The organism is Chitinophaga solisilvae, from assembly GCF_009928525.1.
GTDB classification, from domain to species: domain Bacteria; phylum Bacteroidota; class Bacteroidia; order Chitinophagales; family Chitinophagaceae; genus Chitinophaga; species Chitinophaga solisilvae.
Genome location: NZ_JAABOK010000001.1, coordinates 230,686 through 288,356 on the forward strand (window position 1 = coordinate 230,686; position 57,671 = coordinate 288,356).

General features: G+C 48.3%; 37 protein-coding genes and 2 tRNA genes (2 of these 39 only partly in view). 22 read left to right on the forward strand and 17 right to left on the reverse strand.

The window, feature by feature from the left end:
* Both GWG06_RS00740 and GWG06_RS00745 read right to left on the reverse strand, forming a co-directional pair.
* Positions 1–589 carry the 5' end (the start) of a SusC/RagA family TonB-linked outer membrane protein gene (locus GWG06_RS00740; RefSeq protein ID WP_160710818.1) on the reverse strand. 2,462 nt of this gene lie to the left of the window's left edge, so only the first 589 of its 3,051 coding nucleotides appear in the window; the start codon lies at positions 587–589; its stop codon lies beyond the left edge, outside the window.
* A 490-nt stretch (positions 590–1,079) separates the two neighbouring features.
* Positions 1,080–1,832 (reverse strand): XRE family transcriptional regulator, encoded by a 753-nt coding sequence (locus tag GWG06_RS00745; protein ID WP_160710819.1) that lies wholly within the window; start codon positions 1,830–1,832, stop codon positions 1,080–1,082.
* Between the two features lie 187 nt (positions 1,833–2,019).
* Here GWG06_RS00745 and GWG06_RS00750 point away from each other — a divergent pair, with 187 nt between their 5' ends.
* The 9 genes from GWG06_RS00750 (at position 2,020) to GWG06_RS00790 (ending at position 29,194) form a co-directional block, all read left to right on the forward strand.
* Positions 2,020–3,081 (forward strand): sensor histidine kinase, encoded by a 1,062-nt coding sequence (locus tag GWG06_RS00750; RefSeq protein WP_160710820.1) that lies wholly within the window; start codon positions 2,020–2,022, stop codon positions 3,079–3,081.
* Positions 3,068–3,790: a LytR/AlgR family response regulator transcription factor gene (locus tag GWG06_RS00755; RefSeq protein WP_127033862.1), complete on the forward strand. Its 723-nt coding sequence runs from the start codon at positions 3,068–3,070 to the stop codon at positions 3,788–3,790. Before GWG06_RS00750 ends, GWG06_RS00755 begins: the two co-directional genes overlap by 14 nt.
* 164 nt (positions 3,791–3,954) lie before the next feature.
* Positions 3,955–7,146, forward strand: coding sequence for a SusC/RagA family TonB-linked outer membrane protein (locus tag GWG06_RS00760; protein WP_160710821.1), 3,192 nt, complete (start codon positions 3,955–3,957; stop codon positions 7,144–7,146).
* 25 nt (positions 7,147–7,171) lie between these two features.
* Complete coding sequence (locus tag GWG06_RS00765; RefSeq protein ID WP_160710822.1) at positions 7,172–8,617, forward strand: SusD/RagB family nutrient-binding outer membrane lipoprotein; 1,446 nt, start codon at positions 7,172–7,174, stop codon at positions 8,615–8,617.
* A gap of 35 nt (positions 8,618–8,652) precedes the next feature.
* Entirely contained in the window at positions 8,653–9,288 is a 636-nt protein-coding gene (locus GWG06_RS00770) for an immunoglobulin-like domain-containing protein (RefSeq protein ID WP_160710823.1), read from the forward strand.
* Between the two features lie 663 nt (positions 9,289–9,951).
* On the forward strand, positions 9,952–19,296 hold the full coding sequence (locus GWG06_RS00775; RefSeq protein ID WP_160710824.1) for a Tc toxin subunit A-related protein: 9,345 nt from the start codon (positions 9,952–9,954) through the stop codon (positions 19,294–19,296).
* Between the two features lie 42 nt (positions 19,297–19,338).
* Positions 19,339–21,036, forward strand: coding sequence for a Hint domain-containing protein (locus GWG06_RS00780; protein WP_160710825.1), 1,698 nt, complete (start codon positions 19,339–19,341; stop codon positions 21,034–21,036).
* Positions 21,037–21,099: 63 nt separating this feature from the next.
* On the forward strand, positions 21,100–21,624 hold the full coding sequence (locus GWG06_RS00785) for a hypothetical protein (RefSeq protein ID WP_160710826.1): 525 nt from the start codon (positions 21,100–21,102) through the stop codon (positions 21,622–21,624).
* 37 nt (positions 21,625–21,661) lie between these two features.
* Complete coding sequence (locus GWG06_RS00790; protein ID WP_160710827.1) at positions 21,662–29,194, forward strand: SpvB/TcaC N-terminal domain-containing protein; 7,533 nt, start codon at positions 21,662–21,664, stop codon at positions 29,192–29,194.
* 166 nt (positions 29,195–29,360) lie between these two features.
* On the opposite strand, the gene GWG06_RS00795 is transcribed toward GWG06_RS00790, so the two are convergent.
* Genes GWG06_RS00795 through GWG06_RS00805 form a run of 3 tightly spaced genes read right to left on the reverse strand, consistent with a single transcriptional unit; the run spans position 29,361 to position 32,671 of the window.
* On the reverse strand, positions 29,361–30,629 hold the full coding sequence (locus GWG06_RS00795) for a serine hydrolase domain-containing protein (protein WP_160710828.1): 1,269 nt from the start codon (positions 30,627–30,629) through the stop codon (positions 29,361–29,363).
* A gap of 24 nt (positions 30,630–30,653) precedes the next feature.
* Positions 30,654–31,445 (reverse strand): SDR family NAD(P)-dependent oxidoreductase, encoded by a 792-nt coding sequence (locus GWG06_RS00800; protein WP_160710829.1) that lies wholly within the window; start codon positions 31,443–31,445, stop codon positions 30,654–30,656.
* 29 nt (positions 31,446–31,474) lie between these two features.
* Entirely contained in the window at positions 31,475–32,671 is a 1,197-nt protein-coding gene (locus GWG06_RS00805; protein ID WP_202182915.1) for an MFS transporter, read from the reverse strand.
* Between the two features lie 106 nt (positions 32,672–32,777).
* Between GWG06_RS00805 and GWG06_RS00810 the strand changes: the two genes are divergently transcribed.
* A complete protein-coding gene (locus GWG06_RS00810) occupies positions 32,778–33,665 on the forward strand; it encodes a LysR family transcriptional regulator (protein WP_127033892.1) in 888 nt (295 codons plus the stop codon).
* A gap of 67 nt (positions 33,666–33,732) precedes the next feature.
* Here the strand turns inward: GWG06_RS00810 and GWG06_RS00815 are convergent, their stop codons facing one another.
* Both GWG06_RS00815 and GWG06_RS00820 read right to left on the reverse strand, forming a co-directional pair.
* Positions 33,733–34,779 carry a baeRF3 domain-containing protein gene (locus GWG06_RS00815; RefSeq protein WP_160710830.1) on the reverse strand — a complete coding sequence of 349 codons (1,047 nt, stop codon included), beginning with the start codon at positions 34,777–34,779 and terminating at the stop codon, positions 33,733–33,735.
* A 94-nt stretch (positions 34,780–34,873) separates the two neighbouring features.
* A complete protein-coding gene (locus GWG06_RS00820) occupies positions 34,874–35,500 on the reverse strand; it encodes a TetR/AcrR family transcriptional regulator (protein ID WP_160710831.1) in 627 nt (208 codons plus the stop codon).
* Between the two features lie 184 nt (positions 35,501–35,684).
* Between GWG06_RS00820 and GWG06_RS00825 the strand changes: the two genes are divergently transcribed.
* From GWG06_RS00825 to GWG06_RS00835, 3 genes are all read left to right on the forward strand, one after another.
* On the forward strand, positions 35,685–36,089 hold the full coding sequence (locus tag GWG06_RS00825; protein WP_127033900.1) for a carbohydrate-binding protein: 405 nt from the start codon (positions 35,685–35,687) through the stop codon (positions 36,087–36,089).
* Between the two features lie 98 nt (positions 36,090–36,187).
* Positions 36,188–36,271: transfer RNA gene (locus GWG06_RS00830), tRNA-Leu, on the forward strand.
* 559 nt (positions 36,272–36,830) lie between these two features.
* On the forward strand, positions 36,831–38,087 hold the full coding sequence (locus tag GWG06_RS00835) for a cytochrome P450 (protein ID WP_160710832.1): 1,257 nt from the start codon (positions 36,831–36,833) through the stop codon (positions 38,085–38,087).
* Positions 38,088–38,506: 419 nt separating this feature from the next.
* On the opposite strand, the gene GWG06_RS00840 is transcribed toward GWG06_RS00835, so the two are convergent.
* On the reverse strand, positions 38,507–39,103 hold the full coding sequence (locus tag GWG06_RS00840; RefSeq protein WP_160710833.1) for a TetR/AcrR family transcriptional regulator: 597 nt from the start codon (positions 39,101–39,103) through the stop codon (positions 38,507–38,509).
* 104 nt (positions 39,104–39,207) lie between these two features.
* Between GWG06_RS00840 and GWG06_RS00845 the strand changes: the two genes are divergently transcribed.
* Positions 39,208–40,044, forward strand: coding sequence for an alpha/beta fold hydrolase (locus GWG06_RS00845; protein ID WP_160710834.1), 837 nt, complete (start codon positions 39,208–39,210; stop codon positions 40,042–40,044).
* 84 nt (positions 40,045–40,128) lie between these two features.
* Here the strand turns inward: GWG06_RS00845 and GWG06_RS00850 are convergent, their stop codons facing one another.
* The 3 genes from GWG06_RS00850 to GWG06_RS00860 form a co-directional block, all read right to left on the reverse strand.
* Positions 40,129–40,599: a hypothetical protein gene (locus tag GWG06_RS00850; RefSeq protein WP_235938067.1), complete on the reverse strand. Its 471-nt coding sequence runs from the start codon at positions 40,597–40,599 to the stop codon at positions 40,129–40,131.
* A 124-nt stretch (positions 40,600–40,723) separates the two neighbouring features.
* Positions 40,724–41,044 (reverse strand): hypothetical protein, encoded by a 321-nt coding sequence (locus tag GWG06_RS00855; RefSeq protein WP_160710836.1) that lies wholly within the window; start codon positions 41,042–41,044, stop codon positions 40,724–40,726.
* Between the two features lie 12 nt (positions 41,045–41,056).
* Complete coding sequence (locus GWG06_RS00860; RefSeq protein ID WP_160710837.1) at positions 41,057–41,785, reverse strand: hypothetical protein; 729 nt, start codon at positions 41,783–41,785, stop codon at positions 41,057–41,059.
* Between the two features lie 432 nt (positions 41,786–42,217).
* On the opposite strand from GWG06_RS00860, the gene GWG06_RS00865 reads away from it, so the two are divergent.
* The 6 genes from GWG06_RS00865 (at position 42,218) to GWG06_RS30780 (ending at position 46,410) form a co-directional block, all read left to right on the forward strand.
* A complete protein-coding gene (locus GWG06_RS00865; RefSeq protein WP_160710838.1) occupies positions 42,218–43,393 on the forward strand; it encodes a Kelch repeat-containing protein in 1,176 nt (391 codons plus the stop codon).
* A gap of 115 nt (positions 43,394–43,508) precedes the next feature.
* Positions 43,509–43,592, forward strand: a tRNA-Leu gene (locus GWG06_RS00870).
* 299 nt (positions 43,593–43,891) lie between these two features.
* Positions 43,892–44,257: a DUF1016 N-terminal domain-containing protein gene (locus tag GWG06_RS30775; protein WP_160710839.1), complete on the forward strand. Its 366-nt coding sequence runs from the start codon at positions 43,892–43,894 to the stop codon at positions 44,255–44,257.
* Positions 44,258–44,447: 190 nt separating this feature from the next.
* Positions 44,448–45,257, forward strand: coding sequence for a hypothetical protein (locus tag GWG06_RS00880; RefSeq protein ID WP_160710840.1), 810 nt, complete (start codon positions 44,448–44,450; stop codon positions 45,255–45,257).
* 42 nt (positions 45,258–45,299) lie between these two features.
* Positions 45,300–46,133 (forward strand): hypothetical protein, encoded by an 834-nt coding sequence (locus GWG06_RS00885; protein ID WP_235938069.1) that lies wholly within the window; start codon positions 45,300–45,302, stop codon positions 46,131–46,133.
* A gap of 127 nt (positions 46,134–46,260) precedes the next feature.
* A complete protein-coding gene (locus GWG06_RS30780; RefSeq protein WP_202182916.1) occupies positions 46,261–46,410 on the forward strand; it encodes a class I lanthipeptide in 150 nt (49 codons plus the stop codon).
* 75 nt (positions 46,411–46,485) lie between these two features.
* On the opposite strand, the gene GWG06_RS00890 is transcribed toward GWG06_RS30780, so the two are convergent.
* Together GWG06_RS00890 and GWG06_RS00895 are read right to left on the reverse strand one after the other, a co-directional pair.
* Positions 46,486–48,285 (reverse strand): cytochrome c peroxidase, encoded by a 1,800-nt coding sequence (locus GWG06_RS00890; RefSeq protein WP_160710842.1) that lies wholly within the window; start codon positions 48,283–48,285, stop codon positions 46,486–46,488.
* Positions 48,286–48,360: 75 nt separating this feature from the next.
* Positions 48,361–49,836, reverse strand: coding sequence for an alkaline phosphatase PhoX (locus tag GWG06_RS00895; protein ID WP_160710843.1), 1,476 nt, complete (start codon positions 49,834–49,836; stop codon positions 48,361–48,363).
* A 167-nt stretch (positions 49,837–50,003) separates the two neighbouring features.
* Between GWG06_RS00895 and GWG06_RS00900 the strand changes: the two genes are divergently transcribed.
* Positions 50,004–51,092, forward strand: coding sequence for an acyltransferase family protein (locus GWG06_RS00900; protein ID WP_160710844.1), 1,089 nt, complete (start codon positions 50,004–50,006; stop codon positions 51,090–51,092).
* 19 nt (positions 51,093–51,111) lie between these two features.
* On the opposite strand, the gene GWG06_RS00905 is transcribed toward GWG06_RS00900, so the two are convergent.
* From GWG06_RS00905 to GWG06_RS00915, 3 genes are all read right to left on the reverse strand, one after another.
* Positions 51,112–51,969 carry an AraC family transcriptional regulator gene (locus tag GWG06_RS00905; protein WP_160710845.1) on the reverse strand — a complete coding sequence of 286 codons (858 nt, stop codon included), beginning with the start codon at positions 51,967–51,969 and terminating at the stop codon, positions 51,112–51,114.
* A 117-nt stretch (positions 51,970–52,086) separates the two neighbouring features.
* Positions 52,087–52,575 (reverse strand): DUF4822 domain-containing protein, encoded by a 489-nt coding sequence (locus GWG06_RS00910; protein ID WP_127033930.1) that lies wholly within the window; start codon positions 52,573–52,575, stop codon positions 52,087–52,089.
* 109 nt (positions 52,576–52,684) lie between these two features.
* Positions 52,685–53,902 (reverse strand): amidohydrolase, encoded by a 1,218-nt coding sequence (locus GWG06_RS00915; protein WP_160710846.1) that lies wholly within the window; start codon positions 53,900–53,902, stop codon positions 52,685–52,687.
* A 196-nt stretch (positions 53,903–54,098) separates the two neighbouring features.
* Here GWG06_RS00915 and GWG06_RS00920 point away from each other — a divergent pair, with 196 nt between their 5' ends.
* Positions 54,099–55,433, forward strand: coding sequence for an amidohydrolase (locus tag GWG06_RS00920; RefSeq protein WP_160710847.1), 1,335 nt, complete (start codon positions 54,099–54,101; stop codon positions 55,431–55,433).
* Between the two features lie 137 nt (positions 55,434–55,570).
* On the opposite strand, the gene GWG06_RS00925 is transcribed toward GWG06_RS00920, so the two are convergent.
* On the reverse strand, positions 55,571–57,671 hold the 3' portion of the coding sequence (locus GWG06_RS00925; protein ID WP_160710848.1) for a hypothetical protein. Its footprint extends 1,271 nt past the window's final position; 2,101 of the gene's 3,372 nt are visible here — the last part of the coding sequence; its start codon lies beyond the right edge, outside the window; its stop codon occupies positions 55,571–55,573.

Consider the following 57,671-nt stretch of genomic DNA (forward strand, 5'->3'; position numbering starts at 1 on the left):
GCTGCATACCGAATGCTTCGTTGCCCGGTTCACCGGAGCCCTGGAAGATGCGCGCGCCGGCAAGGCGGCCGTTGATCAGTCCCAGGATGTGGTTGGACGTGGTTTTGCTGAGTTCCGGGGTACGCAGTTCTCCGGATGATTGTACCTGCAGTTGCCGGGGCTGCACATCATTCAGCAGGTGATAACTGTTCTCTGCGGCATGCGGATTTTCCTGCAGCACTACTTTCCAGGGAGTGAACTGCTCCACTGTTTTTTCCAGCGGCAGGTAGTTGTGCAGGGAGAATACAAGGGTGGCGCCACGTTCCGCGCGGATGCGGAATTTTCCTTCCGTGTCGGTCACAGTGGCGGCATCGCCGGATTTAATGCGGATGGCGACGTCTGTTAACGGTTTCCCATATACGTCAATCACCTCTCCGGTGATGGTTTCGGTCTGCTGCCAGGTATGCAGACGTGCTACAGCGGCATGATGCCCGGTGCGGTGTGTTTCCGGCATTCTGTGTACAGCAGGCCGCGCATGAGCGCTGATACTGCCCGGCAGCAGGCCGGTACATGGTAACAGTAGCAGGAATCTGACGTGAAAATTTCTCATCAAAACGCAGTTTTGTCAGTGATTATTGGTTGTTTCTTATTACGTGCAGCGCATACGGATAGCCGTCTCCGAAGCGCCTGTCCGGAAAATACAGTCATGGGAAGTCCACTCCGGATAAGCATCCGGATTACTTCAGGGTGGTAATAACGATGTGTTGCTAAACGTCAGGGACCATGCTATCTGCTACATTTCATTCGGCAGAGATCTATTTTGGTTGCTACATTATTCTTTCATTTAACCGTGGATCTGTTTCTTCGTTTTCATCAGGCTGATAAAATGCAAACGATTGCATTCTGGTTTGAAATAAATAAATATTTCCGGGATTATCAAATTTTGTCAGCAGAATTAGTAGTTATTAATCAGGAAGATTCATTTACTGCGTAATTCAAAAATTTCCGCATTCCTGCTGCACGTTTGTATACACGCGTGCAAGCGGCTGCCTCACCGCACAGGATGACGGGCGGATGAACAGCAGGAACCTATCATGAGATTATATGGCAGCAGGTTCGGGCATTACCTTGCTGAGGTAGCTGATGAAAGTCCAGATTTCCAGCACATCATTTACCGGCACTTCAAAAGGGGTGTAGTCAGGGTTCAGGGAACGCAGCAGGAACGTGCCTTTCTCTTTGATGCAGTTGGTGGCCAGTTTGAAAACAATATCTTCTTCCGTACCGCCGAGCACCAGGATACAGGCGGTATCCGGCTTCAGGCGGGACCAGTCTTCCACGTACTGTGCAACAATATGGCTGCCATCGGGGATGGGTTCCATGGAATCACCGCTGATGGGGAACATGCGGATGGTTTTGCCGCGGGGAAGTTCAGGCAGGGTAAAGCGGGGCAGCCCGGCAATAAATGCAGGATCCGCAAACCCATTCCTGTAGCCGGCTCTGGCCTTTGCCGGCACATATTCCATATTTTCTTCGTTGTGACTGTCTACCGTAATCGGCAATATACGTATATGCCTTCCCGTAAGATCCACCGTGTTGCCGGCTTCCAGTGCCAGCAACTGTTCTTCGCTGGCCTGCTGCAGATCTGCTTTGATAAATGTTTCGAGATCTATCCGGAAAAAAGATGAAATCAGTACCAGGTCATCCAGCCGGGGATTCCTGGTCTTGCCGCTTTCCTGTGCCGTAATCTTGTTCCTGTTAACGCCCAGCAATGCTGCCAGCTGCTGCTGCGATATCTTTTTACGTGAACGTAATATTCTCAGGTTACCTGCCCAGTAAGTCGGCTGCTTCGTCATCTTCTTTAATATTTACGAAAAATTATATGTATATTGAATGGCAGCAAATTTATAACATTTGCCGGAAAGCCGTATCCTAAAAAGTTTCCCGGCCACTGATATACGAAAACAGGTTGTCTGTACATCACAACCTGTTATTGATAAAATTTACTGCAGGTTGCTCCTTTTTTTACGATTTTTGATCTGCATGCGTAGAGCACTGTTGCATATATTATTTTGGTTCGTTTACCTGCTGCAGGACGCCCTGCTGGAATTCGTATGGATAGGCCCCGCGCTGGGCGATCTTACGGACGAACAACGCCTGTTCGTGGCTATCAAAACAGCCTTCATCACCCTGACACCCAAACTGCTGTTCACTTATTTTATACTCCTGGTCACTATTCCGCAAACGCTGAAGGAAGAAAAGAAAACGATCAGGATTGTGGCGGAAACATTCGTGGTATTGCTGGCGTCTATTATCCTCTACCGCCTGATCTTCAATTATTACCTGAACCCCGTCATATACAAGGGGATGCTGAAACAAAAGCCCCTGTGGGATCTCAGCAGAGGGCTGCTGGCACTGATGGACCTGGGCTTTGTATCGGGTATCGCCGGCATGCTCAAGCTGCTGCGCACGCAGGTGAGCGCCAAAGAGCGGGAAAAAAATCTCATGAAAGAAAAACTGGAAACAGAACTCAAGTTTCTGCGTAACCAGATCAACCCGCACTTTTTATTCAATACCCTCAACAATATTTATGCGCTGGCCCGGAAGAAGTCAGACAAAACCCCGGAGATCGTCATGAAGCTCTCCAAGCTGCTGCGCTTTATGCTGTACGAATCCCGCAAGGACCAGATACCGGTGGCCGCAGAAATTAAAATGCTGGATGACTGCCTGGAACTGGAAAGGATCCGGTATAATGAAAGACTGACGATCACCTTTCATAAAGAGATAGACAACGACATGCAGCTGATAGCGCCGCTGCTGCTGCTGCCGTTTGTGGAGAACGCCTTCAAGCACGGTGTCAGCGAAACGCGGTTCGAATCCTTCATTCACATCGCTATCCGCCTGCAGGCCTCCATCCTGACCTTTACCATCTCCAATACCAAGGATAACGACGGCTCCCATGAAGTAACGGACAACATCGGACTCAGTAATGTCAGGCGGCAGCTGGAGCTGATGTACAAAGACTACCAGCTGAAAGTAGAGAACAGCGACCATATTTTTAATGTTCACCTCACGATTAATCTCAGCAGTCATGCAAAAATATAACTGCATCATTGTAGAAGATGAACCGCTTGCGGCAGAAGTGCTGCAGGACTATATCATACAGGTTCCCTTCCTGAATTTTAAAGGCACCTGCAGCGATGCCATCTATGCCATGGAACTGTTGCAGCAGCAACCGGTAGATCTCATATTCCTGGATATTCATCTGCCCAAACTCAAAGGGCTGCCTTTCATCAAAGCGCTGAAACATCCGCCGCAGATCATCATCACCACGGCGTATCAGGAATATGCGCTGCAGGGATATGAGTATAACGTTGTCGACTATCTGCTAAAGCCCATAGAGTTCAGCCGCTTCCTGATGGCAGTGAATAAACTGAAACAGCAGCCTGCCGCCGCTGCGCCGGAACAACAGGCGCCGGCTCCCAGAGCGGGAGAGCGCCCCCATCTGTTCTTCAACGTGAGCAAACGTAAAGTGAAAGTCTACCTGGATGAAATCCTCTACATCGAAAGCCTGAAAGAATATATCAACATCTTCACAAAAGATAAAACCATTCTCACCAAATTTCCTCTGGGAGAAATAGAAGAAATGCTCGCGCGCAACAACTTCCTGCGCATACACCGGTCGTTCATCATCTCAAAAGATAAGATCGACGCCTTTACCGCAACTGATGTGGAGATCAACAACAAATCCATCCCTATCGGGCGCAGTTATAAGGAACTGGTAATGAGCGTGCTTACTCCGCCATCCTGGTAGAATAACCTGTTATTGTATATCAGGAACAGGAATCACCGTACCAATGCCCGGCGGCCGCCCGAAAATGTTGTGTGTGTACACGAACCGGCTGCCCGTTGAATAGCCCGCCATATGCGGCCGTATGCATGTACTTTCATTGTATCAGTATTCCAAAATCTACCGCAATGAGACATGTTTACGCTTCAGTATTCCTGTTGCTGATTTGTTTATTCCCCATAGCAGCAGCTGCACAGCAGGCAGTAACCGGAACGGTTATAGCCGGCGATACCCGGCAGCCGGTACCGGGAGCCACTATCAGAATCAGGAACACATCATCCGGCACACAAACAAATGCACAGGGACGCTTTACCCTCAAAGCCCCGTCCGGCGTCACGCTGGAAGTCACCTCAGTAGGCTTCGCCCCGAAACTGTTCGTTGTTGGCAATGCCCCTGAGTACAATATTGAACTATCGCCTTCAGCCACCGCATTAACAGAAATTATTGTTACGAGCCAGGGCATCAGAAAGGAAAAAAGGAGTCTGGGCTACGCAGTGGCTACTATCACCAGCTCTGAAATCGGCGACAACGCCAGTCCGATCAATGCCTTACAGGGTAAGGTAGCCGGGTTGAGCATTACCTCCGGTAATGCCCCCGGCGCATCTTCCCGTATCGTGCTGCGCGGCCCCACATCTTTCTCCGGCAATAACCAGCCGGTGTTTATCATCGATGGCGTGCCCGTGAGTAATGATAACATGCGTAACGCCGATTTTCTGAATGACCAGGTCGACTACGGCAACCGCGGCAATGACCTCAACCCCGCCGAAATAGAATCAGTGACGGTGCTGAAAGGCCCCGCTGCTGCTGCCTTATACGGTAGCATTGCTTCCAACGGCGCCATCCTGATTACCACCAAAAAAGGAAAAAGGAACAGCCGCGCACAGATTAACTTCACCACCTCCTACGCGTTGTCAGGTATCCTCCGGCTGCCCACCTTCCAGAATAAGTTCGGGCAGGGAAATATGGATGGCATCCCCGATGACCGCCGTGAAAACTTTAGCTGGGGTGAGCCTTTCGACGGAAAGGAAAGACCTTACGGACAAATCATCGACGGTAAGCAGCAGCTGAAAAAGTATGAAGCCATTCCCAACAATGTCCGAGATTTCTTTGAACACGGACAGATCTGGAATAATAACCTGTCTGTTTCCGGCGGCAATGAAAGTTCTACGTACTACCTGTCACTCGCCGCACTCAATAACAAAAAGGAAATTCCGGGCACCCATTTCAACAAGTATAATATCCGCCTGAGCGGAACTTCTGAGTTCTCGCCGAAGTTCTCCAGCAGCGCCACTATCGGCTACTCCAATATAGCCGGTAACCTGCCGCTGGCCGGACAAACCAATTCAGTATACAGTTCTGTTTTCCAGCAACCGAGAGATATTTCTATCGTTGACTTTAAAGATCTGAGCAATCCTTTCAACGGAACATTTATTGCTGCCGACGGAACGCCCACCTATGGCTATTATGGCGCTTACTCCAAAAATCCTTACTTCCTGCTGGCTAATTACAGCAATACCAATGCGGTAGACCGCCTCACCGGTAATTTCGCGCTGACGTATAAGCCACTGGAAGGACTGGAAATAACAGAGCGGGTAGGTGCGGATATTTATTCCGACCGCAGATATGAGAAAGGAGCGAAGTATGACTTTAAACCGGCCGACCCTTTTTACGAAGGTAACCCCTGGAAGGATAACGGCAGGTACCAGGAAGATCTTATCAACTACTATCAGTTCAACCATGACCTGATGGTCAGCTATTCGCGGCAGCTTAACAGGAACCTTAACCTGAAAGTGATGCTGGGTAATAACGTGCGTATGGAGAAAAGAACACGTACCATTACCACCACCAACCCTTCGGGAGGCCTTGTCATACCCGGCTTCTACAGCTTCACCAACTCCAACGGACCGCTGTTGGGTACCAACACTGTTTTCAACAAAAGATTATATGGTTTCTACGGTTCCGCAGATGTGGAGTACCGGAACATGCTGTTCCTGGGCATCACCGGAAGAAATGATGTTTCTTCCACGTTACCGTCAGACAACAATGCTTATTTCTACCCCAGCATTAACGGCGCCTTTGTGTTCAGCGAGTTGTTTAAGGATAAGGCGCTGTCTGATGTGCTCAGCTTTGGTAAAATCAGGGCCGGCTTTGCCAAGGTAGGCGCGGATGCAGACCCTTATCTGCTCAGCACCAGCTACGGTGTTACAGATATTGCTACCGATTTCGGGCAGCTGACTTTCCCGTTATCCAGCGATGGCGTACTGGTACCGGGTTTCACCCGCAATGACCAGATCGGCAATGCGCGGATAAAACCGGAATTCACCCAGTCCCTCGAAATCGGAACAGAGCTTTCCTTCTTCCGGGACCGCCTGGGGCTGGACTTCTCCTGGTATAATACCAAATCCACCAACCAGATAGTAAGAGTGCCGACAGCGCCTTCCACCGGGTACACCAGCACCATTATCAATACCGGCGAGATGAGGAACAATGGTATTGAAATAGGGTTGAAATCCATTCCCGTAAACACCGGATACGGGCTGAAGGTAGAGGTCTTCGGCACTTTTAACAAAGTAAGCAGCAAGGTAGTAAGCATTGCACCTGGATTGCAGCAGATCTCCATCGGGCGCGGACTTACTACCATGGGACAGGTGGCCGCCGTAGGCATGCCCTATGGAACCTTCTACGGGCAGGGGTTTGCGACTGATCCGGCCAGTGGAAAAATTATAGTGGACAAAATTACGGGCCTGCCGCTGAACAATGTTACCAATTATTACGACACCTATCTGCCCGATTATGCCGCTTCGCTGGGCACCAATGTGTCATACCGGAATTTCAGCCTGCGGGTATTGTTTGACACCAAACAGGGCGGTATTTTTTACTCCCAGACCAAGAGCACCATTTCTTTTGGCGGTTACACAGAAGAAACGACCTATAACGACCGGAAGGATTATGTATGGCCTAACTCAGTGTATGATGACGGCAACGGCAAGTTTGTAGAAAATACCAGCGTCAAATTTCATCCGTATAAATACTGGACATCTGTAGCGCCGCAGGCAGCTTTCCTGATAGATGCCAGCTATATCAAGCTGCGCGAGGCTTCCCTGCAGTACACCGTGCCGTCGCAACTGGTAAAGCGTATAGGCTTCACCGGTTTATCCGCCACGTTGTACGGGAACAACCTGTTCCTCTGGACGCCGGCCTCCAATCAGTTTGCCGATCCGGAAATCAATTCACAGGGAGCCGGAAACGTACAGGGGTATGAGTTCTTATCCAATTTATCCCTCCGCAATTACGGTATTAAGATTCAGGCCACTTTATGATTCCTCATTTTAATTTTTTCTGCAGATGAAAAAGACATTTATACTGTCGCTGTTGACAACATGCCTGACAATATTCCCGGGATGTAAAAAATTCCTGGACATCAACAAAGATCCCAACAATGCGGAAGACGTACCGGTAGCATACCTGCTGCCATCCGCACAAGCTGCCATATCTTTTTCAGTTGGAAACACACTGGGCCTGATGGGTGGTATATGGAGCCAGTACTGGACCCAGAGTCCAAGCGCATCCCAGTACCGCCCGCTGGACCAGTACTCGCCGGATCCCGGCGCTTTTGGCAACGTCTGGGAAACGCTTACTTCCGATGCGCTGGAAGACCTGCAGCAGGTGATTGATAAAAGTACCGTGCAGAAGAAGTCGCAGTACACCGCCATTGCACTCATCCTGAAAGTGTATACGTTCCAGTTAGTCACCGACCTGTGGGGAGACGTACCCTTCACAGAAGCGCTGAAAGGGGAGGAGAATATATCTCCGGTGTATGACCGGCAATCCGATATCTACAATCACCTGGTGAAGACGCTGGACGATGCCATGGCGCTGATTAATCCGGATGACCCCAATGCACCCGGCGGCGATGACCTGATTTACGGCGGCGATATGGAAAGGTGGGCGCATTTCGCCAATACCCTGAAACTGAAGATAGGGCTGCGGCTCGCAAAGAAGGATCCGGTGCGCGCGGCGGCGGTGGTGCGTACCCTGGCAGGGAAAATATTTTTACAGGAAGATGAAACCGCCATGCAGCGTTTCAACGCTACAGGCGGGCAGCAGAACCCTTTGTACGGCGCCATATCAGCAGGGCTGGGAGGTGTTTCCAACCTGGTGGCCAGCGCCACTACCGTGGACTTTTTCAACAGGTATAATGACCCCCGGATAGCGGCATTTTACGCACCGGTACCTTCCGGCAGCTATGCCGCCATTCCGCAGGGGAGCTATGAAACTTATATCTCCAACGATCCGTTATCCAAGCCGTCTGCCAGAACAGGTGCGAATGTAGACCTGTCTGCCTCCGCGCTGGCGCCGGTGAAATGGATGACCAGCTATGAGTCCAGTTTCCTGCAGGCCGAAGCCGTAGTAAGAGGCTGGCTGCCGGGAGATGCAGCTGCATTATACCTGGATGGCATACAACAGAGCTTTGACGCCTACGCTACCGGCGGTTTCGATGATTATGCAGCGCAGCCGGAGATTGCCTTTCCTGCGGGTGGCAGCGTAGAAACAAAAATAGCTGCCATCATTACCCAGAAGTGGGCAGCGATGTGTGGTAATCAGAATATAGAAGCCTGGACGGAGTGGAGACGCACCGGTTACCCGTCTTTCTTCATTGAATCAAAGGCGTCTATCATAGGGGCGGGGAGATTTCCGCAAACCTTCCTGTATCCTAATTCGGAGCTGACCCGCAACCCGAATGCGCCGCGGCAGCATCTCATTTATGAAAAGGTCTGGTGGGCGCAATAACGAATCAGTATAACTAACTAAAATGCATATACGCTATGAAGCAGTGGTATATATTTTTTATGGCCGTCGTATGCCTGGCCTGTAAGAAAACAGATAACGTGGTGACGCAGGTGGTAACGCCGGTGTATCCCCGTATCACCCTGAACGGGGAAAAACTCATCTCCACAGGTGTTGGAGGTACCTACAATGACCCCGGCGCAGTGGCTTTTGACAGCCTCACGAATACCACCACCGCTTTAACGCCGGTGGCCAATAACGTAGATCTCAGCAGGGCCGGATTCTATTTCGTGACTTTCCAGGCAAAGAACCTCTATGGTTACCGTAGTACGCTGACCCGTATGGTACTGGCTACCACCGTACCTGCAGAAGATGACATCAGCGGAACCTATAAACGTACTACCAACAGCAGCACCCTGCATGTGGTAAAAATAGGAAGAGGCGTATACCGGCTCGATAATGTAGCCGGCTCCAATGATCCCTCCCTGTCATTCCCCTACCTGATAGGCTTCACTGATGCCGCCTCTTTCCAGGGCCCTTCCCAGGATACACCGTTTGGCGCCTTCTCTTTAAAAGACACAAAAATTGTAAGAGATGGTAATACAGTTACCATACAATGGGTGATTAACGGAGCAGGGTTTCCGGCAAGCGTACGGCAGTTCAGGAGAATCTAGAATCTAGAATTACGAATTACGAATTGCGAATTACGAATGTAGAAGCGAAGATTAAAACGAAGATTAAAGGTGATGTTAATAGTTATCACCTTTAATCTTCATTTTAATCTTCGCTTCTACATTCGTAATTCGCAATTCGTAATTCGTAATTCAATTTATTTTATAACCCCAATGCATATACGTAAATAATCTTCGTATATCCGCTACCGGAGCTGTTTTTGATGAAAACGGGAAAAATCCCGGTCCGGGTTTTCCGGGAATTGAATATTTTGCGTGAGCAATGGCGGTATTAGCCGCTGTTGCTAAATGGTAAAATTTTTTAAGGTCAAAAAAAAATATTTTTTTGATCAGAAGTGCATAATTTCATTGTAGCACATTATCCTCAGATGTATGCCCCTTTGAAACATGCCCTTGGCGACACTAGCAACTTTTTTGACAATTAAGGCAACGAACCATTAGGCAGGAGACACAAAAAGGTAATCTAAACTCAAAATAACATTCCGGTAATTCCTTTAACTAACATTCCATTTTTTCGCCATTCACAACGTTAATTGCTATTTACTGGCCTGGTAAGGATTTGCGGGTAACTGTCCATCCGCAGGATATCCTGTCCGGAACATAATGCTATCTGTTTAACATTCTTTAACCCTGTAACTAAAGACTATGAAAGGTAAAGCTGCTGCTATTCCTATTGGCAGTTCCGTGGACGCTTATGTCCGGAACAACCCCGGTTTCGATCTACTTACATTTGATTTCTTTGCCGAGCATAATGAAGCTGTGCTGACGGAGATGCGTAACGGAACCCTGCAGGAAGCAGGTGTTCAGCAGCTCATGACGTTGCAGAGAGTACTGCGCATCTATAACGACCGGGATGTAGCAGATAAACTGCTGGCACTCGGTTTTGATGCTGCTCATCACATCACTGCCATGCCCCGCCACCGTTTTCTGCGTCTGCACGCAGATGACCTGAACACGGCGGATAACCCGGAAGTGGCGGCCAGCGTGTATGATAATGCCAGCGCTGTCAGCGCCAGGGTACAGCATGTTTTTGCAAACCTCCACAGCATGGTGGCCTCGCCGCATTACAACAATGCGCTCTTCAATAACGTCTCAAAGGAACTGCAGGAATATACCCGCAATATCCCCAGCTACCAGGACCTTTTCGGTACCCTCGACTTCTGCTCCTGCGAGCATTGTAAGTCCGTACTCAGTCCGGCGGCGTACTTCCTCGACATCATGCGCATTACGGACGACTACATCACGGATCCTAACAGCGGCACCATCAAAGCCGGTATGAAACTATCCGACCGCCGTCCGGACCTCTTCAGCATGTTGCTCACCTGTGCCAATACCAATGACCCCATACCATTCCTGCAGCTTGTCAACGCAGTGCTGCAGGCCCGGCTGGAGCATGACCTGGTAGTGAATACCGGCCATGCAAGAGCGGGTACTGATACCAGCATCACACTGGCTACGGAGGCTTCAGGCGTGAATAATGTCTATGCCGGGATGTATGTGAGCATCCGCAGCGGCGCCGGCGCCGGACAGGCAGCCATGATTACCGCCTACGACGGCGCTTCCAGAGTGGCCACGGTGGGCAGCAAATGGAAAATAATACCAGATACTACTTCGGTATATGTAGTAGCCCAGGACGTATATCAGGTACTGGCTACCGTACCTTATCCGTTTAACCTGCCATTCCAGCTGCCATTGCAGGAAACGCGGCTTTACCTGCAGCAGCTGAATACTTCCTTGTCCGACATCTATACAACCTTACTGCATCCCTACGCCTATGGAGGCGTTACAGCAGCAGCTGCCACCACTATTACACTGGCAGGCAACGCTGCTGCTGAGAACAACGCCTACCAGTTCATGTCCATTGAAATTATCAGTGGAAAAGGCAAGGGACAGATCAGGCGGATTACCGCCTATGACGGCGCCACCCGCGTAGCTACCGTGGCCACCGCCTGGGATACCGTGCCGGACAATACTGCTTCGTATTATATCACCAGCGAAATTGATATCGCAACGGAAACGCTGGGCCTCTCCGTAGAACAGTATAACCTGCTGCTGCTGCCGGCTACTATCGACGGGCCTTCGTTGTCTCCTGACTTCGGATATAACAACTTAACCACCGATGAACTGCTGAAGAAGCTGTCGCCCCTGCGTAGTTTCCTTTACCGCACGGGCCTGGACAGGCAGGCATTTCTCTCCCTGCTCTTCCAGGACCTGAGTCCGCAGGAACTGGCCGCCGGCGTTGCAGAAACCTTCTTCATCAACAACACCGGTGAAGGGCTGCCCTATATGCGTATCACTACCGTGGATGACGGTGCGGGAAATGTATTTGAAAAAATCGATCATCTCTCTATCAAAAGGCTGGATCGCCTGAACCGCTTTATCCGCCTGCAGCAATGCACCGGATGGAGCTACGCAGATATGGACTGGCTGATGAAAACTTTTGTGCAGACAGAAATTACGCCGGTCTTTATTGAAAAACTGGCGGTTACCTGGAGCCTGCACAAGCGTACGCAAATGTCGCCGCTGGAGCTGAGCAGCTTCTGGTGGAATATGAAAACTATCGGCAGAAAATCTGATACCCTGCCCAGGGATTTTTTTGACACGGTGTTCAATAACCCGGCCCTGCTCAAAGGCAAGGATCCGTATAATGCCACCTCTTATGTCCCTTTCAACCCCAATGTTGACCAGTCCTGGGAAATCGGCAGCTATGCCGGCGTCAATACGGATATCCGCAGCCGCCTCAAAGCCGCGCTGAACCTGGGAGACAATGACCTTACCGAGCTGGCTGTTTATGTGTATTACCTGGTTACGCCATCCCCGGCAGCTCCTTACAAGCTCCCGCTTACGCTGACCAACCTGACCTGGCTGTACCGGCTTTCAAAACTGGCGGCTGTCAATAAACTTACCATAAACGACCTGTTACTATTCCTCTCCCTTATCTACTATCCGCAGGTACAGGATTACAAAACGCCTCCTGCCGGCTCGCTCACCGGCAGCCTGGACCTGCTGGTGAGATTCCAGCAGGAATATGACTGGCTGAAATCCACCCGCTTCACCATTCCGCAGCTGCAGTTTATTCTCACCGGACATACACAGCCTAAGTTCGACATAGGCTATAATGTAAACACCCTGTTCTCCTTTGTCACCAAACTGGCTGTACTCACAGAAGGCGCGCGTATCAATAAGGACTCATTTGTCTTTAATGACGTAGACCAGCAGGAATCCGGCTATATTTTTGACAGGCTGCTGGCCCGGCAGTTCATCAACAGCGCCGGTATTACCCTTGCGAAAGCTATCAGCTATGATGAGGCCTCCGCTACGTTGCCGGTATCGCAGAACGCTTTTGTCAATGAAGAGATTTCTCCGGAAGAATCCCTGCAGATATTTAACCAGCTGGCAGCGCAGCAACCGCCATTGCTGACGAATGTGGTAACCAGAAATGAGCTGAAGTATGCACAGCTGAGCAGCAGCTTCACTGCGTATACCAGCCTCAGTTTTTTGTTTGACTCCAAAGGAGCCGGACAGAAAAATATGATTACCGCCTACGATGGCGCTACCGTTACCGCTACAGTAGGCACCGCATGGGGAGTCATACCGGATGCTACTTCCTGGTATGAAATTGTTGCGGATGTTGCCCGCAATACCGCCGTTGCCGCCACAGAAGACACGATCACACTGGCTGCCGGCGGTGTTGCCAAAAACAGCGCCTACAACGGTATGACCATCACCATTACCGGTGGTAAAGGCACAGACCAGGTACGCACCATCACCGACTATACAGGCAGCAGCCATGTGGCCGTAGTGAACCGGGACTGGGAAGTGATTCCTGACAATACTTCCACCTATGCGATCACCTATACCGTGGCCGAAGGGCTTGCCCAGAGCGCTACCGGTACCACCATTGTGCTGGCGGCCGACAGCTCGCCGGTGAATGATGCCTATGATAACATGGAAATCAGGATCACCGCCTATCCGAAAGCCGCTGTAAGACGCAGTCAGGTCAAATCGGTGCTGATGCAGTATTTCAACAATATCTCACACATACAGGAAATATTCTCTACTGCTTTTTCTTTCCAGAACAGGAGCGCACTGGAAGAATTATCTTCCTTCCTGCACACCACGCCGCAGCTGCTATCGCTGATGCTGCCGTTCTCCGCTTCTGTCATCGATCTCGGAGATTACCTGGAAGCACTGCTGTCGCCCATCCCGCCGGATTCGCAAACGATCTTCCTGCCATTCCTCTTTGAAGATTCATTTGTAACCGACGGACTGATAGATGTAACAGCATCCAAAGCGGTGTACGATCAGTTGCTGGCGCATGATCCGTCTTACCTGATAGCAGTACCGGTAGTACCCGGAGAAAAGCCACGGGCACAGGTGACAAAGGCATTTACACCGGCCACCTCACTGGATTTTCTGTTTAAGGGAGATGATCAGGCTGTCATCAAACGGGCGAGGGTACGGAACATCCTGCTGCTGAGCCAGCGTGCAGGAAGGGTCAACACCCTGACCTATTCCTCTTCCAGGGCCATCATGCTGGTGACTACCCTGAACCTCACGCTGGCAGAGGCGGAAGCCGTATTTAACCAGCCGCGGGAGATACCCGACCTGAACAGCCTGCAACTGAAAAATGTACAGGCAATAGATGCATTCCGGAAACTGGACCTGATACTGAATGATACCGCCGGACTGGTAAAATACTTCATGATACCGCCAGACGGTGATTGCAATGGCCTGAAAATTACTACCCTGGCAGATCTTACCGGATGGGACCCCGCTCAGCTCTGTGAACTGATACACCTGTTCTGGCCACTGCCTGTTTCCGGTGATACCGATACCTCTTACAATTCAGTGGCAGGAGTGCTCCGCCTGATGCGGGCCTTCGACCTGAGTAACCGCACCGGTATCAACATCAACAACCTGCTGGCCCTGAACCAGCTGCAGGGATTGCCGCTCACCGATGCTGCCGGCAAAATGATCAATACTAACTGGGTCACCTATACGCAGGCCGCAGCGGCCACCCGCGAAAGCCTGAACGCCAGCGTAGGCGATGAAGCATTCGCCACGCTTATTGTAACCCTTAATAAAACTACCGACACACAGAAACGCAACGCCCTGGTGGGATATACCATCTGGATGCTGCAGGAAACAGGCTTCGACTTCATCAGGGAACCATCGGATCTCTACCAGTTCCTGCTGATAGATGTGGAAATGAGCGCCTGCGATTCCGTTTCCCGTATTGCGCAGGGTATATCTTCCGTACAGCTGTACATGCAGCGCTGCCGTATGATGCTGGAAGACGGTGTTACCGATATGTCCAACATACCGGAAGTGTGGTGGGAATGGATGATGGCTTACCGCGTATGGGAAGCCAACAGAAAAATCTTCCTCTACCCGGAAAATTATATCGTGCCGGCATTACGCAGAAGCCAGACCACGCCGTTCCGTACCTTCTCTGAATCATTGCAGCAGACTAACATCAACGATACTACGGTTACGCAATCGTTCCTGCAATACTTTGAAGAGTTCTCCCTGCTGGCCAACCTGAACTACTGCGATTCCTACAACTGCATCATCAATAAAGGAAGCCAGACGCCACCGGAAAAACAGACCTTCTTCTTTGCGCGTACCAATACCGATCCCTATATTTTCTACTATCGTATCTACTATCCTGAATCCAACAAATGGGAGCAGTGGGAAGAAATCAATCTGACCATTAATGCTTTCCATATCACACCGGTGTTTGCCTACAACAGGCTCTTCATCACCTGGATAGAAAGAGATCAGCGGTCTTACCAGAAAATCAAGGACGGCAGCGCACAGGACGAACATGTGGCTACCCGTTCAGAGCTTTGCTATGCTTATTATGACCAGTCCAAAACATGGATACAGGCGCAGGGTATTAACCGGGTGATTGTGCAGGACTACTTCCCGTCAGACTACAATGCAGGCACCTACATCAATCCCAATGACCTGAACCCGGATGATCCTTACTGGCAGAAGCCCTATGCGCTGAGAGTACCGGCGAAAACCATCCCCGGATCGCCTGCCGTGAACCTGCCGGAAAGAGTACTGATTATCCAGGGGGCTTTATACCGCATTCCTGAATTCAATGTAGATGTTCCGGCTCCTCCGGTAGGACAACGTGAAAATCAGGACAGGTACAGCTTTGAGTCTGCTATCTATGAAACGGCGTACCGCGCGAATGCGATCGTCAACAATAGAAATACCCGGCAGGGACGTATCTTCCTGAACAATTCCGCTGTACTGTTTCCAACGCTGGAAAACACGAATCCGCAACTCATCCTCATCAACTGGGATGATGTCAGCGAAGATCCGCGCCCGTACCGGCCTTCCATCGACTTTACCCAGCGGACGCTGAATGTAGTGGAAAGTGATAACGTGATTTACGATAACTACTTCGCAGATTACATCGGCCGTCCGAAACAGGGGCTGCTGGGCCAGGCGGTTGTTATGCCGGCCATAGATGAAGACCTGTTGCAGGATGCCACTCCGCTCAAACTGTTGTATAATATCAATACAACGCAGGGACAGATATTCCCGGTAAAAAATCAGCCGGGCTGGTTCATCTTTGATAATGAAAATGTGCAGTTCCTCCTGAAAGTCGCGGATGAAAGAGTGAAAACCATCTCGGATACACTGGTAGAACAGAATGCACCTATCTCCGGGCTGCCCAATGAAATAGACCTCTGGAACAAAGCCTATACAGAAAGCAACATTGCTTTCGCAGACCTGAAATTTGAATTGTACCGTTTATCAACCGATACTATTCAGCGGCTGAGTCAATCGTTATTCCTGGGAGGTATCGACAATCTGCTCACCCTGCAGAATCAGCTGCTGCCGGAAGTGCCGGTGTCTGACTTCTACAGCGGTGGCACCACGCCGTCGCCCAACCTGGTGATACCGGATCCTGCCACCATCAACCGGCTTGATTTCAACGGCGCATACGGGCAGTACTTCTGGGAAGTATTCTATTTCGCGCCGTTCCTGGTGGCAGATTCACTGAGCACCAACCAGCGTTTTGAAGAAGCGATGAACTGGTATCAGTATGTGTTTAATCCGACCCAGCAGCCGGAACCCGGCAACCAGAATCCGGCAGAAAGATACTGGCGTTTCCTGCCTTTCCGCAACATGACTATTCCTACGTTGATTGAGACACTGACGAATCCTGCTGCCATCAAGGCGTACAACGATCAGCCGTTTGATCCCGATGCGATAGCCGCCTTACGGCCGGTAGCCTATGCGAAGGCGATTGTGATGAAGTATATTGATAACCTGCTGAAATGGGGCGACTTCCTTTTCGCGCAGGATACGCGCGAGTCTATTACGCAGGCAACCAATCTGTATGTGATGGCTGCAGATCTGCTGGGAGAAAGGCCCGTTAATATCAATCCGTGCCCGACACCCAAGCCGGCTTCCTTCAATGACATCAAGGCCGCATATAATAATGTAACCATTGCGACCGGCGCGCTCGCAGGGGCGGACAGGATGACGGCGAAGCTGGCCTCCACCGCATCGAAAGAGAAGGATGCATACACCGGTATGTATATTGAAATCACAGCAGGAGCCAGTCAGGGTGAATCCAGGTATATCACTGCCTACGACGGAGTAACGCAGACGGCTACACTGAGTAAGGCATGGGCAACAGTGCCTGCCACCGGCACAGCATACCGCATCTACCAGGATGGTATTCCGCAGTTTTTTATCCGGCTGGAAAATTCCGCCTTCACAGCAGTACCGGTAACCGCCAATACTACCTTCAGCAGTATTGCATTCAATGATATACCTGCGTATTTCTGCGTACCTGAGAATACAGAGCTGACCGCGTACTGGGATAAGGTGGAAGACAGGCTGTTCAAGATCAGACACTGCCAGAATATCCAGGGCATTGAACGTCCGCTGGCATTGTTTGAACCGCCGATTGATCCGCGGGAACTGATCCGCGCAGCGGCCGCCGGCGGCGCATTAACGCTGAGCAGTCAGCTGGAGCCACAGGTACCTTTCTACCGTTTCGTTTACATGTTACAGCAGGCGAAAGAGATTACCGGTATGCTGATACAGTTTGGCGGCAGCCTCCTGGCAGCACTGGAAAAGAAAGATGCCGAAAGTATGGCGCTGCTGCATAATTCGCAGGAGAAACAAATCCTGAAGATGACCACCTTCAACAAGCAGCAGCAGATCAATGAGCTGCTGGCCAACAAGGCATCGCTGACAGCCAATCAGCAGGCGGCTGCCTACAGGGAACAGTATTATGCTGATCTCATTAAAGTGGGATTGTCTGCCGGAGAACTGATTAACATCGGCGCCATGACCACCTCCATGTTACTGAATGTGGCAGCATCCATCGTGAAAACCATGTCGTCCATCAGCTATGCCGTTCCGAATGTAGGCTCCCCGTTTGCCATGACCTATGGCGGCCAACAGATAGGCGCTTCTACAGAAGCAGCATCCGCTGTCATAGAAGTAGGCTCGGTTATCTCTTCCTTTGTGGCGCAGATGAGTGCTACCATGGCAGGATACGAGCGCAGGAGCCAGGAATGGGGGCTGCAGGAACAGCTGGCCACCTACGACGGCACACAGATCAAATACCAGCTGCTGGCCAATGAAATTGCCACGAAGATTGCAGAACAGGACCTGAAGATTCACCTGGAATCTATCCGGCAGAATGAAGAAACAGAAGCCTTCCTGCAGGATAAATTTACCAGCAGGGAATTATATCAGTGGATGATAACACGGTTGTCTACCGTTTACTTCCAGACCTACAACCTGGCGCTGGACATGGCCCGCGCAGCACAACGCGCCTATCAGTATGAGCTGAACAGCAACCTCACCTTCGTGAACTTCGGTTACTGGGACAGCCTGCAGAAAGGGCTGCTGGCAGGAGAGGGCCTGATGCTGGCGCTGGATCAGATGGGTAAATCCTATGTGGACAACAACAGCCGTGCCTTTGAAATTGAAAAGACCATTTCCCTGATGCAGCTGGACCCCAAAGCCCTGCTCGATTTCATCAGCACGGGAGAATGTATGTTCAACTTCCCGGAGAAAATGTTCGACGATGATTATCCCGGTCAGTATGCCCGTAAGATAAAAACCATCAGCATCTCTATTCCTGCAGTAGTAGGGCCGTACCAGAATATCAAGGCTACGCTTACGCAGTTATCCAACCAGATCGTCATCTCCGATAACATCGGTGCAGTGAACTTCCTGCTGGGAGGCGAGAGCGATATGCCGGATACTTCGGTGCTGCGTTCCAACTGGTGGGTGAACCAGCAGGTGGCGTTATCCAGCGGTGTAAATGACAGCGGCCTCTTTGAACTGAACTTCAATGATGAACGTTACCTGCCATTTGAAGGTACCGGTGCGGTTTCTTCCTGGCGGCTGTCTATGCCCAAGGCCGCGAATCATTTCCATTATGCCGGCATCTCCGATGTCATCATACAGCTGAAATACACCGCGCGCAACGGCAGCGGACCATTCCGCGAAGCGGTGCTGAACCTGCCGGCGATGCAGCGGACCGGCGGCAGCAGCCTTATCAGCCTGGCACAGGCTTACCCCGCGGCCTGGCACACCTTCATGAACGTGCATCCGGATGATAAAACACAGACCATGTACTTCCATGTCCGGGATATTATCCCGCCGCATATCAGCAATGCCGTGCTGACAGGATTTTATTTCCAGCTGCAGGTACCTGCCGGAACCATTACCACCGCCGGCGCTCCGTATATCACGCTGAACCTGACAGACAATGTATCCGTGCCTTTCAACCTGAACGCACAGCATAACACCATGTATAATTTCGACTGGAAGATACCTGTAGACAATATGCTGGAACAGGCGCAGTCTATCGCATTCAACCTGGCCGGCACACCGGCAGGTCTTAAAACAACGGACACGCCTGCGTATCTCAACCCCGCCGTCATCTCCGGCGCTATTCTGATCCTGTTTTATGAAGGCGAGATACGTTGGTAGTTTATAATCCTTTTATTCTTTAACCGCTAAAAACTTAAAATTATGTCTTGGTACGAGACCTGTAAGACCGAAGTGGCACGCATGAATCCGCCGGGTACGATGTGCGACTACAACCGTTGTCTGAGAATTCAGCGACAAATTGATAACACCTGTCATGGCAGAAAATGGACGCCGGGACAACCCTACATTCTTGATAACCCCGATGGTTCCGTATGTTATTGCTGCTGTTCCTGCTTCCAGGAGAATACGCCCATCGCCGTATCCATGAATGAATTCAGGCTGATTCAGGATTTCAGAAAAGGGGATCCTGTATTCGCTGCCAACTCCAAACTGGAATGGTCGCCTACCACGGTAGATTTCTGCACAAATGTGGAAGGCACCCAGTCAGAATCATTTATGGTGAATGTGAAATGGGGTTCCAATCCGGATCAGCAGATCACGGTAACAGAAGATCACCTGTTCCTGATTCCCGGACCCAGTGGTAATGTGCTGGTGCCTGCCGGAGCCTTGAATACAAATGATAAGCTGATACAGGCCAACGGCGAGCATGTGAAGGTAACCCGCGTGGTGTCCGGTATGCAGCGCGGTGGTGTATATACCATCTCCACTACAGCCCCTTTCAATTCCATGGATGGCCACCTGCTGAATTCAAACGGTGTTATATCCGCAGACTTCGCCCTGCAGGCCGGCTATATAGGCGGACAGCTGGACAGCGGCCTGCTGGTAGCAGATCTGGACCAGCGGCATCACGTAAGCAGTGCAGAATACCAGGAGCTGTATCATACGGAAGAAACCAGGGAATTCCTTGCTGATCCGGATGTGTGGCCTGCCGGCTTCACCGTGAACCTTCGCCAGAACCTGTACGTTATACCTCCTGATGCACGCAGCTTTATGACAGACGATCAGGCAAGGGATATCCTGAGTAACCCTGAAGCGCCCAAACGTCCGTTCTCCAACAATTACGCCGTGGCAATGGCAGAATATCTCTGGACACTGTTCGGCGCCTTCTATGGCGAGATCAACTATGTGATGGACTGGAATAACGAAGTGCCCAACGCATATGCCTTCGATTCGTACGGGCAGAAATATATCCTGCTGACAGGCGGATTGCTGCGGCAGTCTTCCCTCGACAAGGAAGGTCTTTCCCTGGTGGTTTCCCAGGCACTGGCCTATCTGAATGCTGCGGGTAATAACAGACCTGTGCTGTGTGCCGGTGTAGCGGATTACGACAGCTTCCTGTATCTGGGTAATGTGTACCGTGATAATAATTATATCACCACTTACCGCAACGGATACAATCAGGTGGAAAAATTATGGAGCTTCATCCGTGAGCCATACAGGGGAGGAACTGATAAATGCTTTAACCCTGGTATAGACTGCAGGCTGGCTACCTACAAGGCTGCTGCCGCACTGGATCCGCTGCCGCCATGCGCTAACCCTGACTATGTACCGTTCACCGTCACCAGTGCTACCAGCAAAAAAGGAGATGGTACCGTGATCGTTACATTCAATCAGCCTGTAAATGAATACACCGCATTATCTGTTATTAATTACTCCATCACACCGTTTACCGAAATACTGGGCGTAACGATGAAGAAAGGCAGTAATAAGGTAGTAGTGCTGCAGGCAGCTATTTTTGAAGATACTGCTTACGTCCTGGGCGTTGGTAATATAATTTCCGCGGCCGGTTATCTGTTGGACCCCAACCCGGCATTTCTGCCGCTTGTACTCACAAAGTAAATGATTGTTCACCGCAGGAGCTTTTCTTCGGAGAAAAGCTCCTGCACAAAACATGTAATCCGTATGCAAGCATTACAGGAAATAATCAATAAAGAAATGAACTGGGATGATATGCGGCTGGAATTCGGCAAGCTGCTGGGAATGACCGGCCCTGTACCTTCTGCCGTACTTAAAAAGGCTATTGACAGTGAGAAATACGCCAGCTATCTGATATCAGCTTCCAACAATCCCAAATACCTGGAGCTGATGTTTAATATGCCGGCAGATGTACAGGAAGATAAAAGCAACCTGCAGGTGCTGGCCAAAGCGGCTTCCTCTCTGCTGAAATGGGGAAAGTCAGGTTTTGGATTTGCACCGGAAGAAGTTTTTGAAAAACGATTCAGCGCCTGCGTCTCCTGCGAATACCTGCGCGAAGCGCCGGACAAGGTAGTATATAAGCTGGCGATGAGCAAACAAACGGATGACCGCATCTGCAGCGCCTGCGGCTGTGTAGCCTCCCGCAAAGCGCGCCTGCGTTCTGAAAGCTGCCCGGTCAGAAATGAAAAAGACCCTTCCCTGAACCGTTGGGGAGAAGCCATCGCCAAATAATTACCGGTCATCAACATTTATCAAAAATCAGCATCACATGTCATCCAACCCCATCAGCATACCCGGATTAGAATTACCAAAAGGAGGCGGCGCTATACAAGGATTGAACGATAGTTTCCAGGTGGAACAGTTCTCCGGTACCGCTTCCTTTAATATCCCGCTGCCGCTGCCTGAAGCCAGAGCGCTTACGCCGCAACTGAACCTTACCTATAATTCCACCGCCGGCAACGGCGTTTTCGGTATGGGCTTCTCCCTGAGCCTTCCGGCAGTAGTACGTAATACCAACCTGGGTGTGCCGCAATACAGGGGGCATGATGTTTTCTCCCTGGCCGGAGCCGGTAACCTGGTACCTGCGCTGGATGCGGATCTGAAGGTGGTCAGCAGTACCGTGCAGGAAGGCGGACAAACCTGGCGCGTTACCCGGTACATGCCGGATAATGAACAGCAGTTTCAGCAGATATTCCTGTGGGAAAATGAAGCCACCGGCATCAGCTGCTGGAAAGTAACAGATCCGGGTAATACAGCACATGTATTCGGACAAAGCGATACCGCTACTGTCAGCGATCCGGATAACCCGCAACGTATCTTCCAGTGGAACATTGAATCATCCACGGATGTGAAAGGCAACAAAGTGATATATACCTATGTAAAAGATGTGTCTGACGATCCGCTCCGGAGATGGACCAATACCTATCTCACCGCCGTGAAATACGGTAATTATATGTCCGGGAACGAAGAATTTTTTGCATTTGAAATCAGCCTGCTCTATGAGAAGCTCTCTCCCTTAACTGCATTCGCCAACCGTGATGCGCTGAAAGTAGCGACTGCGCCCGTTCGCAACGATGCGTTCTCTTCTTTCAAATCAGGTTTCGAAATCAGAACAGCCAGGTTATGCTATGGCATACTGGTGTCCCATTTTTTCAAAGGGCAGTACGATGATAAAAAAATCATGACGACTGCACTCACCTTTTCCTATAACGAAGATCCGGCTGTAGCCTTGTCGCTGATGGAAAAGGTTACCCAGAGCGGATATGAGTGGGTAACCGCCGCCGCCGGTTATAAAATGATGGAAATGCCGCCCCTGGAACTGCACTATACCACCTTTATACCTGATACCCCCCGCGGGTTCGGGGAAATGACTGCAGACGGATTTCTGCCCATCCCCGGCAACTTCACCCAGTTCCAGCTGGTAGACCTTCACCGCGAAGGCCTGCCGGGAATCCTGCTCAGCAATAACAACGCACACCTTTACTGGGAGCCGGAAGGGAATGGCCGCTATGCCTTCCCGCAGACGCCGGCAGCTTTTCCCATCGATAATAACCTGGATAACCCCAACTACGCCCTTATTGATATTGACGGCAACGGCGGCCTTGAACTGGTAGTACAGGATGGCGCCCGCCAGGGATACTACCAGTACAATACCTGGACACAGAACTGGGAACCATTTATCCCTTTCGGCCGGCCGTTGCAGGGCGTAGACGTGGAAGACAGAACCATCATAGATCTGAATGCCGACGGTAAACAGGATGTACTCATCGCTACACAATCCAACTCCCGCATCTTTTTCTCCGACGGAGAAAAAGGATACCAGTTCCCCGTGCAGATACCGCACCCACCGGCTTTCCCTTACCAGTACAACAACAGCCGCCAGGAACTCATCACCTTCGCAGGCATCTTCGGCGATGGCATGAACCATTGTGTGCGCGTGCGCAACGGCCTGCTGGAATGCTGGCCCAGCCTGGGCGACGGACGGTTCGCACCCGGTATAGCACTGGGAAATGCCCCCCGGTTTGATGGCGCTTTCGATAAGGAAAGATTGTTTTTCACCGACGTGGACGGCTCCGGCACTGCCGATATTGCCTATGTATACCCGGATCGTGTAGCCATTTACGTTAACCTGAACGGCAACAGCTTCGCAGACCCCTTTTTTATTACCCTGCCTGATACTTTCAGCCTGCTGGACAGTATCAACTTCGCTGACATCCTGGGCATCGGTATGGACAGCCTCGTATTTACCAAAATGACGCCGGAAGTACAGCATTTCTACTATGACTTCTCCCTCCATCCTGATACCGGCAAAAGTGTAAAACCTTATCTGCTGCAGGAAATCGTCAACAACCTCGGTGCAGTCAGACAAATAGAATACAACAGCTCTACCTTTTACTATCTGCAGGATAAAAGCAACGGCAGGCCCTGGGTAACCACCTTGCCTTTCCCGGTGCATGTGGTAAGCCAGGTAGTGAATGAAGATAAAATCGCCGGCTGGGCATCCGTACAGCGCTATGCCTATCACGACGGCTTCTTCAACGGCGCAGAAAGAGAATTCGGCGGATTCGGCTTCATTGAAAGCTGGGACGGAGAACCTTACGAACAGTACATGCAGCGCATATCGCCGGCATATAAAATGGCTGCTGACGTTATAGATAATAATTCCTTCCTCTACGCGCCGGTGAAATATACCAAAACCTGGTACAGCATCGGCGAATATCCGCACCAGCAGGAGATCCTGAAAAGTTATCAGCAGGAATTTTTCTCCGGAGATCCCGACAGGTATGTGATGCCCCCCAGCGTATTGTCTCCCGAAATAGACCAGTCCGACGAACGCAGCATGCTGCATGTCTATCAGGTGCTCAACGGAAAAGTGCTGCATGAAGAGATCTACGGACTGGACAACGGCAGCGATGCGCCCTATACCGTTTCTGAAAGTAACTTCTACGTCCGGCAGCTGCAGCCCCGCGGCGAAAACCGCTATCCCGTACTGCAGGCGGTGAACCGGGAAATCCTGAATTACCAGTACGAACGCGAATCTACTGACCCGCGCGCGGAACATGATTTTGTGCTGATCACAGATGAATATGGCAACACCCTGGAAGATTGTAAAATTTTTTACGGCAGACGCCCGCATAACGATAATTATCCCGGACAGGATATTATCCGCGCCATCGCCTCCACACATGCCTATAACCTGCCACCTGCCACCGGTTACCTGATCGGTGTCACCTGTGAGCTGAAAACATATTCCATCGACGGCATGCAACCTGCCGGCAATTATTTCACCTTTGCAGAAGCATTGGAACAGGTGAATGCCGCCCTGGCCAATACTTCCGGCCTGCCGATGGCGAAGCTGACCGACTGGCAGCAGAATTATTTCTGGAATGAAAAACAGGACGGCGTAATGCCGCTGCGGGAACTGACGGTACTGTCCCTGCTGCATCATCAGCAGAATGTAGTTTTCCTGCAGGATTACATTGAAAATGTAACCATCAACAACCAAAAGGTAATTACCGCCGCCGACCTGGCTGAAGGCGGATACCTTCTGCAGGACGGCTATTACTGGAACCCCGGTATGATAGGCTACTACTATACTTCCGCGGATGCTGCCTATTATCTGCCTTATCAGACCGACAACAACCGGCCGGGTAGTACACTGCCGCTGCAGCTGACCAGAACCTGGTACGACGACTACCAGCTGCTGCAGGTGAAAGTAGAACAGTTCCTGGCAGCAGGAGAAGATAATCCGCTGAACCATATTACCACAGCCGTCATCAATTATAATTTTCTGAAAGAAACCCGGATGACAGACATCAACGGGAATATTGCCGAAGTGATGTTTGACCCGCTTGGTAATGTAATCGTCACCACCACCTACAAATGGGATGCAGTAAATGATTCGCTGCTGGAAGGAGATGAACCGCTCCGCACCTACGACATCTCCGTGCTGAATAATGTGACCGCGCAAAAGGTGATCGACAGCCCGGCTACCTATCTGCAGCAATGCAGCAGTTTTTTTTACTACGATCTGAAAGCGTGGCAGACAACGCGGCAGCCGGTATGTTCCATCGAACTATCGCGGGAGATATATGTGGCTGACGGCGGTAATGGCCAGATCTTCCAGGAGATCAAATACAATGACGGATCCGCCAGGGAACTGGAAACAAAAGTACTCACCGCACCCGGACTGGCTTTTGTACGCGATGACCTGGGACGCCTGCTGAGGAAGGGAGGCGCGCCGGTAAAAAAAATGGCGGATAAACGCTGGACCGTCAACGGTAAAGTGATATACAACAACAAAGGCAACCCCGCCATGGAGTATGTACCTTACTTCTCCAATACCTGGATGTATGAAGAACAAACTGACCTGGCAGATGTACTCCCACCGCCTAAATGCCTCAGCTATGACGCTACAGACCGGGAAATCCGTACGGACGTACCCAAGGCCGTAGCTGACGGCCAGGTGAAGGGCTTTTATACCCTCACCGTATACAAGGCCTGGGAAAAAATCTCCTACGATAAGAATGATACGGTGATGACCTCCAGCTATTACGACTGGTTCATGAAAAACTATCCTGTTAATCCTACACAGGAACAGAAAAATGAAAAAGATGCGCTGGATAAGGCAGCCCTGTGCGAGAATACACCGTCTACAGAGATTTTTAACAACCAGGGAAATACGATTTTTAAAGTTTCTGCTAACCTCGGACAGGTAACGGAAGCTGCTGTAAAGAAGCTACTGACATCACTGCCTGCAGCTATCCAGGATGATATCTGGCAATTGTTCAAATCGCTTTACCTCACAGCTGATAATTACCTGAATGCAGCCTTCCGGCCGTATGATCCGCTATTCCGCATACCTGTACCCGCGCCGCTGGAGCCGTATACAGACAATATCCTGGCAGTACAGGAATACCTGACTGCCGGCGGCCTGACCGCCCACTACGAACTGGACATAAAAGGCCGCGTACTTCGCTTTACAGATCCGAGGTTCTACTACAGCAACATGCGGCACGGCACGGATTACTTTACAGATAAATCATCGTATGCCCTCAACGGCGAAAAGCCTTTCCTGACAGATTCCTGCGACAGCGGACAACAGCTGTCACTCAGCAATATTTTCGAAAATCCCTTTAAGGTATGGGATGCACGCGGTTTCATGCAGTATACCGTATACGATGAACTGCAGCGGGTGCTGTCCCTCCATGTGAGCGGTACAGAAATACCGCCCGATAATCCGCCTGCCGGCTGGAAACCGCTGGTACTGGATAATACCGTGGAGATGTATACCTATGGAGAAGGCGTGACAGATGCAAAGCGGAGAAACCTTTTCGGACAGCCCTATATCTGTAAAGACCAGGCGGGCAGGGTAACGTATAACGCCTATACGCTGAACAACAAGGCCACGTCACTGGAACGCGTTCTGTTAAAGAACTATGACTCGGAAGTAAACTGGAGCAATAATCCTGAACTGGAAACTATCCGGTATGTAAGGACTTACACCTATACAGAACAGGATGCTATACTGACAGAAACAGATCTGCTGGGAGAAGATAAAGTATTTGGTAAAGCCAATACCTACAATGAATCCGGCGCCGTAATGACGGTGAATGAAACTACCTATGCCCCTGTGAAAGGAGCGTCAGCGCCGGTGGTACAGCCGGTGATCACCGCCATAGAATACTATCCGAACAAGCAGCCAGTGCGGGTTACATTCGGTAATGGTATGCGTACTGATTATGCCTACGAGTATACCACACAACGGATGATCAGTATCCGCAGCGCCGGCAATACCTCCCTCACAGGTACGGAATTGCAGCAGCTGCAGTACACCTACGACCCGATGGGTAACATCACGCGCATCACCGACAACTCCTTCACACCCGTAGCCTGCTATGGTACCGGTACTGATCCGATCAAAGACTACTGGTATGATCCGTTGTATCAGCTGGTGAAAGGTACAGGACGGCAGCATGTATCCCTGAACAGCAACAGCTACATCGATGGTTTTAAGGAAAGCGCCTGGTTTAACTTCTGTCCGGCTAACCCTGACGATGCCAACCTGCTGGTGAGCTTTACGGAAAACTATTTGTATGATTTCTCCGGAAACCTGTATTCGCTGCAGCATATTACCGGTAGTGCCCAGGGACGCAACTGGACGCGCAACAATGCGGTGAACGCAGACAATAACCACCTGAGCGCCTGGAGTTACGACCGGGCAGGAAATCAGCTGTCTGCCTACGAAAATAGTGCTGCCCCCTTGTCCTGGAGTTACCGGAATATGCCGTCAGCCGCCACTCTGCTGCAGCGGCCGGACTATAAAGACGATACTGAATACTACAGCTATGATGCCTCCGGCACCCGTGTCCGCAGAGTGATTACCACCCTGGCTAACGGTAACGTATCTACGGAGGAATATATCTACCTGGATGGCTGGAATATTAAAAGAAGGAAAACAGCTGCAGGAGAGGTAACAGAAGAGCGGTATACCAGTATGGTCGCTGCCGAACAGAAAGATGCAGCTATCATCTATTACTGGAAAATATCCCCTGACACTTCGCTGCAGGAAAGCCGGCAGGTACGTTTCCAGCTCAACGATCTGGAAGGCACCATCTGCGTGGAAGTAGACATGCAGGCCAGCCGCATCACTTACGAAGAGTTCCTGCCATTCGGAGAATCCGCCTTTGTGGCGGGTATCAGCCAGAGTGAGATGAAGCTGAAAGACTACCGCTTCGTGGGCAAGGAGCGCGATGATACCACCGGCCTGGATTATGTAGGCGCGCGCTATTACGCCTCCTGGATGGGCCGCTGGATCTCTGCAGATCCAAAGAAACAGTTTGCCTCCGCCTATACCTATTCGTATAACAACCCTGTTACCAGTAAAGATCCGAACGGGCAATGGGCCTGGCTGATCCCTATTATCATCGGCGGCCTGATGTCCAGTACCACCGTATACAACAGCGGCCGTTACAGGGGAGAAACCAGAAGATCCGTAGCACTTCGCATACTGATGGGCTTCGTCTCCGGGTCACTCACCGGCGCTTTGTCGTACGGTATCTCCGGGTCCGGATCCATTGCTTCACAGACGCTGAGCATGATCGCTTCCTCCACCATCGGTTCCTATCTGCTGAACAGGCTCACCTTCGGCAGAACGGATGTCAATACCAGCTTCGGCGTTGGCGGCTACAACTGGACCCAGGGCCGGTTCGACTACCTGGGAAGGGCCGGCAACACGTTGCTGCAAAATATCGGCTACCTGTCAGGCCTGCTGGTCAACATCTCCGACGCGCGCGCCCTCAACCGGGGTATCAACGCAGAACTGGTGACAGAATTCCCTGACGTTATCGGGCACTCCGCCATCGTTAACCCTACAGAACACATCGATATCTCCGTAGGGCCGATGAACGGCGGATATTATGCGCCGCAGAATACACTTTCAGATACGCTGACCTTCAACAACCGTGTAGTTCCCGGACAGATCTGGGAAAACTATCACGGAGATCCCAACGGATGGTCGTTTCCGTTATTCAATATTAACGGGGATGTACTGAGAAGCCATTCAGATCATATTGCCACCAACACCCATTCATTGGCATTGCCTTACTCGGGGCTGTCAGACAGCTGCGCCACCTACACCTACCGTGCATTATGGGACGCCGGCGTTATCATCCTGCTGCCGCCATACGCTATCCACCCGGTATTCCTGCCGATACAGCTGATCCTGCGTCAGATAGGTATTTCGGTGAATCCGTTTGCGACCAGTTCGGCGAGCTCGAGAGTACAAGTACATGAAGATTAAGGGGGATCAATTGCGAATTACGAATTGCGAATTACGAATGTAGGCGCGAAGATTTAAACGAAGATTAATGGTGATACTTAATACTTATCACCATTAATCTTCGTTTAAATCTTCGCGCCTACATTCGTAATTCGCAATTCGTAATTCGTAATTCGTAATTCAAAATTTATTTCATACCCTGATACACTGCCACCTTAAACTCTTCTCCTATATTCCAGTATGGTGATAAGTATTCCTGGGTGAAGAGGAGTCCGATGATGCCTTCCTTTGGATCGGCCCAGTAGTGGGTGTTGAAGGCGCCGCCCCATCCGAAGGAGCCTTTGCTGAAGGGCTGGAGGTAGTCGTTTTCGGAGGATTCGAGATTGAAGCCGCCGAGGCTGAATTGAAAATTTTCAGGTTGTGCGGGCAGGGGAGAAGGATAGACGCCGGCGGTGAGCTGATTGGTGAGCATCAGTTCAACAGTTTTGCGGCCGATGATCCTCTTGTTTTTATAGTAGCCGTTGTTGAGATAGACGGACAGGAATTTCGCATAGTCGTTGACGGTAGAAGACAGTCCTGCGCCGCCGGAGAGGTAGGTGCCTTGTTTGGCGGGGAACAGCGGGTCTACGCCTTCATACAGCGGGTGAGTGACTTTTACCATTTTACCATTTACATCTTCGTAGAGGGCCACGAGGCGTGGTGCCTTATCCTTGGGAAGATGGAAGTAGGTGTCATGCATTTCCAGCGGGGTGAAGATCCTTTCTTTCATGAATACGTCCAGGGGTTGTCCGCTCCATATTTCCACGAGATAGCCGAGTATATCGGTATTGAGTCCGTAGGTGAAGGCCTTGCCCGGATCGTGCTGCAGTGGCTGTTTGCCGAGGATATTGATTTTTGTTTTCAGGTCGGAGGCCATGGTGCCGATACCGCTTACCACGCCGGCTTTGGCATAGATGGCCTGCATCTCAGGATCGCTGAATACGGCCGCGTATGCGATACCGGAAGTATGGCGGAGCAGATCGCGGATGGTGATTTCCCGGGATGCAGGCCGGGTAGTGTAGCTGCTGTCAACCGCACGGAAAGCTGTTTTTACACGCGGATGGCTGAAAGCGGGAATATACCTGGATAACGGATCATCGAGCAGGAATTTGCCGTCTTCCCACAGCATCATGACAGCGAGGCTGGTAATCGCTTTTGTCTGTGAAGCGATACGGAAGATGCTGTTGAGCTGCATGGGCTTACCGGATTCCACGTCGGCATGGCCGAAAGCCTTGCTGTATACCACTTCCCCGTTGCGGAGAACGAGAGCGGCAGCGCCGGGGATATGCCCGGCGGTAATGTGGTGGCTGACTAATGTATCAATCTGAGATAGTCTTTGCTGGTCAAATCCTTGCTGTGCGTAAATGCTGGTCGTAATAGTGATCGCAGACAGTGCTGTTAATAATTGCTTTTTCATATCAGATAGCTTATAAAATAATCATTAAAGTGTTTTGAGGATACCTCCGTCAGCGCGGACAGAAGCGCCATTGGTAGCGGCGGCCAGCGGGCTGGACAGATAGGTGATCATGCTGGCGATTTCATCGACAGTGATTAATCGTCTGAGCAGGGAGGCCGGGCGGGTAGTATGGAAGAAATCTGCTTCCGCCTGTGCCGGTGTGATGTTCTGGGCAACAGCCAGCTGCCGGATAAATTCACCTACACCTTCAGAGCCGGTGGGGCCGGGGAGTACGGCGTTAACGGTTACCGCCGTGCCTTTGGTAAGTTGGGCAAGACCGCTGGTGATGGCCAGTTGTGCGGTTTTGGTGGCGCCATAGTGAATCATTTCTTCCGGAATGTTAATGGCAGATTCGCTGGAGATAAAAATGATGCGGCCTTTATTGCGTTGCAGCATACCCGGCAGCAATGCGCGGGAGAGACGTATTCCGCTCATCACGTTTACTTCAAAGAAGCGGAACCAGTCTTCATCCGTAATTTCTGTGAATGGCTTTGGCTCAAAGATACCGGCGTTGTTGATGAGTATATCTATATGCTGCAATTGTGAGATAAGCCGTGCTACTTCTTCCTTTTTGCCGAAGTCTGCAGCGATACCGCTAACCTCAGCGCCTGGTACGGCGGCTTTCAGCTTCTCAATGGCTTCGTTTATACGTTCGGGTGAGCGCCCGTTGATGATAACTTTAACGCCTTCCTGTAACAACTGTTTCGCAACAGCAAATCCGATTCCTAATGTAGAGCCGCTGACAAAGGCAGTCTGTCCTTTTAATTGTAAGTCCATATAGTCTGATTTAAAATGGTGATACTTTTTTATTTTTTCAACAGATGAGCACTCCATATTGTTGCAGCTGCTGCGAGCAGGAGGAATAATCCGCCGGCCCAGGGAGTGGCGCCCAGTCCCCATGCGGAGGCCACAATCAGGCCGCCGGCGTAGGCTCCGGTGGCAGCGCCCGCATTAAAGGAGGCGATGTTCAGTGCAGAGGCTACATTGACGGTAGCGGGTGCACAACGTTCGGCTGTCTGTACCACAAAAAACTGTGAGGCAGGTACCGTGGCAAAAGACAGGCCACCGATAATAAATAAGGTAATAATAGCAGGTATGGTATAATGTACCGTAAAAGTAAAGAGAAACAGTGCCGCCGCCTGTAGTACCAGCATTACTCTCAGCGAAGTGAGCGGGCTTCTGTTCGCTGCCATGCCGCCGGTGATATTGCCGATAGCTACCGCTACGCCATATATCAGCAGGATAGCGCTGACCCATGCCGGCGCTATGCCGGTGAGGGTCGTAAGCAGGGGCGCCAGGTAGGTAAAGATGAGGAATACGCCGGAGTAGTTAAGGATGGTGGTCAGCAGCGCCACCAGCAGTTGCTGGTTGCGTAATACCTGCACCTGTTCGCGGATAGAAGCCGCTGCTTCATTTTTGATATGATGGGGGAGCAGCAGTATATTGGCGAGCAGACCTGCCATTCCCAGTATGGCTACCGCGGTGAAGGTGGCTCTCCATCCGAAGTGCTGTCCGATGATAGTACCTGCGGGTACGCCTGTTACCATGGCGATGGTGAGGCCGGCAAACATCAGCGCAATAGCGCTGGCTCTTCTGTCCGGCGTTACCAGTGCTGCGGCGATGGTAGCGCCGGTGGCAAAGAATACGCCGTGGGCAAATCCGGTAATGACACGGGCTATTGATAAGGTAAGATATCCGGGGGATAGGGCTGCCGCTGTATTTCCTGCCACGAAGAGCAGCATCAGCCCTATGAGCAGGCGGCGACGGGGAATGTGACTGGTGAGTGCAGTGAGCACCGGTGCGCCGATGGCCACACCGATAGCGTAGAAGCTCACCAGCAGGCCCGCGGCGGGTATGCTTACGCGCAGGTCATCTGCGATGGTGGGTAATAATCCTACTATAACAAATTCTGTGGTGCCGATGCCGAAGGCGCTGATGGTGAGCGCCCATAATGCCGCTGGCATGTTCATTCTGGCGGGTATGCTGGTGATAGCAGTTTCCATTGTTTTTCCTTTAACTGTGTTGATAACACAAATGTGAGGTGATTTATGGTATAAATAAAATAGCTTAATTTATGGATTAGTATAAAAATATTTATAGTTTTGAGGTATGATAAATTTTGAATGGTACAGGACATTTAAAGCGATTTACAGAACGGGTACGCTGACAGGCGCAGCGCAGGAGCTGCTGATATCGCAGCCGAACGTGAGCCAGCATCTGTCGGCCCTGGAGGCTTATATCCGCCATCCGTTGTTTGAGCGTAAGCCGCGCCAGATGGTACCCACCGATTACGGTAAATTATTTTACACACAGATTGTGGAGGCGGTAGAGAAGCTGGAGAATGTGGAAGCGGACTTCCGCAGCATCTGTGAGCAGCAGATACCGCTGACCTGTGTAGGGGCGCCGAAGGAATTTTTTAATGCGGTGATGGCGGAGAAGGTTTCCAAAGCGCCGGGCAATCTCATTTTTGAGTTTGACCATACCAGGCAGCTGATGGAGAAAGTGGTACGGGGGGATATTTATTTCGCTGTTTCCACTTCTGCAGGCAACGAGCCGGGCATTGTATACGAGCCGGTACTGGATGAGAAATTTGTGCTGGTAGGTAGTCCCGACCTGGATACGGCTGCCCTGAAGCGGGCCATTAACAAGGGAGAGATGGACAAGGCGGAGCAATGGCTGAATGAGCAGACCTGGTTTGCCTATAGCAGCGACCTGTCTGTCATCCGGCGGTTCTGGCTGGAGAACTTCCGCAAGCGCCCTGCGATACGGCCGCGTTTTGTGATACCGGATTACAGCGGCATCCTGAAGGCGGTCAGCGCCGGCAGCGGGGTCGCCATTGCGGCGGATTACCTGGTGAAAGAGCTGGTGAAACAGAAAAAATTAAAGGAGATATGGGCAGGAGTGAAGCCCACCTGTAATACCCTGTACCTGGCTTATGATAAGGCGAAGGTGACTTCCGTACAGGTGAAGATGGTAAAAGCATTGCTGAAAGGATAGTTACCGCTGTTATAAAAACTAAGAAGCCGCGCTGCTGATGCAGACGCGGCTTTCCTGCCTATTATGATTAAAAGCGTGTCACTAGTGCCATACCCTGGTAGGTATGGAGGGTGTTCTCCGGAAGGAAAACGACTTTACCGTTTTTATTGAGTACCGAGTCAATGACAGACAGCGTTACATCTGCTCCGTCGGGCGTAACGCTGATAACGCCGTCTTTGATAATGCCCGGCTGGAAGTAAGTCTGCTCCAGGTAGAGGGTATCTGCCTGTCCGGCTTCTGCGGCGGTGTAGATGTCATTGAGGTCTGTCAGCAGTTTTTGGGCAGACTGTGCCCGGTCAATCGCATTCATAGCGGTTGTCTGCTGCTGCGCAATATATTGCCTGATAAGCGGGAAGGTAACGCCGGCGATTTCATGGTCGCTCGTATCGTCGAAGCTGCCCGGATGTGTGGCGATCACAATATTGCTGATATCCATGTTTTCCTGGTAGAAGGCGATGTTGCGCGTATCGCCCAGGAGTATTACCGGCAACGGATTTTCGCGGTAATAGGTTTTAAAGCGTTTGTCGGCGGTATTGAAAAACTCTTTCAGGAGATTATCGATAATGTCATCCTGCTGCAGTTTCATGGGATCGGTGGTGAAGTAACTGTTGAGATACGGGAAATCGTCATTCTTCACCTCCTTCACAATCTTATCGTTGAATGCCTCCAGCAGTCTGATTTTCTGCCGGGCTACCGTGATAATGTAATAATGTTCAGACTGTTGCTGTGCTTTGAGCAGCGGCCTGATTTCGAAGCGGTCCCCGATGACAACACGGTCCGTAGTTTCTACGGGCAGACGGCTGACCTGCAGGAAATCCTTAGCTGCAAATATGGCGAGAGTATCGAGATTGTAATCGTGATTGACCGTACTTTCTGCTTCTTTTATTTTCTCCAGCACAGGCCATACATCGCGTTTGTCATAGCGTGCATACAGGTCCTTCTCTGCCCGGGTAGCCAGTTTTTTCAAGTTGATACTATCCTGCCGGTTGTCCGGATGCGTTCTGTGGGTAGATAACAGAATTGTTACTGCGGGATCACCAACGTATTGGCTTAATGTAATCAATGCTTGTTCCATAGTATCCTTTTTTGCTGTTTAACAACCTTGCTGCATCAATGTTCGATGACAGCACAAAGATGCAGTGAAACGGTTATTCAGCCAATGACGGTTATCAGTCGGCCGCCTGATTATTATCAGCCTGTTCCCGTCCTTTCGGGGTGAGGTAAGGGTAGAAGAGGTTGCAGAATATGCGGGAGTAATGTCTGACGGCTTTTTTGCCTTTCAGGTTCAGTTTGATTTCATTGTGAGAGAGCCAGAAGTCGAGCATGATATACATCTGTGTGAGCAGTCCTTTCCAGATGTGGTCGGGGATATCCGTTCTGAAAACGTCCTGTTGCTGCAGGGAGTGGAAGAGGCGGAGCATCTGCTGCTGCCGGGGCTGATCCCAGCTGTTATAGGTGGTTTTGATGCCGGGCACGCGGCGGGTTACCTCGATAAACTGGAGGAAGATGAAGCGGTAGTGCCAGATGATGCCGAAGAACGCTTCTATTTCCGCACAGAAATCGGCGAAGGTGGTAGCGGTATGGGATTCCGCATGTTGAACATTGTTGTTGACGGCGCTGGTCAGTTCATCGAAGAGGGCCTGGATAATATCATTGCTGTTTTTGTAATGGTACTGGAGATTACCGTGGCTGATGTCCAGTTCTTTTGCGATGTGGCGGATGGTAATCACATCTATACCTTGTTCATTGAAGAGTTTCAGTGCTGCTGCCCGTATTTTGGCCTTGGTATCTGTCATTAGTACAAATGTACTATTTTCCTGTTTAATCAATATATGTTGTTTTTTTACCTAAAACAATGTTATTATTTTGATATAATATTACATAATTCACTAATTTTAGGATTGTTATCATTAATTTCATGATTGAACCGGTAGCCTGGTTTGAATCTTAAAACGGCTTTATCGCAACCTATCCTGACCTATGAGGCTTTTGTTATTTCTGTTTTTTGCCATGGTGCAGCTGTCTGTCTTTGGACAGGCGGGCAAGCCGCCGGCTAAAAAGGGGAACAGGGAAACGGAGTTCAGGATGAAGGAGGGGAGTTACCTGAGTTTTGCGCAGGTGAACCTGAGCCTGGGGGAGATAGGTTTTAAGGTGGAGGTAGCGTGCGAGCATAAGAAGAGCAACGCTAAGCTGGAGTTCAGGATAGATAAGCCCAAAGGGAAGATCATTGGTACGCTGGACATTCCCTATACCGGCGACAGCACCTATGCGTTGAAGCTGACCGGCAATCTGCGGCATGCAGAAGGGGTACATGATCTGTACCTGGTAGCGAAGGGAGGGATTGCGTTCAGCATCACCTCTTTTGCATTTATCTACAATTATTAGTATAGTCTTTCCCGTTAGTTTTAAAAAATGTTTGCAATTTATTTGGAAGAATGAAATGAGTGCTTATCTTTGCGCTCCCTGAAACACAAATCAGAGTTGCCCAGATGGCGAAATTGGTAGACGCACTGTGTTCAGGTCGCAGCGCCTGCAAGGGTGTGCTGGTTCGAATCCAGTTCTGGGCACGAAAAAGGGCTTGTAAGTACTGACTTGCAAGCCTTTTTTAATGCTGTTAAGTGTCATTTTTTACGCCTTTTACGTTTTCTCCCATATTATTGACACACAGGATTGCTGGAATACTACGGGTATATCGTTACCTCAAATACATTGAAAGACTCATCTCAGAAAAGTTTAAGAACCCATGTTTGATAGCTTTCAAAGTGTATGATTCTTGTCTGCAACCTTATTGTCCTTAGTAGGTGAATTTTAGTCCTGCTCAGGAGAATCGGCATTACTGCAAAATGAATTCGGTTTTAGCATTCTAATTTTGTAGTGGTAATATTTCCAGTTGCTATCTGCTGGCTAACGAACTCCTGTTTCCTAAGACTGAATAGTGGTATATGACATCTGACATAGATGGCAAAAAAAGCATCTTTCTCCTTTAGGCATCCGGTATGCCGGCCAATAGAAGCATTTGTGATGATATCGCGCGGGATAACTATAGTAGGTGATAATTATTCAGGATAAGAGCTTCATAAAGAAGTTGAATTGGTATTTAAAAGATGTAATTAAATAAAAATACTAATGAAGAATATTAAGCCTCTACTAAAGCTGGATTATAATTCCATAAAATTCCAAAAGGATCCTTTTCGCTATTATCGTATTATGCAGGAGAGATATCCCCTTTATTTTCATGAATCAACACAAATGTATATATTAACCCGATATGACGACGTTGAATTGGCCCTTAAGGATCCATTGTTCTCAACAGAAGATTATAGCAGGAAATGTGGTCATATGTTGAAGTTACTCCTATTACAAATGGAGGGGAAAAAGCATACAACTTACACTCGAATAATAAGTCCGTCTTTACATGGAAAGGAAATGATGGAGTTTGTTGTTCCTGTAATTATTAAAAATGTACAGGCATTAATCGAAACTTTAATAAATAAGTGTGAATTTGATTTTGTAGGCGATTTTGCCACGCAGCTTCCTATTAATGTTTTTGCAGAAATTACGGGGCTTGATAAAAGGGACCAGCTTTTATTCAAAAAATGGAGTAGAATTATTGTCAAGAATATGAGAAACTATTCTGATAATCCCGAAATCAGAGAGGAAGGAATAAATATGGTGATAGAGGCCAGGAGATACCTGTTTCCTTTGATAGAACATTACAGAATAAATCCTGTTAAAGGTCTTCTTTCTACTCTCTGTTTGGCAGAAGTAGATGGTGTAAAAATGCAAAATGAAGATATCTTCAGTTATTTCTTGGTACTATTAACAGCAGGGATAGATACTATTGAAAAAACCTTGATAAGCTTATTAAGAAATCTGATTGCTCATCCAACTGAATTAGCATTGGTAAGAAATAACAGAAATTTAGTTAACAATGCTATTGCTGAAACCCTGCGTTTAAGTTCTCCCTCACAAGTGGTGCAACGACGGACTGTGGAAGATTATTCAATTGCAGGAGGAGTAATTCCTGCGCATTCTGCAGTATTATGCATTATGGCGGCTGCCAACAGAGACCGTTCTAAATTCAGTTCCCCTGATATGTTTGATATCAGCAGGCCAGATCTGGATGTGGATAAAGCTTTCAAAGGCAATGCCAATCATCTTTCCTTTGGTGCCGGGCGTCATTTTTGCCTCGGTGCTTTACTGGCTAAAACGGAAGTTAACATTGCAACAAATATATTATTGGATCATTTTGCAGACATTAAATTTCTGAATAACCAAATACCTGAAGAAATAGGATTCAACACGCGTACATCACGTAGAATGGATGTAGTAACAAGCTCACCCATCAAAAATGTATTACCTTATACAACCTGGAATCATTAACATTTTTGGCGTGTCAGGGAATCATTAAAAAAATCAAACTAAATATAATTTTATATCGAGTATCGGTTGATGGCAGGAAAAACGCGATGGGGGGTAACTGTAGTAATCTCTCTACTGCAATTATAGAACATATCCGGCACAAGACGATAGCTAACGCAAATGAAATTGTTTATATAATAGATACATAAAGTAGCGTGGGATCGTATATATAGCATTAATGGCGGAGGTTGCAAAATTATGATCAATTTGGCTTCTATATCGGTCGGTAGTGTAACAATTGGAGGATAGGATCAAAATGATAATAAGTGAGTAGACTTGTTATTATAGTTGTGGATGCTAAAATATGAACCATACTATTTACGGTTTTTTATTTTGAAGAAGTCTGATAACAGGTCTTTAAGCCTGTTCCCTCGGAGTTGTTACCCCACCAGTAAAATCCGCGTCAACACTGCTACATCCGGCATTTGAAATTTATCTTTGAACATCAGTTTAAAGCCTGCCAGTCCCTGTGTGGCCGCAACAAAGGCGGCCGCCAGTTCAAACGGATTTCCCTTTACGCATTCGCCGCTTTGCTGGCCTTCTTCAACAATAACCGCCAGGTTGGCGATAGATTGCAGTTTTCGCTTCATCAGCTGCCGGTCTTCTGTTTTATTGCCGGTTTCGAATAACTGCGATATCAGGATAAAATAATAGATGCCTGCATCTTTCTGCACGCCGTACATGAAGGCCGCAAGAAACTGTGTGATTTTTTCTCCGGCAGAGATCTCCTGGGATTGCAGGTGGTCGAAAAGGGCCTGCGATTTATCCATCGCTTCGTTGGCCAGCTGCAGGTACAATTCCTCTTTGGAGCTGTAGTAGTGATACATTAAGCCCAGACTGATGCCGGTGTGCGCGGCTATCTCCTTGATATTGGTGGCAGCCAGGCCTTTCCTCGCAAAAAGCTCCAGTCCCGATTTTTTTAACCGGGCAATGGTCTGCTGTCTCATTTCTTCAAATTGTTCCTTTTGCTTGGGCATAGGGTTATTGTTGAAATTTTTTTCAATAATAATTTTTTTTATTCAGAAAATAAAATCACTTTTGTTTTATGATTGAAAAATAATTCAATTAAAAAACCCTTGCTATGATGACAACAGCATTTACCTATTCCAGCATACAGTCGGCAGACGGCACCACCATTGGATTTCAGCAAACCGGCGCAGGTCCGGGACTGATGATTGTACCGGGCGTACTCTGTACTTCTGCCGATTATACTGCCATAGCCGGCATATTAGCAGCTGCCTTTACAGTGTATATCATTGATCGCCGCGGACGCCGCGGCAGCGGTGCGCAGGGAAGCGCCTATAGTATGCAGAAAGAATGCGATGATGTGAAAGCCGTACAGGAGGCCACAGGAGCCACCTATATATTCGGGCATAGCTTCGGCGGACTCGTCACTCTGGAAACTGCTGCCAGGTATACCTCCTTCAAAGGAATAGTGTTGTACGAACCCGGCGTAGCAGCAGAGGATAACCCCGCAGTATGGGAATGGATCAGTACTTATGAAAAGGCTTTGAAGAATAATCAGCCCAGACAGGCTTTCACCGCTTTTGTACAAGGCGCGGGCCATACGCCGCTGAGTAAGATGCCCCGCTGGCTGGCAGGTTTTATTCTCCGCATCATGATAAGAGGCGCACACTGGCAGGAGAAAGTCGCCATGCTGGAAACTAACCTGAACGAACATAAAGAAACCCTGAAGTTACGCGGTAGCTATCAGCATTACCAGGCAATTACAGGCAGGGTGCTGTTGCTGGCGGGAGATAAGAGCCCGGCGTTTGTACATCGCACTAACCAGGTACTGGCCGATACCATCTCCGGTGCTCAGCAGACAACGCTCTCCGGTTTAAGTCATTTATCACCGGAGAATAAAGAAGCGCCGCAGGATATCGCCGGGGAAATTATCCGTTTTCTTTCCTGCTGATATATCTTCTCAACGGGACCCTCCACTGTAGCGGGTCCCGTTGTTTTTACCTGGCTTGAAGGCGTGTTGGTTACGGTTTTAATATTACAGCTGCTGGTAGCCCGCTGCCATTCCCTGATATCTCTCCAGGAACTGCCGGCAATGCGTCAAAATTGCGTCCGGACTCAGCTCCATCTCTTTAACAGAAAACGATTCGCGCTCTTTTTGATTTTTACGGGTAATAAGCAGTGTTTCCTGCCTGGCTATATATGTTCCGCCGGCGCCATCGCTTCCATTATCCTTTTCTTCGTAGTGCGTAAATAAATCGAATGCCGCTATTTGCTCCCAGGGAATCAGGAGGTCATGGGCAGAAAAGCGTTTCTGCAGTATCGCTAAACTACTGTATATGCCACTGCTGGCAGATAGCATTATTCCATTGGAAGATAATATAATGGCTGGCTTTAAAGGCATCACAGATACAAGGAATCCTATTATGGAAGGCATCCATAATAACAGCATGACAGTACCAAATATCCAGGTAGTTTCACTGCTGTGGGAACGAATGATGGCATACAAAAACAGCATGTTTACCAGAGAGGATATTATTAACCATCCGATACAGACATTGATAAAATTGTCTTTTGACCTTTTGATAATGAGCGTATTCATCTGAATAAATAATAATGTGCTGCTGATGAAACTACAAACGCTCCTGCATTTTCACCCGCTTCCACCGGGCATATGCCTTATAGAAAAATACACCGCCGGCCAACAATAGTAAGGCAAGTATTCCCCATTTGCCCGTCAGTTTATATAGCAGCTGCTGGAGATCGTTCATTTCGATGATGCCGCCGGCTGCCTCCCATTGTTGTATCCTGATAAACTGATAAACGCCGGCGCCTGCAAAAAACAACCCGAGAATTCCATTAAGGATGATCTTGAAATAAGGGGTTGTTCTATTACCTTCAAATATATGATCTTCCCCAGAATGTTTATCGTTTTTGTCTGTCTCCGTTTTCATCTTTTGGGTAGTTTATTTCCGGTAAATCATCTGCACATTCCCCACACGACTGTTATCGGGCGCAGTAATGCGCAGGTTCTTATAGTCGGCCAGGGAAAACGATGTCTCGTGGCCAGGTTTAAAATCTGCCTCCGCCACCGGTACCTCACCGGCGTTAGCCGGTACATCAATGCTTTTATCTGATACTATGGCCTTTATCACTCCGGCTGCCGTATTGATGTCCGCTATTCTGAACAGCGCCTGTTTGTGATCGTTGAAAAGATATACCAGCACCAGGTCACCGGTCCGGGGACCCGCCGCAAACTGACCGGATTGCCGCACCTGTTCTTCCCGGCTGATGCCGGTTCCGGCTTTTTGCTTCGGTGCAATACGGTGATAGATAAATAAGCCCGCAAACAATAGGAAAACACCTCCGAAAAACAGGATATTCAGCCAGATCAGGAATTTCCCGAACTTCCCTGTTTTAAAAGATGTTTTCACCGTTATCTGTTTCTTCTCTGCTTTGTAAAAGGAGTCCAGTTCTTTATCCCAGCGCACAACCGGTACGTCCTGCTGACAACCGTTACAACTGGCGGCAGCAGATATTTTTTTGGTATCCCTTACCCATCCTGCTTCCAGCTGCAACTGATAGAAGGTCATCTCCATCTTTCCCCTGGCCTTGCACAATGGACACTGGATATCGGGCACAGGAATGGTTTTAAGGAAGAGATGATTTTTGTTTATTCTTACAATCGTTATCATAGTACGCAAAATTTAGGGGAATGCCGGACACAGGAGATGATGGGTAGCGCCAGCTGTATATGTTTATGCGATGGTTTGCCAGGCAACATTGCCCGATACAAAATTGCAGGGATCCCCCTTGATTTCCAAGCAATGCTATACTACAAAGTGTCTACCGGCAGGGGCAAAGCGTCTACAATGCGACTACATCTGCCGGAAGGGATATGTCGGCGGTTGCATGGAGAGCGCCGGTCACACAATATTTCAGAGAGAGGAGAATGTATCGGAATAAAGTATTGGCAGACAATGGTTCCATTTGCCGGTGACAAAACAGGCTGCTTTTTGCCAAAGATTACCTAATTTTAAAACACAAAAGTCCTACAACGCTGATCTGCTGATAAAAAGCATAGCAATACCCCGGAAGCTCACCAACAACAATTAATCCCCAGAAAAATGAAAACGCGCTCAACTCTTACATTATTAGCCGTCTGCCTCTTTGCGCCGGTTATATTCTCCGCCTGCAGCAAAAGCAGTACTCCTGCACCCGGTCCGGGAACAGGCACTGGACCCGGCCCCGGTACGGGACCAGCAAAACTTCAGTTCAAGGGCACCGCCCAGCTTTCCCAGGCCAGGATAGGGCTCATGGCGGCTGCTGCCGGAACCCGGTTCCTGTTTGCAGGAGGCCGTCCCGGCCTTGCCAACTCTGACGTAGTGGATATTTATGATGCCTCCGGCAACACCTGGTCAGCTGCCCGCCTTAAAGACACCAGGGAAGAACATGCCGTCGTTGCTGCGGGCAATAAAATTCTTGTTGCCGGCGGCTCTGCCTTCTACAGTGGAAAAAATGTAATTGCCGGGGTGGAAATTTACGATGTAACCACCAGCGCATGGACATTTGAACAGCTGCGTGTACCCATCAGAAACCTGTCTGCCGCAGGAATACAGAATAAGATTTTTATTGCGGGAGGCGCAGTGCTGGATAAGGATAGCGGCTGTTGCGTGGTAACAAAAGAAGTGAATATATATGATGTCTCCACCGGCAAATGGTCCTATGAAGTACTGAGTGAAGCCCGGCGGGATATTGGCATCGGCGCCGCAGGAAGTAAGGTGGTATTTGCAGGAGGGCAGGGGCACTCCAACGTATCAGGAGGATATTTCGCAGATAAGGTAGATATCTACGACCTCGCTGCTAAAACATGGTCAACCGCGAGGCTGAGTGAAGCCAGGGAGCACCTGAAGGCTGTTGCCGCCGGGAACTTTATTTTTTTTATCGGAGGCAGAATATCTAATTTCTCCGGTACCCCCTGGTCAAAGAAAATCGATGTATACGAGGTTACCACCAATAAGTGGTCAACGTTAGAGATGAGTGAGGACCGGGAGGATTTTGCCGTGGCAGCTATCGGTGATAAAATAGTTATTGCCGGGGGCTACTCCAACGCAAAAGCCGCTTATCTGAAATCTGTGGAAGTATACGATATTCCATCCGGTAAATGGGAGAAGCTGGAGCTCAGCATAGCCCGGAGTAAGCTGGCCGCCGCTGCTGCAGGGAAGAAACTGCTGATTGGCGGAGGCTTTGAAGAGCTGGCAGGGTTTTCTAAAACGGTGGATATATTTGAGCTGTCGCAATAAACGATACACTGTTTTAATATAGTCTTTCCCGTTAGTTTTAAAAAATGTTTACAATTTATTTGGAAGAATGAAATGAGTGCTTATCTTTGCGCTCCCTGAAACACAAATCAGAGTTGCCCAGATGGCGAAATTGGTAGACGCACTGTGTTCAGGTCGCAGCGCCTGCAAGGGTGTGCTGGTTCGAATCCAGTTCTGGGCACTAAAGTGGACAAATCGAAACTCATCTCGGTTTGTCCATTTTTATTTTCAGTAAAACTCGCGTCCAGCGCATACATTAGCTTAACGGCTTCGTTAAGTCGGGCGGTTCGATAATTGATTCCGTTAAAAATGAGTTTTACGGGAAAAATCGAACCACACTTCCTTTTACAATTGAATTATTCTCTCACGACATTAACTTCCGATTAACGCTTATCATTTTTTCTTTATTTAATTTTCAGATTATTCATTTAATGTGATTTGGTATTCCCAAATATTGGAATGCTAATAAAGTATAGCATAATGGCAAAAGGGAAAAGCACAATATCAATCGAACAATCGTTGTTCAATGAGCTTTCGCAGCTTATTGAGCAAAGCCAGCGGCAAGTATTTTCACATGCTAACAGCACGCTTACTGTACTTTTCTGGAAAATTGGTCATCGCATTAACGATGAAGTCTTTAAAAATAAGCGGGCAGAGTACGCAAAACAAATTGTGTCGACACTGTCGACACAATTAAAAAGGCAATATGGGAAAAACTTCGAGATAAGGAATTTAAGGAGAATGGCAATCGGCTTACAACCTGTATTTTTATACTCCTCGCTCCATATATTCTGCCCTTTTTTTTGTTTGCAGAAAAAAATAATAGTCACTTCAGACTGCTTCTGATTATCTGTTACTATTTTGCTGAAAAATGCATCCTGCATATATATCAGGAAAGATCAGACGGATGTCATCAAACTAAAAAGTATAAACAGGTATGAATTATAAAAAGTATCTAAGTACTCAGCATAAAAAGACAGCGATAAATCTTAGCAGCAGACTAAAAAGTAATGATTTCGGTTTTTTTTATACCTGCGTGAACGAATTTCTCGGGAATGACAAAGATGAATTTGTGCAGGCATTTACCGAATTCGGAATGCAGTTTGAAAATAAATACAGTGTACAGGATATCCTGCAAAAAATATTTTATGCAAGGGCGGAAAACGGTATAGTTGAATTCAGCCAGACACCGGATGCCGGTCACTTCAAAGCCATACTGGATGCTTACTACTGGCTTAACCTGGCTTTTGTGAAAAGCTATCAGGAAGAACAGGAGTTAAAGGGAGAGTTTTTTCAGGATGTGGTATTTGCGTCGTTATTAGCCTATTGTTTCTATCCGCAGGCATTAGCAAAAACAGTAAATTACCTGGAAGCTGAATACAAGGAATCCTTTAAGGCCGAATCCGACCGGAAAGCGCCTGAACAAAGAAAGTACGATAGATATTATGGGTATGGAGATATATTTCAATTGTTAAAAGTATTAGTTTCGGATAACCATAAGGGGGCCTTCCTGGAAATGATTTCCGGTACTGTTGAAACGCATTACGAATTTGCTATCCGGAATTTTCTGAGTGAAGATCCCGGTGTTGTAAATGAAGTGCTGGAAAAGCTGGCACAGTTTCATGTTAAGAACAAAGGAGAATCATATCTGGATACATTGAATCATGATTGCTGGAAAGTCTTTCCGTTGGAAATGATGGGTGTTGTTATCTGCCGGCAGCGGAAAGGGCTGTCCAACGCAGGTGTCAGCCATCCGCTGATAGCTGCCTTTCTGCCATTTGTTTTTGAAACGGAATCGCTTCCGGCAGATGAGTTAACCAGAAAACTGGAACTTAAAATAATCTGATGAGATAAATTTACTTTCAAAAAATGAATGAATCCTGAAGAAATGAACAGAAAGATAATCAACGAATTTAACAGGCAGATGAATGCAGCCAAAAATGAAGGCGTAAGTGAAAATGAAATTAATCAGTATTATGAGCTGATAAGAGAAAGTATTCAGGATGATATTAAAGCTGGTTTCGGCGGAACAATAGCCCGTAATCTTACGTTAGGTATCGGCGTACATGGCGGTGCATATCCCAGGCACCTGATTTTAAACGGTCAAAAGAAAGGTTGGAAGTACATAACCCGTTATCTGTTGTGGCAGCAGCATATTTTAGAAAAACTGTTTAATGAAAAGGAAGTTACTTCCAGATCTGTTGGCTGTATCATCGGGTTGTCAGCATTGTGGGGTATGAAAGAGCTGGCCGGGCTTTCAAGGTCTTATTTTGAGCTTTTATTTGAGGAAGACAAAGAGAAATACAGACAGAAGGAAACCTATCATTTATTTATGGCGATGTTATATGACTTATACGGGACTAAAGAGATAAAACAGGAATTATATACCACCCTGCCGGAGAATAGTGTTTATAAAAGGTTCCTTGACCATTGGGATACAACAGATCAGAAGCTGTTAGAAGATTTACTTTTTGAAATCTGTGATTTTCATATTTACAGCGCTTTAGATCTAAAAGATAAATTTTCTGAAATTTTATCGCTGGATTATATACCCGCAGAAATCAGACTGATTAAGAAAATCAGGCGAGAAAAACAACTGCCTGATGTTCAGATTTATCATCCTTTGCTGGAAACTCCGCTGGCAGATATTCCTGAAAACAAATATGACTGGAATTTGTCTGAAGATGAAATATATCAGTTTTTAGTAACGCGGGAAAAATAACAGGGTTGCTTTTGGAGGAAACATCGTTTTCCGGAGCAGATAGCTTTTCCGGCACTGAATTTATACTGGTTTCTGTGTATTGTGCAGTTTTCTTTTCCTGGGTAAATTGCTGTCTAAATCCATTTTTATGAAAAAGAGAACGTTGAAACCCAAATTGTCCCTGACAAAAAAAACAATCAAGGTCTTAAATCCGGCGTATGCCAATCAGGTTAAAGGGGAGGGCTCCTGGCCATCTGTCTGTTTCCTCGTAAGTTGCCTGACCTGTCACCAGGTTTAGAAGCGCCATTATGCTGCACCCAAAAGGACAAACCGGAAGCATTTCCCAGTTTGTCCTTTTTCGTATCCGCTTACCTTACTGTGGCGTATCTGTCAGTGCCTGCATAAAGTCAATAATTTTATCTGTTTCTTCCTGTGTCAGCTGCAGCTGATCTGCAGGCAATGTCTGATTATCTGTTTTAAATCCCAGACCTGTTCCTCCGCCTTTATTATAAAACGTCATCACCTGCTGCAACGTTTGATAACCGCCATGGTGCATATAGGGCGCTGTTTGGGCAATATTGCGCAGGGTAGGAGTTTTAAAGGCATTTTGCAGCTGTGGAATGGTACCATGTAAATATCCGCGTCCCCGGTCAGTATCCGGCTTTTTGTTGGTGAAGTCAGTGGCAACTCCCAGTACTTCTGCTTCCGTTTTGGTAAAGTCAGGCGGCACGGTACCGTTAAATAAGGGAATAAAATGACAGGTGGCGCATTTTCCCTTGCCGGTAAAGAGATTAAAGCCCTGCTGCTGGCTGGCGGTCATCGCTGTTTTTTCTCCGCGCATGTACCTGTCAAAACCGGAGGAAAATACAGACAGTGAACGGATATACGCGGCTAATACATTCTGTAATTGCCAGGTGGCAATAGTATCGGTTTTATATATTTTTTTAAACAGACTTTTATAGGCGATATCTGCATTCAGCTTCTGGCTGATATCGGCCAGCGATCCATGCATTTCCTGCTTATTGGTGATCACATCTTCTGCCTGTGTTTCAAGATCGGGCCGGCGCATATCCCAGAACTGTCCGTGCTGAAAATTTGAATAATTTAAACTCGGTGTATTCCGGGACAGAGAGCCACCTGCTATAGCTGTGGCGGTTTTCAGGCCATCGGTGAAGGCCCGTTCTGACTGATGGCAGGTAGCGCAGGAGCGGCTTCCGTTACCTGAAAGTACGGGATTGGAAAACAGCATTTTTCCCAACGCCGCTTTGTCGGCAGACTGTTTATATTCACTTCCCGGTACAAATGCATCCGGATTGAATGCATCGGCGGAAAACAATGTTGGTGCATTGTCTCTTATCGCTTTTGTAACTGCTACTGCCGGTATATTTTCTGCTATCCGCAGGAGGTACAGTTCTTCGGATATCCGGTTGGCATGGCTGGTAATAAAGTCCAGATAATTGAAATGATTACGGTCGCCCGCCGCTACCAGCACCGTTCTGGCTGCGGTAATTTTTGTCAGCAGTGTATCTGCTTTATCCTGATACTGCAGTTGCGGTTTTAACCGGTCTAATATTCCGGCAATGCCTTCCAGCGCCCAGGCGGATTCTGTCAGGCCGGTGCCGGATACGGGCGTATCAAAGCCGGTAATACCCAGTGTGATGATCCTGAAAACCTGTGAGCGTAACGCATCCATTATCTGCGGCAGGGAAATGGTGTTGGCTTCAAAGTAAGTCCGGATAGCCAGGCTTTTATTGGACAGTTTTTTAATCATACGCAGCATCTCTGCAGTGCGGGAGGTATCTGGTACGGGATACAGGTATTCTTCCAGTACCTGCAGACCTTCTGCTTCCAGAATGGTATTTTCTTCTGCTTCGATTTCATCCAGTGCCGGACCATTAGTGAAACGGGTGGTTTCCGGCATGTAATAGGCAACGGCCCATTCCATTTTTTTATAGTTGTGCCGCAGCGCTGCAAATGCATGTTGTACCTGCTCTTGACCCGCACGGCCGCGGATCAGGTCCGACATAACCTCCAGCTGTCTGGCAAAAAGCGCATTTTCATCGAGAATATATTGCCGGATATTATCTGTAGTACTGGTTTTAACGGGAGCGTGACAATTGATCAGAACAATGGCGGATAACGTGATCGATACAACGAAGATGGCTTTTTTCAACGTATACTTTTTTGACAATTCAAAACAAAAAAGCGCCGGTAACAGTTATTACCGGCGCTACATAAGAAGGGAAAATTATTTCTGAACATTCCTGATAATAACTACCTGACCACCCTCTTTATTGGTATTTACGCCGGCTCCGTCAGCATTGACGAATTTGTCGCTTTGCCATGTATGAGAGTGAATATTCACGGTAAAAGTATTGGGTACGCCAATGATGTCAGAGATATCATTCATAGCGCCATATTCCCAGGAACCAAATTTCAGCAGCTGGCCGCTTTGGTTATAGGCCGTCTGCCACGCTGCATCGTTCCTGTTATGCTTCATGTTTAACCATGGCTTGTACGCTTTTGTAGCGATGTCCAGCTGCCAGATGTAAGAATCGTGTTTGGCGGCAGGGTAGTAAGAGTCCCCGTCTTCCTGGATGTATACATAATTCTCCGTTACGCAAAGGTTATCGGGGTTAATGAGATTGTTACCCGGATCAGAGTCGCCTTCTGCTACTACTTCCAGTTTACCGGTAAGCATATTGTCTGCATTCAGTACCAGTTTATAAACGCGTCCCCACATGGTCAGGCCTGCTTTGGGGTTGGTACCGTCGGAAGATTCACCGGTGGCGGTAAAGTAAATTTCCCTGCCTTTACCCGCGCCTTTACGGTAGTCAACATCTTCTACCCTTGAAAAGCGGATAGCTTTGTTATCCAGGTTTTTCTGATTGATTTCCTTTCCGGTACTTTTTACGGCGTTGGTAATTTCTACAAATGATACATCGTAAGATGCTCCTTTAACCATATTGGTTTCAACGTAATCGTCATCTTTCCGTTTTAATGCATACAGTTTTCCGCCATCGAGATCACCTACCTTGTCGGCCACATACATAATGAGCTGTCCTGCTGACTGGTGGTTGGTGCTGTAGGACTGGTCTTCTCCGATAACAATATATGTTTTACCGTTGGAAACATCTGATGGCAAAGGTACGGCATTCTCCATGGATGCTTTACCCAGCGCCGGTTTTACACGGTCTTTGGATGATTTTTCAGAAGCAGGGGCAAGCGGGTCAATGGCATGTACCATACTTTCTTCGCCGGATTCGCCGGCAGTAAGGAAGTACGAGAAACCATGCGTTTTCTTGTTAGCCAGTGTAGCTGAGCATAAGCGGGTGATGCCACCGATGCCGTCAACAATATACTCACCTCTTACAGGCTTGAAGGTTTTGTCGAGAAATACTCTCGATACAGACTGCGTAATTTCATGATTGGTAATCATCACGTATCCGTCAGTATTTTCCTCTTTCATAAATCCAGCGCCATCCGGTTGCCCTGCAAAAACGAAGTCAGGGGTGCCGCTCAGCTTGTCAGAACTGGAAATGAGTGTAGTGATGTTCATGTTCTCGAAGCCCGGCATGGCATATACGAATGCGGGTTCTTTGGACAGATTCCCGAATACAATGTTGCCGTTTGGTTTTTCTTCGGGGGTTTCTACATTTTTATTTTGGCAGCTGGTAAACGCAAGCCCAGTTGCGAGGCATGCAATAGTGATCTTCCTTTTCATACAGATTTGATAATTAAGTTTAGCCATGGCAAAAAAAGACTCATATTGTTATCATGATATTACCGAAACATTATTTGTACATTAATTCTGCGATATAATTTTCCCTAAAACCTGCAGTATCTTATCATAGGCTTTTCTTTATTGAGGTGGCTGTCTATCTTGGGAAAATGGATACCACTGTTATGAAAAACAATCCGTTAGCATCTAAGCAGCATTTTGAGGTACTGGATGGTTTAAGAGGCATTGCCGCCCTGGCTATTGTTGTGTTTCACCTGTATGAGTTTATTTCTCCCGACTATACGAAAAGTCCGGTAGGCCATGGTTACCTGGCGGTGGACTTCTTTTTCTGTCTGTCCGGATTTGTGATCGGCTATGCTTATGATGAGCGGGCGTTGCAACTGGGGTTAAAAACATTTTTCCTTAATCGTTTCATACGCCTGCATCCGATGGTAATATGGGGCAGTGTGGCCGGCCTGCTCGGGTATATACTGGATCCGTACATCGGAGCGGCTTCTGTTGCAGCTGCCGGCGCCGGCAAAATCGTGCTGGCTTTTATCTGCTCGCTGGCAATGTTGCCTTTTCCGTGGCTGCCCGGACGGGGCAACGGGCTGTTCCCTTATAATACGCCCGCCTGGTCCTTGCTGATGGAGTATATCATCAATATTGTCTACGGCCTGGTACTGCTGCGTTTGCCCAAACGCTGGCTGCCTGTGTTGTTAGGAGTGTCTGCAGTATGGATTGCGGCCGTTGCCCGGCATCGCGGCTGGATCATCACGGGCTGGGACGCACCCACTTTTACAGATGGGTTTGCGCGGGTATTTTTTTCTTTCCTGGCCGGACTAACTGTCTACCGTTTCAACCTGATAATCCGGAACCGTTTGCCCTTCCTGCTATTGGGGGCTTTGTTGGTGGGAGTATTTATGTTCCCGCATTTTACCAATGACTGGATAACAGAGTTGATCCTGGTAATGCTGGTATTTCCCCTGTTGTTATCACTGGGGGCGGGCGCTGTGGCGCATGGGTGGATACGCCGCTGCTGTAACTTCACCGGCCGGTTGTCTTATCCGCTGTACATGACACATATATGGGCCATATGGCTTTTCGGCAATTATCTTACTGCAGAAAAACCGGGTCCGGTTGAAATGTACGCGGTGGCAGCTGTTGTATTTGCCGGATGCGTGCTGCTCGCCTATGCTGTACTCCGCTGGTATGATGAGCCGGTGAGGAAGTGGCTGACAAAGGCTGTCAGGCGCTGATGGTTTCTTCGTCCGGCAGCTAGCCTTCCCGGAATTGTGTGGGGGTAATACCTGACTGGGCTTTAAAGAAATTGGAAAAATAGGCATGGTCAACAAAGCCGAGTTCGAATGCAATTTCTTTGATGGATAGATCGGTAGTCTGCAACAGCCGTTTGGCTTCCAGCAGTACGCGCTGCTGTATCAGCCTGGTGGCGGATACATGCAGGTGATTCTTACAGAGAATATTCAGGTAGTTGGCAGAGATATGCAGTTTGGCTGCATAGAATCCCACCAGTTTTTCCTGCTTGTAATATTTATCAATCAGCATATTGAATTTTGCAAGCCTCGGATTGGATTGAAATACTTTCAGGTCCGTAAAAATATTCTCCGCTTCCTTGCTCACAATGGCGGCTATGACAGCGGCCCTTGCACTGATGACCTCCTGTACGGAGTCCGGTGAATTCAGCTCATCCCTGATAGCATCAAATTCATATTTCAGCAGTTTGAAATTATCATTGGTGAGCGGAATCACCGGATGGTTCATATAATTCGAAAACGAGAAACGGAAGAAGGAGGCAAAGCGTTCGAAGAATTGCTGCTGTATCATCAGCTGGTAGCCGGTCGTATCAGGCTGTATACTCCAGGTATGCACCTGTCCGGGAAACAGTACATGCACCTGTTTGTTCCCGATCGGGTAGTCATGAAAGTCGATATTATGAACCCCTTTGGCCGATTCAAACAGATTGATGATGAAAAAATCATGTTTGTGCGGCCGGTCGATATGCCGTTCACCATGCAGTTCATTGAAGAGAAATTCCTCCCTGCCTGCCAGCTGGCCTTTCCTGAATTCCTGGAGGCCTAAGACTGGGATGTAACCTGTATCATCATAAATCTTCATATCAGCAGATTAAGTTGGGAATTCAGCGTCTAAAATATGGAAATTTATGGCAAAAAAAATGGATTAGCGCCTGGAAACATGCAGGGCCAATCCATTTGTATCATATTAATACGACTGTTATTTTTTAGGTTCAGCGTGGGTAGTAGGAGTATGGATAATATCGAAGTACACCGTTTTGTTGTTGTTGTCAGGATAAATGCGGTAAGTGAACTCCTGTCTGGTCAGCACGGTGATATCCACCACGCGGGTAAACAATACTGCACCGGCATCGTTTTTCGCAACGATGGTACGGGTTTTACCATCGGCGGAAACGGTCCAGTCACCGTGCATTTTAGGTGAATCGTCCAGGTTGTACATGGTGAAGGTGCCATCCGCCCTGAAATAGGCGAAGCCTACAAAGTTGGCTACATTGGCATCTTTCAGCGCCACGTTTTCCCCTTTGTTATTTTTGGCGTTGGTAGTTTCCCAGGGTGTAACGGCAAGTGTTTCAGCCGGCGTCAGTTGTTTCGGTTCAGGATTGTCGTCTTTATCCTTACTGCAGCTGAAGAGAATGGTGCTGCATACTGCCAGCAAAAGCAGCGTGGTGACTTTTTTCAGATTCTTCATACAAATGAAATTTTAAGCACAACAAAGGTATCTGCCCCCTGTATCTTCCCGTTGCGGTTTTCATCCCAAGGCTTGAAAGATTTATAACGGGGCAGATGACCATATTTTATCAGAAAACAATATTGCCTTTATGTACCAGTGATTTCACCGGCGAAACCCTGGCTACTGCTTCTGCAGAGCAGGAGGCTTCCAGGAATACCAGGTCGGCATCGTTGCCGGCAGCGGGCCATTGCTGGTTTCCTTTATCATCCAACGGAAGTATGTACCTGGTGGCAAAGCCCAGTGTTCTTGACAGCGCCCATTCTGAGCTGTAGCCATACAGGCCGGCGATGAGTTTCGCTTTCTGCAGCATGTGACCCGGCCCGAAAGTGTTCCAGTGATCCTGGATGTTATCATTACCCACCAGCACCTCTACGCCATGTTTTCTCAGCAGCGGCACAGGCATAATGGTTTTACCGAAAGGGATGGAAGAAACAATGCCGACACCTGCTTCCGCCAGGCGTGCAGCTATGTGCTCTGTTTCCTGCGCTGAAAGATGCGCCAGCGCAAAAGCATGACTCACAAAGGTTTTCCCGCGAAGGGCCGGAACTTCAGTCGCCCTGTTAATCAGGTATTCAATTGTTTTGATACCGCTTTCTCCTGTTTCATGCAGGTGAATATCAATACCCTTATTGTTATCGATGGCCAGCTGCGTAATCAGGTCCATGGGCTTTTCTATGCTGCCGTCGATAGACCAGGGATCTACTCCGCCAATGAAATCGATGTTCATTTTGGCTACATCCTTCAGCAGCGGAGCGGTGTTGGTGTAAAATATACCGTGCTGGGGAAAAGCCTCCAGCTCTGTGCCTGCGGTTTTTTCCTTGTTTTTCAGCGCTGTTTCCAGGTGCTTTAAGGAATCAAAACCGGAAGTGGGATCGATGTTGAAATGAGAGCGGATGTAATGCGTACCGTTTGACTGCAGCAGCTCAATGAGTTTCTCTGCGCGTTCCACAGCTGTTTTCAGCCATACGGGAATCATCTGCTGTTCATAGGCAATCTGATCCTTCACCGTTTTTCTTTTTGATGAAACTGCCTGCCATGGAAGGCCATAGAGCATTTTGTCCAGATGTGCATGCATGTCTTTGAATGCCGGCAGCATCAGCCAGCCTTTGGCATCAATGGCATCCCTGCCCGGATCGTTGGGCGTGATGGCCTTAACCTTCCCGTCAGCTGTTTCAACACAGAAAAGCGCGGTCCTTGTTTTTACAACCTCATCCCCGTCATATTCAAAACCTGTTTCCAGCAATACATTCTTGAACGTATGACTGCCGTTTACTACTTTATCCATTGGTGCTGTTTTTTAATCTGTATTACTACGGCAAAGTAAGCGGTAAATATCTCCGGAACTTTGTGCTATCTATACGGATACTTGAAAGATTTATAACTCCCCTGCGTATTAGTGATAAATCTTTCAAGGCATATCATGAATCTTACACAGAACAGGAGAGCAGGAAGATTATTTTTGTAGAAAAATGACTGGGACTATGAATAAAGCGGAAATATCCCGTAAGGAATTTATAAGAATGTCTGGCCTGGGGCTGGCAGGAATGGCTTTCGCAAGCGGCCTGCTATCTTCTGCAGAAGCATTTGCCGGCGATACGGCCAATAAAGGCGGGAAAGGCTACCTGTTAAAGAATGTACGGCTGGAAACCGGTTTTGTGTATGAAGAAGGAGAGGTGGTGCACACCAAAACCGAATTGTTCTGTATTGCTATCAAAGACGGAAAAATAAAAAGTATCTCCGCCAATAAACCAAACGCCGCAGATGCTATTGATGCAAAAGGCTGGCTGATGCTGCCTTCCTTCCGGGACATGCACATCCACCTGGATAAAACCTTCTATGGCGGCCCATGGCAGGCAACCAGGAGGGGGCCGGGAGGTGTTAAGGGAATGATTGCGCTGGAACAGAAGATTCTGCCGGAAATGCTGAAGACCTCCACCCACCGGGCAGAAAAACTGATTGAATTGCTGCAGTCCAAAGGCAGCAACTTCGCCAGAAGCCATGTCAATATTGAACCCACTTCAAAACTGCAGTCGCTCACTAACCTCCAGAAAGCGCTGGAAAACAGGAAGAACACTTTTGGTGCAGAGCTGGTTGCCTTCCCGCAGCATGGGGTATTTTATACCGACTCCGTTCCCTGGCTGAAAGAGGCGGCAAAGATGGACATCGATTTCATCGGCGGCCTCGATCCTTACAGCATCGACGGCGCGATAGAGAAAACAATAGATTTCACTGTACAGCTGGCGCTGGATCATAAAAAAGGAATCGACATACACCTGCATGAGTCAGGAGAGTCCGGATTAAAAACAGTAGAATACCTGATTAAGAAGGTAAACGAGAACCCGGCGCTGAAGCACAAAACATTTTTAAGCCACTGTTTTGTACTGGGCCGGATCGATAAGGTAAAACAGGAGGAGATAGCGGAACAGCTGGGCGCCGCAGGCATAGGCATTGTTTCTACCATCCCGTTCGGAGGGCTTATCATGCCTATACCATTGCTTTACAAGCACCAGGTAAATGTGATGACAGGCAACGACAGCATCATTGACCACTGGAGCACATTCGGCTCCGGCAGCGTACTGGAAAAGGCCAATACCATGGCCCAGCTGTACGGTTACTCTACCGAGTTCCTGCTGTCAAGAAGCCTGAAACTCGCCACCGGCAATATACTCCCGCTGGATGACAAAGGTGTGCAGCAATGGCCCAAAGCCGGCGATACAGCCGACCTGGTGCTGATAGATGCCAGCTGCTCTGCAGAGGCCGTGTCGAGGATTTCGCCTGTAAGATCACTGATAACGAAGGGAGAGATTGTGTATTAAAGGAAGCAATTACGAATTGCGAATTACGAATTACGAATGAGGAGCGAAGCGCTGATCGTAGATTAACGGGAATAATTTTTAAATATCCCCGTTAATCTACGATCAGCGCTTCGCTCCTCATTCGTAATTTTTAAAGCTTATTGCGTAACAGGTTGCTGGTACTGATAGCTGAACTGTTTCAGAATCTTATTATCCTTATCTCTGATTACTTTAAGTCTTCCGTGCATATCATATTCATAATAGGTAGTGATATTGCTGGAATTGGTTTCACTTGTCATGCCTACAAGAGGTCTGTAGGTATAGGTGTTGATCAGATTAGTGCTTCCGCTCAGCCCTGATCTTAACTTGTTCAGTTCATTTCTAAGCTGCTGGTCATTTGCAGGGCGCTGAACAATGGTAGTATCTATCAATGGGAAGATGGTAGCATTGTCTGCCCCTGTAATTTTAGCTACAATGTATTGTGAGCCGTATCCCCATATTAATGAAGTTATAATGCCATCCTTTCCCTGAAATTGCGTTACATTACCATCAGCATCATATTTCTGAAATACGATTTCGGTATCTGATACCGCATTAAAGGTGGATGTTTCCACTGAAGATATCAATGGTTGATTTAAGAATGATTTATAATTGCTTCTGGTAGTTTTCAGAAGCTTAGTATTCCTGTAAACCGTGGTCAGTATAACGGGATCCGTGAAATTCCACTTCACCATAGAGTCATATACCGGCTGCTGCTTATAGTCCGTAACATATTTAAACATGGAAGTAATGGTGTCTCCGGTGCTATTGCGGAATTTAGTTGTTGCCGGACGTAATTCGTTTTGCAGATTGTATTGGTAGGATTTTAAAGTGATAATTGAATCTCCGGTTGAACTGTAGGTTGTTTTCTTTTCAGTTTTTACTGTTTTAATATAATCCTCTACGGAATAAAAAAACGGACTAAGGCCCAGATTTAGAGCTTCAGGGGCTGAAGGGTCCAGTAATACGTTATTGTCCCAGTCAAAATACATGGATACGGCGCTTTTTCCACGGATCTTCTCTATGAAATTATAGTCATACTCGTTTTTCTCCTGCAGCACATTCTTGTTATTGTAGACTGACATCAGTTGCAGAGAGCCTCTTTTCCATGAATTATCCCTGGTGATTCTGGACCGGCCTTTCTTTCCCCCAAAGTTCAATTGTAAATATTTGTCAAAGTATCCATCATCTAATCCTGAGGAATAATAAAATTCTTTCCTGGAACTATCGGAAAATAATTCACGGACGTGATAATACCCGACAACGCTCCCATTGATGTTGCCTTTGGGGATAGCCGCACCATAATCTGCATTCACAAAGTAAAATCCTTCCTGATAGGATGCTGTGAACGGCGTGGTAGTTGACTTGGGAACGCCGATATAGGCGGTGTTATAGACGTTGCCTGCCGGAGATTCGAGGACGCCGGTAGAAATACCTTTGTTGTCATACCGATAAGTTGTTTTCATTTTCTTATCAGCTATATTGTCTTTATATGTCAGTGATTTTATCCTTAATCCGCCAACATAATAGTTGGATGCACTATCCTGGTAGTTAAATTTCGCTTCCATTCTGGATACGGCGGTCAGAAAATGGCCATTCAGAATAGCTTCTATTTTATATCTTCCCTGGGGTAAAGAAAGAATTACAGTGTCTCTTTTGGTTTTCTGTGCCCGAAGCCTCATATAATCTGCCGCGCTGTTACTGAAACCACTCAAAAGCACATCCATGACATTTGCCTTAATCAGATCAAATACCCGGGTAACATTATTAAATTTATAGAGATTGATTTCAGCAGTTTTATCAATGCCATATTCACTCTGGTAGGAAAAGTATTTCAGGTAGTTTTCAAAACTCAGTCCTGGCTGCACTCCGTATATATTGAAAAATTTTACCGTCTGATCATCATGCAGCACAAAATCAATATCCGTTGTGTTAAAAGGTATCTGATAGGTTTCGTCCACATCGCCGGTTAGCGCTGTAAGTTGTCTGTTAGCTGTGTTTCCCATGGTAATCAGACTGTATTCATCTGACTGAGGTACGCCGTTTGTACTAAGGCCGAAGGATGTCTGGGCGTAGTTATTTCCTTCATACTCAAACGATACTTCTCCGCCACCTGGATAAATTATCTGGTTAAGCGTACCAATGGATGCAAATTTATAGTCAACATTACGTTGGGCGCCTCCGCATAAATTTTCATTGGGGGTGGACAGGCCGCAGATA

Coding starts and splice junctions, on each gene's coding strand:
- GWG06_RS00910 (WP_127033930.1), bottom strand. CDS start 52,575: ATGAAGAATCTGAAAAAAGTCACCACGCTGCTTTTGCTGGCAGTATGC.
- GWG06_RS00860 (WP_160710837.1), bottom strand. CDS start 41,785: ATGATAACGATTGTAAGAATAAACAAAAATCATCTCTTCCTTAAAACC.
- GWG06_RS30780 (WP_202182916.1), top strand. CDS start 46,261: ATGAAAAAGAGAACGTTGAAACCCAAATTGTCCCTGACAAAAAAAACA.
- GWG06_RS30775 (WP_160710839.1), top strand. CDS start 43,892: ATGGCAAAAGGGAAAAGCACAATATCAATCGAACAATCGTTGTTCAAT.
- GWG06_RS00810 (WP_127033892.1), top strand. CDS start 32,778: ATGATAAATTTTGAATGGTACAGGACATTTAAAGCGATTTACAGAACG.
- GWG06_RS00790 (WP_160710827.1), top strand. CDS start 21,662: ATGTCATCCAACCCCATCAGCATACCCGGATTAGAATTACCAAAAGGA.
- GWG06_RS00815 (WP_160710830.1), bottom strand. CDS start 34,779: ATGGAACAAGCATTGATTACATTAAGCCAATACGTTGGTGATCCCGCA.
- GWG06_RS00820 (WP_160710831.1), bottom strand. CDS start 35,500: ATGACAGATACCAAGGCCAAAATACGGGCAGCAGCACTGAAACTCTTC.
- GWG06_RS00885 (WP_235938069.1), top strand. CDS start 45,300: ATGAACAGAAAGATAATCAACGAATTTAACAGGCAGATGAATGCAGCC.
- GWG06_RS00920 (WP_160710847.1), top strand. CDS start 54,099: ATGAATAAAGCGGAAATATCCCGTAAGGAATTTATAAGAATGTCTGGC.
- GWG06_RS00905 (WP_160710845.1), bottom strand. CDS start 51,969: ATGAAGATTTATGATGATACAGGTTACATCCCAGTCTTAGGCCTCCAG.
- GWG06_RS00795 (WP_160710828.1), bottom strand. CDS start 30,629: ATGAAAAAGCAATTATTAACAGCACTGTCTGCGATCACTATTACGACC.
- GWG06_RS00760 (WP_160710821.1), top strand. CDS start 3,955: ATGAGACATGTTTACGCTTCAGTATTCCTGTTGCTGATTTGTTTATTC.
- GWG06_RS00840 (WP_160710833.1), bottom strand. CDS start 39,103: ATGCCCAAGCAAAAGGAACAATTTGAAGAAATGAGACAGCAGACCATT.
- GWG06_RS00805 (WP_202182915.1), bottom strand. CDS start 32,671: ATGGAAACTGCTATCACCAGCATACCCGCCAGAATGAACATGCCAGCG.
- GWG06_RS00835 (WP_160710832.1), top strand. CDS start 36,831: ATGAAGAATATTAAGCCTCTACTAAAGCTGGATTATAATTCCATAAAA.
- GWG06_RS00915 (WP_160710846.1), bottom strand. CDS start 53,902: ATGGATAAAGTAGTAAACGGCAGTCATACGTTCAAGAATGTATTGCTG.
- GWG06_RS00755 (WP_127033862.1), top strand. CDS start 3,068: ATGCAAAAATATAACTGCATCATTGTAGAAGATGAACCGCTTGCGGCA.
- GWG06_RS00855 (WP_160710836.1), bottom strand. CDS start 41,044: ATGAAAACGGAGACAGACAAAAACGATAAACATTCTGGGGAAGATCAT.
- GWG06_RS00765 (WP_160710822.1), top strand. CDS start 7,172: ATGAAAAAGACATTTATACTGTCGCTGTTGACAACATGCCTGACAATA.
- GWG06_RS00895 (WP_160710843.1), bottom strand. CDS start 49,836: ATGAAAAGGAAGATCACTATTGCATGCCTCGCAACTGGGCTTGCGTTT.
- GWG06_RS00750 (WP_160710820.1), top strand. CDS start 2,020: ATGCGTAGAGCACTGTTGCATATATTATTTTGGTTCGTTTACCTGCTG.
- GWG06_RS00780 (WP_160710825.1), top strand. CDS start 19,339: ATGTCTTGGTACGAGACCTGTAAGACCGAAGTGGCACGCATGAATCCG.
- GWG06_RS00800 (WP_160710829.1), bottom strand. CDS start 31,445: ATGGACTTACAATTAAAAGGACAGACTGCCTTTGTCAGCGGCTCTACA.
- GWG06_RS00825 (WP_127033900.1), top strand. CDS start 35,685: ATGAGGCTTTTGTTATTTCTGTTTTTTGCCATGGTGCAGCTGTCTGTC.
- GWG06_RS00745 (WP_160710819.1), bottom strand. CDS start 1,832: ATGACGAAGCAGCCGACTTACTGGGCAGGTAACCTGAGAATATTACGT.
- GWG06_RS00770 (WP_160710823.1), top strand. CDS start 8,653: ATGAAGCAGTGGTATATATTTTTTATGGCCGTCGTATGCCTGGCCTGT.
- GWG06_RS00785 (WP_160710826.1), top strand. CDS start 21,100: ATGCAAGCATTACAGGAAATAATCAATAAAGAAATGAACTGGGATGAT.
- GWG06_RS00865 (WP_160710838.1), top strand. CDS start 42,218: ATGAAAACGCGCTCAACTCTTACATTATTAGCCGTCTGCCTCTTTGCG.
- GWG06_RS00775 (WP_160710824.1), top strand. CDS start 9,952: ATGAAAGGTAAAGCTGCTGCTATTCCTATTGGCAGTTCCGTGGACGCT.
- GWG06_RS00900 (WP_160710844.1), top strand. CDS start 50,004: ATGGATACCACTGTTATGAAAAACAATCCGTTAGCATCTAAGCAGCAT.
- GWG06_RS00845 (WP_160710834.1), top strand. CDS start 39,208: ATGATGACAACAGCATTTACCTATTCCAGCATACAGTCGGCAGACGGC.